Consider the following 57,385-nt stretch of genomic DNA (forward strand, 5'->3'; position numbering starts at 1 on the left):
ACGGTGCTGCCGTCCGGCAGTTCCACGGTGACGATGCCTTCCGGCTCGCCAGTGCCGCCCAGGCCGTTGCCATTGTTGTCGGTGATCACCGGCGGTTCCGGGGCCGTGGTGTCGATGGGCTCTATCTCGGCCGGGCCGGTTTCGGTCGGCGGGCTGACATTGCCCGACGGATCGGTGATGGTGACGCTGCCGCTCTCGCCGTTTTCCAGCGGGTTTTCCGGGAATTCCCAGTTGCCGTTGCCATCGACGACGGTGGTCACGGTGCTGCCGTCGGGCAGCTCGACGGTGACGATGCCTTCCGGTTCACCGGTGCCGCCCAGGCCGTTGCCGTTGTTCTCGGTGACCACCGGCGGTTCCGGGGGAACCAGGTCGGCCGGCTCGGTCACGGTCGGCGGGCTGATGTTGCCCGAGGGATCGGTGATGGTGATGATGCCGCTCTCGCCGTTCTCCAGCGGATTCTCCGGGAACTCCCAGTTGCCGTTGCCATCGACGACGGTGGTCACGGTGCTGCCGTCGGGCAGTTCGACGGTGACGATGCCTTCCGGCTCGCCGGTGCCGGACAGGCCGCCGGCGTTGTTCTCGGTGACAGTGGGCTCCTGCGGCGCCAGCAGGTCGGCCGCGCCGGTGCCGACCGGCTCGCTGGTGCCATTGCCGTTGGAAGCGGTGACGGTACCGGCCTGGCCGTTGTCCAGCGGGTTGGGCTGGAAGCTCCAGTGGCCGTTGCCGTCGGTGGTGGTGGTGAGGGTGCTGCCGTCCGGGCGGGTCAGGGTGATCAGGCTGCCGGGCTCGGCGGTGCCGGCCAGGCCCTGCAGGTTGTTGGACAGCACGGCCGGCTTGCCCGGGGCCGCGCCGCCGGCGCCGCCACCCGAGCCGCCGCCACCGCCCCCCGCCGCGGCGGCCAGGCCACCGACGCCCAGGGCGCCCAGGCCGGCCATGGGCAGCAGGCCGAAGGCGTAGTAGGAATCATCGGACTGCACGGCCAACAATTGCTCGATGGAATCCAGCTCGGTGGTCAGCCAGGGTTCGCTCTGGTCCGCCAGCCACAGCTGGCCGTCAGGAGCCTCCAGCACCAGGTCGTGGCGCAGGCCGTCCACGGCCTGGAAGAAGTTGTCGACGGTGACGACCTCGCCGTTCTTCAGACGTATCACCAGGCTGTCGCCGTTGCGGCTGACAGACTGGATGCTGTCCGGCGCGGCCGCGATCTTCACCACGCACGGGTGCGTCAGCAACAACAGGTTCTTGCCGCTGACATCGCTGACCTGTCCCGAACTCTTCGCAATCAGTTGAATTGCGGCCATGTGAACTCCCGCCTGACGAGGCTATCTTTCTTTCTGCAATTGAAAGGGCACTGGCGATTCCAAGATGCATCCTCAAAATACCTGGCCAGCGCCTTATTTGATTCAAATCAAGGAAGACCAAGGCATTCCTTAATTACTGACCGAAAGAATAGGGCGCGTTTCAGGGCATACAATTGGGAATTTTCTTATTCATGGTCCCAGGCGATAAATTCCGAAGCCATATCGGAAAATTCTCAACCCTTTTAATATTTCAACTTAACCCTTTCAGAAAAAGGTATTCCAACGGGAAATAAAAAAGCGGGCCATGCAAGCCCGCTTTTTCAGGTGGTATATAGGATGAAGTTCATCAGTCGAAGAAATGCCCCTCCAGGCAACAGGCCAGCAGTTCCTGGTCCGTGGTCACGCCCAGGCGGCGCTTGGCCGATGCCTTCTGCGCGCTGATGGTCTTGTCGCTGCGCCGCAGCAGGCGGGCTATCTCGCAGACGCGCAGGCCCGAGACGAACAGCCGCAGCACCTCGTACTCCTTGACCGAGAGCGAGGTCAGGCGGCTGTGCAGGTCGCCGCCCTCGCCCGCGCATGGGCTCAGTACCCTGCGGCCCTTGCACAGGGCGTCCAGGGCCGACAACAGCTGGGGCATGCCCGCGTCCTTGCGCACCACCCCCTGCACCCCGAGCTCGCACAGGCGGTCCAGCACCAGGCGGTTGGACAGCATGGTGAAGACCAGGAACTTCACCTCGGGGAAGTTACGTACCAGGTAGCCGATGAAGCGCACGCCGTCGCCGTAGACTTCGTCCCCGGGCATGCTGAAGTCGATGATCGCGATATCGAAATGCTCCCGTCGCAATGCCTCGACCAACTCACCGGAAGTTCGCACCTCACATGCCACCTGATACTGCGGGTGGCGTTCCAGAACTCCACGAACTCCCATCAATACGACTGCGTGATCATCCGCCAGAACGATCTTGATCTTTTTCAAGGCAACCTCACAAACGACGATAACCGCAACTTTCGCGGCTGCCTAATCTAATGGAAGCCCCTGAAAAACGTCACCTTAAAACCGGACTATTTAATCAATATAAGAAAAATCCGACATGGCACCCAAGTTGCCAATAGCGCGCGGGGAAAGAGTGCGGAGCGTCTGCGGTGGCCGTCGCCGGCCCGTCCGCGCACCAACCAGGGCAGCGGAAATGCCGTGAAAAAAATCAGACGGATCGGAAGGGAAAAGGGGGAAACGGAGCTAGCCTGAGGGTAATTGTGGCTACGAAGAATCCCACCCCAAAATGGAGGTGGCCCCGCCAGCCACACCCCGGCACACGATGTCACCGCTGCGGCTGCTCCCTTCCGGGCCTGACCGGGTTCACGGCTGATCGTTGCGGGGGGACCGACAGGGCCACCATAACGAAGCCCGCCTATGTGGCGGGCGGCGACATTGTACCGAGCCCAGCGCAAGTTACAAGCACTTCAAGCACTTAGCGGTGAAATCCGCGATGGGGCACGCAGAAATGGCAATTTGACATCATCGCTCTGCGGCATGATGGCACACTGCCACAGCACTAGTGAGGTGGAGGGGACGGACACCCCTCGGCGCTTCAGCCCTCAACGCTTTGGGAGAATTCCGATGATCAAGTCTGCGCTCGCTGTCCTGGCCCTGGGCCTGTCTTCCACCGCCTTCGCCAACGGCGGCACCATCACCTTCAGCGGCCACATCTACTCGCCACCGTGCCAGGTCGCCGATATCACCAGCGAAGCCAGCGCGCGCCAGGCACGCCTGGCGCTGACGGGCTGCGGCGGGACCTCGAGCCTGTCGTTCAGCGAACCGTCCGGGCAGGAAGCGGCCCGCCAACTGGCGGTGACCGACCTGGACGGCCGCCACGTCGACCTGGGCGCCGGCAACGAGGCGCAAGGCGGCGATCTCAACCTGGTGCTGCGCAACCTGGACGGCCGCAGCGGCGCGCGGCCGCTGCTGCTGAACATCACCTACCTCTGAGTTCCCCCTCCCCCCTCGCCCGGCGGCGCGGGGGATGGCCTCACTCGGCGCGGATCATGCCGCCGGGGATCGGCTGGGTCGACACCTCCAGGTTCGGCCCCAGGTAGAGGTCGCTCTTCTCGAAGCCGGGCCGGCTGCTGAAGCTGGCGTACTTCTCCTGCCCGCGGTGGAAGGTGAAGGCCACCCGGTAGTCGCCGCCACGCAGCAGGCGCAGCGGGAAGCTCAGCACGGCGCCCGGCTGGATCTCCCCGGAGAGGCTTTCCTCGCCGTTCTCCTTGAAGCTGTAGCTCGCCGGCGCGCTGGCGTTGGCGTCGTAGTGCAGCTGGATCTGCGGACGCTCGGTCCAGGCCACGTAGAGGGCGAACAGCAGGACCAGGGCGATCAGCCCCGCGAGCCGCTGCTTTCTAGCCTTGTCCATCGTCGCCCCCGGTCAGTTGAGGCTGTCGGCCAGGGCCTTGGCCGGGACGAAGCGCACCACTCTCTTCGCGGCGATCTCGATGCTCTTGCCGGTCTGCGGGTTGCGCCCGGTGCGCGCGGCGCGCTCGCTCACCTTGAGCTTGCCGATGCCCGGCAGGGTCAGCTCGCCGTCGTTCTCCAGGGCGTCCTGGACGATGCCGGCCAGTTGCTCGAACACACCGCGCACCGAGGCCTGGGTCAGGTCGAGGGATTCGGCGATGTCGCGTACCAGTTGTTCCTTGGTCATTGCCATGGTGTTTCTCTCCGGATGGTCTTGGAAATTCGTTCAGGCACTGATGCCATGCTCTGCCAGTAACGCCAGCAGCCCCTCTTCGTCCATGACGTCCACGCCGAGTTCCTGGGCCTTGGCCAGCTTGGAGCCGGCGCCGGGGCCGGCCACCACGCAATGGGTCTTGGCCGATACGGAGCCGGCGACCTTGGCGCCCAGGCTCTCCAGCTTCTCCTTGGCCACCTCGCGGCTCATGGCTTCCAGGGTGCCGGTGAGCACCCAGGTCTGCCCGGCCAGCGGCAGGCCCTCGGCCTGCTTCTTCTCGCTCGCCCAGTGCATGCCGAATTCGCGCAGCTGCTCTTCGATGGCCCGCGTGCGCTCGGCGTTGCCGGCATCATCGAAGAACTCGCGCAGGCTCTTGGCCGCGCGCTCGGGCAGGCGCTCGACCTGGCGCAGGTCGAGCCAGTCGGCGTGGATGATGCCTTCCAGCGAGCCGAAGCGGCTGGCCAGCTTCTCCGCGCCGGTGGCGGCGATGAAGGGAATGTTCAGCTTGTCGATGAAGCCCGCCAGGGTGGCGCAGGCGGCGAACTCGGCGGCCACCCCGCCCTCTTCCTGCAGTTGCACGCCGTGCTCGGCGTCCAGCAGTTCGGCGATCACCTTGCGGTTGTGCTCGTCGGCGAAGAAGTTGTGGATCTCGTAGGCCACCTCGGCACCGACGTCCGGCAGGTAGGTCAGCACCTCCGGCAGGGCCTGCTGGATGCGCGCCAGCGAGCCGAGGGCGCGGGCCAGCAGCTTGGCGGTCTCCTCGCCGACGTCGGGGATGCCCAGGGCGTAGACGAAGCGCGCCAGGCTCGGCCGGCGGCTGTCGGCGATGGACTTGAGCAGCTTGTGGGTGGAGACCTCGGCGAAGCCTTCCAGCTCGATCACCTGCTCGTAGGTCAGGCGGTAGAGGTCGGCCGGCGACTTGACCAGGCCCTTGTCCACCAGTTGCTCGACGATCTTGTCGCCGAGGCCGTCGATGTCCATGGCCCGGCGCGAGACGAAGTGGATGATCGACTGCTTGAGCTGCGCCTGGCAGAACAGCCGGCCGACGCAGCGGTAGATGGCGCCTTCGCTGACCGACTCGCGGCCCTTGGCGCGCTTGACCAGTTGGGTGCGCTCCACCTGCGAGCCGCACACCGGGCAGTGCTCGGGAATGTGCACCGGGCGCGCGTCGGCCGGGCGGCGCTCGGTGACCACCTGCATCACCTGCGGGATCACGTCGCCGGCGCGGCGGATGATCACGGTGTCGCCGATCATCAGGCCCAGGCGCGCCACTTCGTCCATGTTGTGCAGGGTGGCGTTCGACACGGTCACCCCCGCCACCTGCACCGGCTTCAGGCGTGCCACCGGGGTCACGGCGCCGGTGCGGCCGACCTGGAATTCCACGTCGAGCAGCTCGGTGAGCTCCTCGCGGGCCGGGAACTTGTGGGCAATGGCCCAGCGCGGCTCGCGGGCGCGGAAGCCCAGCTCGCGCTGGAAGTCGATGCGGTTGACCTTGAACACCACGCCGTCGATCTCGTAGGCCAGGCTGTCGCGGCGCTGGCCGATGTCGGCGTAGTAGTCCTGGCAGCCCTTCACCCCGCGGACCAGCCTCAGCTCCCGGCTGACCGGGATGCCCCAGGCCTTGAAGGCCTCGAGTATGTCGACCTGGGTGCCCGGCAGGCTGCCGCCCTCGACGCGGCCGAAGCCGTAGGCGCACAGTTCCAGCGGGCGGCTGGCGGTGATCTTCGGGTCGAGCTGGCGCAGGCTGCCGGCAGCGGCATTGCGCGGGTTGGCGAAGGTCTTGGCGCCGGCCTCCATCTGCCGGGCGTTGAGCGCCTCGAAGCCGGCCTTGGACATGAACACCTCGCCGCGCACTTCCAGCACCGCCGGCCAGCCCTCGCCCTGCAGGCGCAGGGGGATGTTGCGCACGGTGCGCACGTTGGCGCTGATGTCTTCGCCGGTGGTGCCGTCGCCGCGGGTGGCGCCGCGGATCAGCCGGCCGTTCTCGTAAAGCAGGCTGACCGCCAGGCCGTCGAGCTTGGGTTCGCAGCTGTATTCCACCTCGGCGCCGCCGCCGAGCAGGTCGCCGCCCGGCAGCAGGTCGGCCAGGCCTTCGCGCACACGGCGGTCGAAGTCCAGCAGGTCCTGCTCCTCGAAGGCGTTGCCCAGGCTGAGCATGGGGATTTCGTGGCGGATCTCGCCAAAGGCCGAGGCGGCTGCCCCGCCGACGCGCTGGGTCGGCGACTCGGGGGTGACCAGGTCCGGGTGCTCGGCCTCGAGTTCCTTCAGCTCGCGGAACAGGCGGTCGTACTCGGCGTCCGGCACGCTGGGCTCGTCGAGCACGTAGTAGCGGTAGTTGTGCGCGTCCAGTTCGCTGCGGAGCTGGGCGATGCGTTGGGCGGCGGTCTGGGTGTCGGTCATTCAGAAAGCCTCAAGCGGCAAGCTAAAAGCGGCAAGACAAGAAAAGCAAAGCCCCAAGCCAAGCGCTAGGCTTGCAGCTTGGGGCCTGTAGCTTGCCGCTGCGTTTATCGTTTCTGCGTCAGCGCGCGGCGTTCGAACTCGATGATGCGCTGGCGGTAATGCTCGATGGTCTGCGCGGTCATCACGCTGCGCTGCTCGTCCTTCAGCTCGCCGTTGAGTTCGTGGGCCAGCTTGCGGGCGGCGGCGACCATCACGTCGAAGGCCTGCTTCGGATGGCGCGGGCCCGGCAGGCCGAGGAAGAAGCTCACCGCGCGGGTGCTGAACTGGTCGATGTTGTCCAGGTCGAAGGTGCCCGGCTTGACCGCGTTGGCCATGGAGAACAGCACTTCGCCGTTGCCGGCCATGCTCTCGTGGCGGTGGAAGATGTCCATGTCGCCGAAGCGCAGGCCGCTCTCGAGGATGTTCTGCAGCAGCGCCGGGCCCTTGAAGCCACCCTCGTCGCGGCAGATCACGTTGATGATCAGCACTTCTTCCACCGGAGCCGGGGCGGCGGCGGGCGCCGGGCGCTCCTTGTCCTTTTCCTTGTCCTTCTTGCGGTCCCTGGCCCGGGATTTTTCCTTGGGCGCCTCGGCCAGGGGGTCGGGGAAGTCTTCCTCGTCCAGCGGGCCGAGCAGGTTCGGCGCCGGGTCGTCCAGGGCCAGGTCGCCCTGGCGCGGCTCGCCACGGCGCTTGCCACGGGCCGGGTCCTTGGCGCTGACCTTGGGCAGGTCGTGCTCGTCCAGCGAAGGCTCGTGGTGCTCGACCACCCGCGAGGGCCCCAGCACCTCGGCGCTGCCGCCGTCGTCATCGTCGTCCAGTTGGTTGGCGAAATGGCGGTCCAGCTTGAACTTCAGCTTGCCCTTTCCGCCCCGCATGCGCCGCCAGCCATCGAACAGAATGCCGGCGATCACGATAAGCCCAATGACGATCAGCCATTCGCGCAGACCGATATCCATCTAATCCCAGTGCCCCTGATAAAAATGATGATGAAAAAGGGATGTCCTATCCCGGTAAAACGCGAACCCCGAGTTGTATGTTCGCGCGTAACAAAGTGGGCATTAAGCTAGCATGCCCGACACAACTTTTACACCGTCTGCGGCTGTTGCCCGCAGCAATATTCGCAACTTTTCCCGGGCGCCCCCGGGACTGGGCTTACCCCAATCGAATCAAGGGGTTACGCATATCCTCCCAGTACAGCACAGATCAACGCCGGGCGCTGACGAATACTGTACGAAATTTGTCCAGAAGGTACTTCATCAGGCTTCCGCCAGTGCCACGGCTTCTTCCACGTCGACCGCCACCAGGCGCGAACATCCCGGCTCGTGCATGGTCACGCCCATCAACTGGTCGGCCATTTCCATGGCGATCTTGTTGTGGGTGATATAGATGAACTGCACTTTCTCGGACATTTCCTTGACCAGGCGGGCATAACGCCCGACGTTGGCGTCGTCCAGCGGCGCGTCGACCTCGTCGAGCATGCAGAACGGCGCCGGGTTGAGCTGGAAGATGGCGAACACCAGGGCCAGCGCGGTCAGCGCCTTCTCGCCGCCGGACAGCAGGTGGATGGTGCTGTTCTTCTTGCCCGGCGGGCGCGCCATGATCGCCACCCCTGTATCGAGTAGATCTTCGCCGGTAAGTTCCAGGTAGGCGTGACCGCCGCCGAACACCTTGGGGAACAATGCCTGAAGGCCAGCATTGATCTGGTCGAAGGTTTCCTTGAAGCGGTTGCGCGTCTCGCGGTCGATCTTGCGGATGACGTTCTCCAGGGTGTCCAGGGCTTCCACCAGGTCGTCGTTCTGCTCGTCCAGGTAGCGCTTGCGCTGGGATTGCTGCTGGTATTCGTCGATGGCCGCGAGGTTGATCGCGCCCAGGCGCTGGATGCGCCCGGCCAGTTCCTCCAGGCGGGTTTCCCAGACCTTCTCGGCGGCGTCGTGGGGCAAGGTGCCGAGCACCGTGTGCAGGTCGTAGCCGTCTTCGCCGAGCTGCTCCTGCAGCGCCTTGCGACGAACGGTCAGGGCCTGCCACTCCATGCGCTGCTGCTCCAGCTGGCCGCGCAGCAGCTGCGACTGCTGCTCGGCCTGGGTGCGGCGCTTCTCGGCGTCGCGCAGCTGGCGGTCGGCGTCTTCCAGGGTCAGGCGCGCGGTCTTGAGTTCCTCTTCCACGCCCATGCGCCGCTCCAGCAGCTCTTCCAGGCGCATGCGCAGCTCTTCCAGGGGCGCGGCGCCCTCCTCCAGGTTGAGGTTGAGCTGCTCGCAGCGCTCGACCAGGCGCACGGCCTGCACGTCGAGGCGCTCCAGGGCCTGGCGGGTGGATTCGTGCTGCGCCTTCAGCGAGCCGACGCGCACCGCCAGCTGGTGGGCCTGGTCCTTGTGCTGGCGGGCTTCCTGGCGGATACGGTCGAGGCGCTCGCGCAGCTCGTCGCGCTCGGCCAGCAGCGCCTCGCGGCGGCCGGTGTCCTCGGCCATGGCATCCAGCGCCACCTGCAGGTGCAGGCGCGCCTCGCCCAGTTGTTCCTGTTCCAGGGCGCGCTGCTCGGCCAGTTCGGCCAGTTCCTCGTCGAGGCGGCGGCGGCGCAGGGTCAACTGTTCGACCTTGGCCTGCTGGGCCGAGAGCGCGGCCTTCAGCTCGCCGTGGCGGCGGCCTTCGTCCTGGATGCGCCGGCGCAGTTGCTCGCGGCCCTCTTCGACCTGGCGCTGGGCCTGGCGCTGGGCTTCCAGTTGTTCTTCCAGGGCGGCCAGGCGCTCTTCCAGTTCTTCCCGTTCGGCGTACAGCCGTTCCAGCTCCTGGCCGCGGGCGAGCACGCCGGATTCGGCGGAGTCGCCGCGGCGCACCCGCAGGAAGTGCCGGCCGACCCAGTAGCCGTCGCGGCTGACCAGGCTCTGCCCGGCGCCCAGCGCGGCGCGCTGGGCCAGGGCCTGCTCCAGGCTTTCCACCGGGCGCACGCCGGCCAGCCAGGGCGACAGGTCGTGGTCGGCGCTGACCTTGTCCAGCAGGCTGCCGGCGGCACCGGCACCGCCGCGCGGCAGGTCGAGCAGGCGCAGCTCGCCCTTTTCCAGGCCGGCATAGGGCAGCCCGGCGAAATCCTCCAGCAGCACGGCGTTCAGGTCGGCGCCGAGCACGGTTTCCACCGCCAGCTCCCAGCCCGGCTCCACGCGCAGGCCTTCGGCCAGGCGCGGGCGCTGCTCCAGGCCCTGCTCGCGCAGCCAGTCGGCGGCGCCGGCGCCCGGGTCCAGGGCGGCCTGTTGCAGGGCCTCCAGGGAGGCGATGCGGCCGTTCAGGCGCTGCAGTTCGCCCTGGGCCTGGTGCTGCGCGGCGTTGCCTTCCTGCAGGCCCTGGCGCACCTGTTCCAGGCGCTCGACCAGCTCCAGCTCCTCGGCCTGCAGTTCTTCCAGTTGCAGCTCGACGGCGGCCAGTTGTTCGCTCAGCTCGAGGATGGCCGCGCCTTCGGGGTCGGCGGCCAGTTGCGCGCGTTCCTCGGCCAGGCGGCGTTCGCGCTCGAGCTGGCGCTCCAGGCTGTGCTCCAGGTGCTGGATGCTCGACTGCTGCACCTCGGCCTCGCGGCGCGGCTCGGCGCTCTGCTGGTTGAAGGCGTCCCAGCGCTGCTGCCAGTCGTGCATGCCGCTCTCGGACGCTTCCAGCAGGGCGCCGGCTTCCTCGGCGGCGGCGGCGCTGGTTTCCTGCTCGGGGGCCAGCATGTCCAGCTCCTCGGCCAGGGTCGCCAGCAGGGTGCGGTCGTGGCCCAGGTGCGATTCGGTTTCCTGGCGGGTGCGCTCGGCCTCGCGCAGGTCGTCCTGCAGCTGGCGCATGCGCTGCTGGCCGTGCTGGATGCTCTGCTCGACGCGGGCGATGTCGCCGCCCACCGAGTAGAAGCGCCCCTGCACCTGGTTGAAGCGCTCGGACAGCTCGTGGTGGCCGTCGCGCAGGCGCTCGATGCTGGCGTCGGCGCTGCGCTGCTCGGCCACCAGGGCCTCGAAGGCCACCTCCTGGTCGCCGATCACCCGTTCCTTCTGCCCCACCTGCTCGTTCAGCTCGCGCCATTTCAGGGCGCCCAGCTGGGCCTTGAGCTGGCGCTCCTCGGCCTTGTATTCCTGGTACTTCTCCGCCGACTGGGCCTGGCGGTGCAGGCGTTCGAGCTGGCGCTCCAGCTCCTCGCGCAGGTCGGAGAGGCGCGCCAGGTTCTCCTGGGTGCGGCGGATGCGGTTCTCGGTCTCGCGGCGGCGCTCCTTGTACTTGGAGATGCCGGCGGCTTCCTCGATGAAGTTGCGCAAATCCTCCGGCTTGGCCTCGATCAGCTTGGAGATCATGCCCTGCTCGATGATCGAGTAGCTGCGCGGGCCCAGGCCGGTGCCGAGGAAGATGTCGGTGATGTCGCGGCGCCGGCACTTGGTGCCGTTGAGGAAGTAGGTGTTCTGGCCGTCGCGGGTGACGCGGCGGCGGATGGAAATCTCGGCGTAGGCGGCGTACTCGCCCACCAGGGTGCCGTCGGTATTGTCGAAGATCAGCTCGATGGACGCCTGGGTCACCGGCTTGCGCGTGTTGGAGCCGTTGAAGATGACGTCGGTCATCGACTCGCCGCGGAGGTTCTTCGCCGAGCTCTCGCCCATCACCCAGCGCACGGCGTCGATGATGTTGGACTTGCCGCAGCCGTTGGGGCCGACCACGGCGGCCATGTTGCTCGGGAAGCTGACGGTGGTGGGGTCGACGAAGGACTTGAACCCCGCCAGCTTGATGCACTTGAGGCGCATGCCGCTCTCCTCAGCGTTCGGCCAGGGCAGCCAGCACCAGCTGGCTGTTGTGGCGGCCGTAGTCCAGCAGCACCTCGCGGATGGCCGCCTCGTCGCGCTCGATCACCGCCTGCAGCAGGCGGGCGAAGCTGTCGAGGAACTGGCTCATCTCGCTTTTGCGCCGCTCCAGGGCCAGGTGGTAGGTGCGGCTGATGGCCGGCAGCAGGTTCTCCACCGTCTCCTGCAGGTAGGGATTGGCGGCGAACGGGAAGGCGGCGCGCATGATGTCGAAGCTGGATTCGACGAAGGCGTCGATGTCGCCGCGCTGCAGGTTGTCCAGCAGGCGCTGCTGGATGGCCAGGAACGGCTGCAGGTCGCGCTCCTCGCGCCAGGTCCGGGCCACCGCCACGGCGAGCAGGATGTACAGCTCCATGACCAGGGCATAGAGGCTTTCGACGTGGCTGGCGGACAGCTCCGAGACCTGCGCCCCGCGGCGCGGCAGGATGACCACCAGGTGGCGGCGCTCGAGGATCAGCAGCGCCTCGCGCACCGAGCCGCGGCTGACGTTCAGGGCCTGGGTGACCTTCTGCTCCTGGATGCGTTCGCGTTCCTTGAGCTCGCCCCGGATGATGCGTTCGGCGAGGTGGTGGGCAATCTGCTCAGCCAGGCTGTCCGGGGCCTTGAACGTCATGGGTGTCCTTATCGCTGGAGGGCTGATGGAATGGGGCTTGCGACCGCGCAGTGTAACACAGGGTGTTACCCGGCAACGCCCCGGTCAAGGGGCTCGACTGAACGAAGGTTGGTGCGTAGGAAGAAAGGATTAGGCGCAGGATTGTCTGACAATCCTACAACGAGAGTCGCCCCATGTTCGCCTTCCTCCCCCCTGCCTGGATGCTGAGCCTGAAGAAGGCCGGCTACTGGATCTGGCTGGTGCCGGTGTTCGGCATCCCGCTGAGCTACTGGTGGTCCTACGGCAGCGACCACCCCAACGCCTGGGCCTGGTTCGTCATCGCCGTGGTGTTCCTGGTCATTCCCGTGCTCGACGCCATCGTCGGCCGCGACCCGGCCAACCCCGACGAGGCCAGCGAAGTGCCCGTGCTGGAGCGCGAGGGCTACTACCGCTTCCTCAGCCTGATGACCGTGCCGCTGCTGCTGGGCATGCTGGTCTACGGCGGCTGGGTGATCACCCACTATGAAGCCTGGAACTGGGTGGGCAAGCTGGGCTGGATCCTCTCGGTGGGCACGGTGATGGGCGCCATCGGCATCACCGTGTCCCACGAGCTGATCCACAAGGACCCACCGCTGGAGCAGATGGCCGGCGGCCTGCTGCTGGCGGCGGTGTGCTACGCCGGGTTCAAGGTGGAACATGTGCGCGGGCACCATGTGAACGTCTCCACCCCGGAGGACGCTTCCTCCTCGCGCTACGACCAGAGCCTGTACGCCTTCCTGCCCCACGCCTACAGGCACAACTTCCTCAACGCCTGGCGCCTGGAGGCCCAGCGCCTGAAGCGCAAGGGCCTGCCGGCGCTGCACTGGCGCAACGAGCTGATCTGGTGGTACGCCGTCAGCGCGCTGTTCCTGCTCGGCTTCAGCCTGGCCTTCGGCTGGCTCGGCGCGGTCTACTTCATCGGCCAGTCGATCATGGCCTTCACCCTGCTGGAGATCGTCAACTACGTCGAGCACTACGGCCTGCACCGCCGGCGCCTGGACGACGGCCGCTACGAGCGCACCACCCACGAGCATTCCTGGAACAGCAACTTCCTGCTGACCAACCTGTTCCTCTTCCACCTGCAGCGGCACTCCGACCACCACGCCTACGCCAAGCGCCGCTACCAGGTGCTGCGCCACTACGACGCCAGCCCGCAACTGCCCAATGGCTACGCCGGGATGATCGTCCTGGCGCTGTTCCCGCCGCTGTGGCGCGCGGTGATGAACCCCCGGGTGCGCGCCTACTACGCCGGCGAGGAATACCAGTTGAGCGACACCCAGCGCGCCTGATCCCACCGAGTTCCACGCCTTTGCGGCAGCCGAGTACCCCCGGCTGCCGTTTTTTTTGCGCCTCCGGGAGCGTAGAGCGACCTGCAACAGGCGCTTCGGGCTGACTCCGGGCGAGGTGTGGCCAAGGTCAAACGGCGGATAACCGCGAACGGTTATCCGCCCTACGTTACGGGCGGGCCTGGCGTAGGGCGCATAACGCCTACGGCGTTATCCGCCGTTTGGCCTTGGTTCCCGGCGGCTCCGAGGTTGATCAGGGCGGTCTGTGACCCAGGTTATCCGCCCCACCCCTTCCGCTCCTACGAAATAGCTGACCGAAAAATCAGAATTTTTGTTGACTTAAAAGTCAGCTTTTCCTAGATTCAGCTCCATCGCGCCCCGCCCAACAACAAGAAAGCCTGGAGGCATGCCTTGATCAGGTTCCTGCTCAACCGCGAGCTGCGTGTCGAAGACCGCCTCGACCCCAACCTCACCGTGCTCAACTACCTGCGCCAGCACCTCGGCAAGACCGGCACCAAGGAGGGCTGCGCCTCCGGTGACTGCGGCGCCTGCACCGTGGTGGTCGGCGAGCTGGTCGGTGCCGAGGGCGCCGAACGCATCCGCTACCGCACCCTCAACTCTTGCCTGACCTTCGTTTCCGCGCTGCACGGCAAGCAGCTGATCGTGGTCGACGACCTCAAGCACCGCGGCGAGCTGCACGGCGTGCAGCAAGCCATGGTCGACTGCCACGGCTCGCAGTGCGGTTTCTGCACCCCCGGCTTCGTCATGTCGCTGTTCGCCCTGCAGAAGAACAGCACCGGCGAAACCCACGAAGCGCGCAAGGCCGAGGCCCACGAAGCGCTGGCCGGCAACCTGTGCCGCTGCACCGGCTACCGGCCGATCCTCGACGCCGCCGAGCAGGCCTGCTGCCAGAAGCGCCCGGACCAGTTCGACGCCGCGCAGGAGCAGACCATCGCCCAGCTCAAGGCCATCGCCCCGCGCGAGACCGCCGAGCTGAACAGCGGCGACAAGCGCTGCCTGCTGCCGCTGACCATCGCCGACCTGGCCGACCTCTACAGCGCCAACCCGCAGGCGCGCCTGCTGGCCGGCGGTACCGACCTGGCCCTGGAAGTCACCCAGTTCCACCGCGAGCTGCCGGTGATGATCTACGTCGGCCATGTCGAGGAGATGAAGCGCGTCGAGGTCTTCGCCGACCGCATCGAACTGGGCGCCGCCGCCGCGCTGACCGACTGCTACCAGGCCCTGGCCCACGACTACCCGGACTTCGGCGAGCTGCTGCACCGCTTCGCCTCGCTGCAGATCCGCAACCAGGGCACCCTCGGCGGCAACATCGGCAACGCCTCGCCCATCGGCGACTCGCCGCCGCTGCTGATCGCCCTGGGCGCGCGCATCGTGCTGCGCCGCGGCAGCGAAAGCCGCGAGCTGCCGATCGACGAATACTTCATCGACTACAAGGTCACCGCGCGCCAGGAAGGCGAGTTCATCGAGAAGGTCATCATCCCGCGCCCGCAGGCCAACCAGGCGTTCCGCGCCTACAAGGTGTCCAAGCGCCTGGACGACGACATCTCCGCAGTCTGCGCGGCCTTCAGCATCACCGTCGAGGACTGCCGCATCAGCGCCGTGCGCAGCGGCTTCGGCGGCATGGCGGCGATCCCTAGGCGCGCCCGCGCCTGCGAGGCGGCGCTGCTCGGCCAGCCGTTCAATGCCGCCACTTTCGAACGCGCCGCACAGGCCCTGGGCGAGGACTTCACCCCGCTCTCGGACTTCCGCGCCAGCAAGGAATACCGCCTGCTCACCGCGCAGAACCTGCTGCGCAAATGCTTCCTCGAACTGGAAGCGCCCCAGGCCGTGACTCGGGTGACCGCCTATGCATAAGCACAAGAAAACCCAGGAAGAACTCCAGGCGCTGTTCCGCGCCGACCTCACCACCGGCGTGGGCAAGAGCGTCAAGCACGAGAGCGCGCCCAAGCACGTCAGCGGCGAAGCGGTGTACATCGACGACCGCCTGGAATTCCCCAACCAGCTGCACGTCTACGCCCGCATGAGCGACCGCGCCCACGCACGCATCACCCGGCTGGACGTCAGCCCCTGCTACGACTTCCCCGGCGTGGCCATCGCCATCACCAAGGACGACGTGCCCGGCCAACTGGACATCGGCCCGGTGGTCGCCGGCGACCCGCTGCTGGCCGACGGCAAGGTCGAGTACCTCGGCCAGATGGTCATCGCGGTGGCCGCCGACAGCCTGGAGACCGCGCGCAAGGCGGCCATGGCGGCGATCATCGAGTACGAGGACCTGGAACCGGTGCTCGACGTGGTCGAGGCGCTGCGCAAGAAGCACTTCGTGCTCGACAGCCACCAGCACAGGATCGGCGACTCCGCCGCCCAGTTGGCCAGCGCGCCGCACCGCATCCAGGGCACCCTGCACATCGGCGGCCAGGAGCACTTCTACCTGGAAACGCAGATTTCCTCGGTGATGCCCAGCGAGGACGGCGGCGTGATCGTCTACACCTCCACGCAGAACCCCACCGAGGTGCAGAAGCTGGTGGCCGAGGTGCTGGGCATCTCCTTCAACAAGGTGGTGATCGACATGCGCCGCATGGGCGGCGGCTTCGGCGGCAAGGAAACCCAGGCCGCGGCGCCCGCCTGCCTGTGCGCGGTGATCGCGCGCCTGACCGGGCGCCCGGCGAAGATGCGCCTGCCGCGCGTGGAAGACATGCAGATGACCGGCAAGCGCCACCCCTTCTACGTCGAGTACGACGTCGGCTTCGACGACGACGGCCTGCTGCACGGCATCCAGATCGAGCTGGCCGGCAACTGCGGCTACTCGCCGGACCTCTCCGGCTCCATCGTCGACCGCGCCATGTTCCACTCGGACAACGCCTACTTCCTCGGCAACGCCACCATCAACGGCCACCGCTGCAAGACCAACACCGCATCGAACACCGCCTACCGCGGCTTCGGCGGCCCGCAGGGAATGGTCGCCATCGAGGAGATCATGGACGCCGTGGCCCGCCACCTGGGCAAGGACCCACTGGAAGTGCGCAAGCGCAACTACTACGGCAAGGACGAGCGCAATGTCACCCACTACCACCAGCAGGTGGAGCACAACCTCATCGAGGAAATGACCGCCGAGCTGGAAGCCAGCGCCGAGTACGCCAGGCGCCGCGCCGAAATCCGCGCGTTCAACGCGAACAGCCCGGTGCTCAAGAAGGGCCTGGCGCTGACCCCGGTGAAATTCGGCATCAGCTTCACCGCCACCTTCCTCAACCAGGCCGGCGCGCTGATCCACATCTACACCGACGGCAGCATCCACCTGAACCACGGCGGCACCGAGATGGGCCAGGGCCTGAACACCAAGGTGGCGCAGGTGGTGGCGGAAGTCTTCCAGGTCGACATCGACCGCGTGCAGATCACCGCGACCAACACCGACAAGGTGCCCAACACCTCGCCGACCGCCGCCTCCAGCGGCGCCGACCTCAACGGCAAGGCCGCGCAGAACGCCGCCGAGACCATCAAACAGCGCCTGGTGGAGTTCGCCGCCAGGCACTGGAAGGTCACCGAGGAGGATGTCGAGTTCCGTAACAACCAGGTGCGCGTGCGCGACCTGATCCTGCCGTTCGAGGAGCTGATCCAGCAGGCCTACTTCGGCCAGGTGTCGCTGTCCTCCACCGGCTTCTACCGCACGCCGAAGATCTACTACGACCGCGAGAAGGCCGCCGGCCGGCCGTTCTACTACTTCGCCTTCGGCGTGTCCTGCTCGGAGGTGATAGTCGACACCCTCACCGGCGAGTACCGCATGCTGCGCACCGACATTCTCCACGACGTGGGCGACTCGCTGAACCCGGCCATCGACATCGGCCAGGTGGAAGGCGGCTTCGTCCAGGGCATGGGCTGGCTGACCATGGAAGAGCTGGTGTGGAACGCCAAGGGCAAACTGATGACCAATGGCCCGGCCAGCTACAAGATCCCGGCCATCGCCGACATGCCGCTGGACCTGCGGGTGAAGCTGGTGGAGAACCGCAAGAACCCGGAGCAGACGGTGTTCCACTCCAAGGCCGTGGGCGAGCCGCCGTTCATGCTCGGCATCTCGGTGTTCTGCGCCATCAAGGACGCCGTGGCCAGCCTGGCGGACTACCGGGTGCAGCCGCAGATCGACGCCCCGGCGACGCCGGAGCGGGTGCTCTGGGGGGTGGAGCAGATGCGCAGGCTGAAAGCCGAGCAGGCCGCTGAACCACAAACCACCGCCGAACCGGCATGACCCGTAGGGCGGATAACCGTTCGCGGTTATCCGCCGCTTGACCGTGGCCACACCTCGCTCGAAGCCAGCCCGAAACACCTGTTGCAGGCCGCGCCAGGCTCGACCACGAAGTTGACGATAAACAAGGTGTATCGGCGTACAACCGCGAACGGTTGTACGCCCTACGCTCCATGAACCTTCCGAGGTAGACGCCATGAACTGGATCAGCGCCCTCGCCGACCTGCAGCAACGCGGCGAAGCCGCCGTGCTGGTGACCATCATCGAGGAACGCGGCTCCACGCCGCGCAATGCCGGCTCGAAGATGGTGGTCAGCGCCGACAGGCTGTACGACACCATCGGCGGCGGCCACCTGGAGTTCAAGGCCCTGCAGATCGCCCGCGAGATGCTCGAACAGCGCAGCCAGCAGCCGCGCCTGGAGCGCTTCAGCCTGGGCGCCAGCCTCGGCCAGTGCTGCGGCGGCGCCACCGTGCTGCTGTTCGAGCCCATGGGCCAGCCCCAGGCGCACATCGCGGTGTTCGGTGCCGGCCACGTCGGCCGCGCCCTGGTGCCGCTGCTGGCCAGCCTGCCGTGCAAGGTGCGCTGGATCGACTCGCGCGACGCCGAATTCCCCGAGGCGATTCCGGCCGGGGTGGAGAAGGTACTGAATGACGAAGTGCTCGATGAGGTCGAGAATATGCCGGCGGGCAGCTACTACATCGTCATGACCCACAACCACGCGCTGGACCTGGAGCTGACCGCGGCGATACTCAAGCGCAACGACTTCGGCTATTTCGGCCTGATCGGCTCGGACACCAAGCGCGCCAAGTTCGAACACCGCCTGCGCGACCGCGGCTTCGCCGCCGGAACCGTACAGCGCATGCGCTGCCCCATGGGCATAGCCGAGGTGAAGGGCAAGCTGCCGGTGGAGATCGCCGTGTCCATCGCCGGCGAAGTGATAGCCACCTACAACGCCAGTTTCGGCCAGGAAAAGGCCAGCGGCGAGAACAGCGTATCCCGGCTGCTACCCAGCAGCCGCCGGGCCCGTACCGCCGAGAGCGGTGCCTGACATAAAGACCGTGTCGATTCCCAGATCGAGAGAACAGCATGACAACCACAGCCTACCGCGCCAGCATCCTGCACAGCGTCGCCGACCCGGCCGAAGTCGGCGTCGACAAGTCCTACCAGTACTTCGAGGACGGCATCCTGCTGGTGGAGGACGGCAAGGTCGCCCGCCTCGGCCACGCCGCCGAACTGCTGCCGCAACTGGGCGGCGTGGACGTGGTGGAATACCGCGACGCGCTCATCACCCCCGGCTTCATCGACACCCACATCCACTACCCGCAGACCGGCATGATCGCCTCCTATGGCGAGCAGCTGCTGGACTGGCTGAACACCTACACCTTCCCCACCGAGAAGCAGTTCGCCGACCCGGCCCACGCCGCCGACGTCGCCGGCATCTTCCTCGAGGAACTGCTGCGCAACGGCACCACCACCGCCCTGGTGTTCGGCAGCGTGCACCCGCAGTCGGTGGACGCGCTGTTCGGCGCTGCCGAGAAGCTCGACCTGCGGCTGATCGCCGGCAAGGTGATGATGGACCGCAACGCCCCGGACTACCTGACCGACACCGCCGAGAGCAGCTACCGCGACAGCAAGGCGCTGATCGAGCGCTGGCACGGCAAGGGCCGCCTGCTCTACGCGGTGACCCCGCGCTTCGCGCCGACCAGCACCCCGGAACAACTGGACGCCGCCGGGCGCCTGCTCAGGGAGCACCCGGGCGTGTACCTGCACACCCACCTGTCGGAGAACCGCAAGGAGATCGAGTGGGTGAAGGAACTGTTCCCCGAGCGCAGCGGCTACCTGGACGTCTACGACCACCACGGCCTGCTCGGCGCGCGCTCGGTGTTCGCCCACGGCGTGCACCTGTGCGACGGCGAGTGCCAGCGCCTGGCCGAGACCGGCTCGGCGGTGGCCTTCTGCCCCACTTCCAACCTGTTCCTCGGCAGCGGCCTGTTCGACCTGGCGAAGCTTGAGAAGCACAAGGTCAAGGTCGGCCTGGGCACCGACGTCGGCGCCGGCACCAGCTTCTCCCAGCTGCAGTCGCTGAACGAGGCCTACAAGGTGATGCAGCTGCAGGGCATCAAGCTCGACCCCTTCAAGTCGCTGTACCTGGCCACCCTCGGCGGCGCCCGCGCGCTGGAACTGCAGGACAAGGTCGGCAGCTTCGCCCAGGGCAACGAGGCGGACTTCGTGGTGCTGGACTACAAGGCCACCCCGTTGCTGGACTACCGCCTGCGCCAGGCGAAGAGCCTGGAAGAAAAGCTCTTCGCCCTGATCATCCTCGGTGACGACCGCGCGGTGCGCGCGACCTACGCCCACGGCCGCGCGGTGCACCAGCGCGGCTGAGCCTTACGGTCGCGCCGGCCGGGCCCTTGCTCAGGACCACCCGCCGGCGGGGCCGCTTTTATCCCGCCGCCCCGGAGCCGAACCGTAGGGCGCATAACGCCCCAGGCGTTATCCGCCGCTTGGCCTTGGTCCCGGGCCGCTCGGCGTCGAGCACGAAGCCCCCCGGCCCAGCGGCGCATTCAGCGATGAGAAAGGTGAGGCGGCGGATAACCGCGAACGGTTATTCGCCCTACGTTTGCCGGGGGCTTCGTGCCATGCAAGAGCCCCTCTCCCCAACCCTCTCCCTGAAGGGAGAGGGGGCTTGTCCGTGCCGAGAGGAGGAATGGTTTCAGCTGGAAACCGCTGGAGCTGCCGGCTAACGCCAGAATACCCAACCCTGCCCAACGGTCCCCTCTCCCTTCAGGGAGAGGGTTAGGGAGAGGGAGCGGAATCCCCCCAGAACACCGCAGCCACCGGGAAACACCATTCGCGAGCAAGCTCGCTCCTACGAGAAGTCGTGCTCGCCGGCAACGGTAGGAGCGGATTCATCCGCGATCCGCGCCTGCACCCGGTCCATCGCGGACGGAGTCCGCTCCTACAAAAGCCCCGCGCTACTCCCGCACCTCCACCAGCACCGGACAGGGCGCCCGCTCGATCACCCGCTGCCCCACCGACGGGTCCAGCAGCCGCTCGATGCGCCCCAGGTGGCGATGACCGATAACGATCAGGTCGCAGCCCAGGCGCTCGGCCTCGCGCAGGATGGTCCGCGCCGGGTCGCCGGCCAGCACCCTCCCCGTGGCGCGGCCCGCCGGCAGTTGCGCGATGGCGGCTTCCACCAGTGCCTGGGCCTCGTGCTGCTCGTGCTCGGCCGGCGGGTAGTCGAGCACGTCCGGCTGCGGCAGGGCGAAGGCGCGGTCGACCACGCAGACCACCTCCAGATGCGGCGCGCCGACCTCGGCCATCTCCGCGGCCAGGGCGACGATCCGCTGCGACTGGGACGCGCCATCGATGGCGACCAGGATGCGTTCGAACATGGAGCCTTCCTCTTCTGTAACGGCGAACGCCGGTCATTCTTCGGCCCCATGGCGGGTGCGTAAAGGCACCTTGGCTGCACGCCAGAGTTGCACCAGACGCACGTATGGCCGAGCATCCCCGGCAACGAACGCTTCCGGAGGCGCCATGGCCCTGCCCGACCTCAACCTGCTGGTCGCCCTCAACGTGCTGCTCGAAGAAGGCAGCGTGGTCGGCGCCGCGCGCCGCCTGCACCTCAGCCCGCCGGCCATGAGCCGTACCCTGGGGCGCATCCGCGAGGCGGTGGGCGACCCCATCATGGTCCGCGCCGGGCGCAACCTGGTGCCCACCCCGCGGGCCCTGCAGCTGCGCGAGGAAGTGGCGCACCTGGTGGAGCAGGCCACCCGCCTGTTCAATGCCCGCGAGAACCTGCGCATGGACCAGCTGGAGCGCTGCTTCGTGCTGCGCTCGAACAACGTGCTGGTGGGCGGCTTCGCCGCGCGCATGCTGGCGGTGATGCGCGAGGAGGCGCCGCGCTGCACCCTGCGCCTGGTCCCGGAGGCGGACATCGACGACGAGGCCCTGCGGCAGAACCGCATCGACCTCTACCTCGGCGCCACCTCCACCCTGGAGCCGGAAATCCGCACCCAGACGCTGTTCACCACCAGCTTCGTCGGCCTGGCCCGGCGCGACCACCCGATCTTCGACGGCGAGATCACCCCCGAGCGCTTCGTCGCCTACCCGCAGATCAGCGTGTCGCGCCGCGGCCGCGCCACCGGGCCGCTGGACGACGCCCTGGCCGACCTCGGCCTGCGCCGCGATATCCGCCTGATCACCCCGACCTTCCATTCCTCGATCTTCGCCCTGCTGGAATCCGACCTGGTGCTGCCCATCGCCGAGCATTCGCTGTGGCGCCTGGACCGCCTGGGCCTGGCCCTGCGCAAGTTCGACATCCCGCTGCCGCTGAAGACGGTGGTGGTGATCCAGGCCTGGCACCCGCGTTTCGACAACGACCCGGCGCACCGCTGGCTGCGGCAGACGGTGAAGCGGGTGTGCACCGAGCTGCGGGAAAGCTCGGGCGTGCTGCCGTGATGGCCAATTAGTGCATAAAACGCACTGATTTGTTTTGGACATTTCAATTTTCACACTGATCGGCGCTCCCTAGACTGGGCCAAACACCAGAATCCAGTGACGCCATGCCTTGCCCGACCCCGTGCGCGACCCGCGGCCTCCTTCGCGAGGCCCGGCCATGACCGCCGCCCTCACACCGCTCGCCAACCCGTCCGCCGCCCAGCCGGCCAGGCCCGCCGCGCAGCCCTTCGGCCCGCGCATCCTGGTGGGCATGCTCGGCGTGCTGGTCGCCTCGCTCAGCGCCGGGCTCAACGACAAGGTCACCGACCTGGCGATGACCGACGTGCGCGGGGCACTCGCCATCGGCCACGACGAAGGCACCTGGCTGCTGGCGCTGTACGCCGCCTTCCAGGTCGCCGCCATGGCCTTCGCGCCCTGGTTCTCGGTGACCTTCTCGCTGCGCCGTTTCACCCTCGGCGCCATCGTCGCCTTCGCCCTGCTGGCGCTGCTCTGCCCCTTCGCCCCCAACGTGCAGACGCTGTACCTGCTGCGTGCCCTGCAGGGCCTGGCCGGCGGCTGCCTGCCGCCGATGCTGATGACCGTGGCGCTGCGCTTCCTGCCGCCGGGCATCAAGCTCTACGGCCTGGGCGCCTATGCCCTGACCGCCACCTTCGCGCCCAACCTGGGCATGCCGCTGGCGGCGCTGTGGACCGAGTACGTCGGCTGGCAGTGGGTGTTCTGGCAGGTCATCCCGCTGTGCGCCTTCGCCCTGGCCGCGGTGGCCTGGGGCATCCCCCAGGACCCGCCGCGCCTGGAACGCTTCCGCCAGTTCGACTGGATAGGCGTGGCCCTCGGCCTGCCGGGCATCCTCATGCTGGTGCTGGGCCTGCTGCAGGGCGAGCGCCTGGACTGGTTCGAGTCCGACCTGGCCACCCTGCTGGTAGTGGGCGGCACAGCGCTGCTGGTGGCCTTCTTCCTCAACGAATGGACGCACCCGCTGCCGTTCTTCCGCCTGGACCTGCTCAAGCGGCGCAACCTCAGCCACTCGCTGCTGACCCTCGGCGGCATCCTGGTGGTGCTCGGCGCCTGCGCCGGCGTGCCGGCCTCGTACCTGGCCGCCGCCCACGGCTACCGCCCGCTGCAGAGCGCGCCCATGGCCCTGCTGGTGGCCCTGCCGCAGCTGCTGACGCTGCCGCTGGTGGCCGGGCTGTGCAACATCCCCCGCGTCGACTGCCGCTGGGTGCTGGCCATCGGCATCGCCCTGTGCGGCCTCTCCGCCTACGGCATGAGCCAGCTGACCAGCGACTGGACGCGGGACAACTTCTACCTGCTGCTCAGCCTGCAGATCGTTGGCCAGCCCATGGCGGTGGTGCCACTGCTGATGTCCGCCACCAGTGTGGTGGCGCCCATCGAAGGGCCCTTCGCCTCGGCCTGGTTCAACAGCGTGCGGGCCTTCGCCTCGGTGGTCGGCAGCAGCCTGGTGGGCATCCTCATGACCTGGCGCGAGCACTACCACTCCAACCGCCTGGTCGACCACCTCGGAACCGCGCCCCAGGCCCTGGACCTGCGCCTCGGGCAGCTCGACGGCGAGCTGCCGCGCCTGGCCGCCCAGGTCCACGGCCAGGCCAGCGTGCTGGCCGCCGCCGACACCCTCTGGTGCATGGCCTGGCTGGCCGCCGCCCTGCTCCCGCTGATCGCCGTGATGCCGCTGCGGGTCTACCCGCCGCGCCCGGTCGCCCCCGTTCACTGAAATCCGGAAAAGACACCATGTCCAAGACCGCCCTCACCCCCCGCCGCGCCAGCCTGCTGCTGGCCGCGGTCGTGCTGCTCGCCGCCCTGGCCTGGCTGCTGTTGCGCCTGCTCGGCCCGGAGCGCGAACAGAGCACCGACGATGCCTACGTGCATGCCGACTTCACCCTGGTGGCGCCCAAGGTCGCCGGCACCGTGGAAAGCGTGCGGGTGGAAGACAACCAGCCGGTGAAGGCCGGCCAGTTGCTGGCGCGCATCGATGCGCGCGACTACCGGGCCGCGCTGGCCGCCGCCGAGGCCGACCTGCTCTCGGCGCGGGCGCGCCTGCGCCACGTCGGCGCCGACCTGGAGCGCCAGCAGGCGGTGATCGCCCAGAGCGCCGCCCAGGTCGAGGCCGACCAGGCCAGCCAGCGCTTCGCCCGCCAGGAACTGGAGCGCTACCAGAGCCTCGCCAGCCGGGGCGCTGGTACCCTGCAGAACGCCCAGCAGGCGCGCTCGCGCCTGGACAACGCCCAGGCCGCCCTGGACAAGGCCCGCGCCGCCCACCTGGCCGCACGCAAGCAGCTGGAAGTGCTGCAGGCCCAACAGATGGAGGCGCAGAGCGCGGTGCAGCGCACCCAGGCGCAGCTCGAGCAGGCGCAGCTGAACCTGTCCTACTGCGAGATCCGCGCGCCCTTCGACGGCATGGTCGGCCGCCGCGGCGTGCGCGTTGGCGCCTACGTCACCCCGGGCAGCCCGCTGCTGGCGGTGGTGCCGCTGCAGCAGGCCTACGTGGTCGGCAACTTCCAGGAAACCCAGCTCACCGAGGTGCGCCCCGGCCAGGCCGTCAGCGTGCGCGTCGACACCTTCCCCGGCGCGGTGCTGCGCGGCCACGTCGACAGCATTGCCCCGGCCACCGGCCTGAGCTTCGCGCCCATCGCCCCGGACAACGCCACCGGCAACTTCACCAAGGTGGTGCAGCGCATCCCGGTGAAGATCGTCCTGGAACCGGACCAGGCGCTGCTGGCCCGCCTGCGCGTGGGCATGTCGGTGGTCGCCAGCATCGACACCGCGTCCGCCGGCGGCGAACGGGTGGCCGCGCAATGAAGCACGCCCCGCTCCTGCTCGCCTGCCTGGCCCTGGGCGCCTGCACGCTCGGCCCGGACTTCCGCCGGCCCGACGCCCAGGCGCCGGCCGCCTGGAACGCCAAGGGCGACGACGTCGCCAGCCGCCCCGCCGACGGCGCCGTGGAAAGCCGCTGGTGGCGCCTGTTCGACGACCCGCAGCTGGACCGCCTGCAGGCCCGCGTGGCCGCCGGCAACCTCGACCTGCAGGCCGCCGCCGCGCGCCTGGAGCAGAGCCGGGCAATCCGCCAGGCGCTGGGCGCCGATGCCGTACCGCAGGTAGACGGCAACGCCGGCTACGCCCGCCAGCGCAACAGCGAGGTGGGCCTGTCCGACCCGTCCGGCGAGGGCGGCCGGCACAACTTCAACCAGCTCGACGCCGGCTTCACCCTGTCCTGGGAGCTGGACCTGTGGGGCCGCGTGCGCCGCGAGCTGGAGGCCGCCGACGCGCAGGTGCGGGCCAGCGAGGAAAGCCGCCATGACGTGCTGGTGGCGGTACTGGCCGAAAGCGCCCGCGACTACGTGCAGCTGCGCGGCGAACAGGGCCGCGAGGCAATCCTGCGCGGCAACCTGGAGATCGCCCGGCACAGCCTGGAGCTGACCCAGCTGCGCCGCGCCGAGGGCGTGGCCACCGAGCTGGACGTCGCCGAGGCCAAGGCCCAGGTGGCGGTGATCGAGTCGCAGCTGCCCGGCAGCCAGAAGCGCCAGGCGCGCCTGCTCAACGCCCTGGCCTACCTGCTCGGCGAGGAACCCGGCGCCCTGGCCGGCGAGCTGGCGCAGGCCAGGCCCATCCCGCGCCCGCCGCAAGCGGTGCCGGTAGGCCTGCCCGCGGAGCTGGCCCGGCGCCGCCCGGACATCCGCCAGGCCGAGGCCATGTTGCACGCAGCCACCGCCAGCATCGGCGTGGCCCGGGCGGACTTCTACCCGCGCATCAGCCTCAATGGCGACTTCGGCTTCCAGGCCCTGCAACTGGCCAATTTCGGCGACTGGAACAGCCGCACCTTCGGCATCGGCCCCAGCCTGCACCTGCCGATCTTCGAGGGCGGCCGGCTGAAGGGCACGCTCGCCCTGCGCGAGGCGCAGCAGCAGGAAGCGGCCATCGCCTACCGGCGCACGGTGCTCAACGCCTGGCGCGAGGTGGACGACGCGCTCAACGACTACGCCGCCGACCAGCGCGAGCTGGCGGCCCTGGACGAGGCGGTGGAACACGGCCGCACGGCCCTGGCCAATGCGCGCGAGCAGTACAAGGCCGGCGCGGTGGACTTCCTCAACGTGCTGAGCGCCCAGCGCGAGCTGCTGGCCAGCGAGGAACGCCAGGTGCGCAGTAGCGAGGCGGTGGGGGTGAATCTGGCGCTGCTTTATAAGGCGTTGGGTGGCGGCTGGGAGCAGGAGCCCGCGGGATCGTAGGGCGAATAACCGTTCGCGGTTATTCGCCGCCTGACCTTGGCCCCACGCAGCTCCGGCCTCGGCCTCGAAGCCGGGAGCGAGATGGGTGTAACGGCGTACAACCGCGAACGGTTGTACGCCCTACGCTTGCCGGGGGGGTTGTGCGATGCGAGAGCACCCTCTCCCCAGCCCTCTCCCTGAAGGGAGAGGGGGCTAGTCCTCTGCCAGCTGAAATAACAGAGTACTCCTGTAATTACCGGCTGACGCTTGACTATCGCCCAGCTCCGAACGGTCCCCTCTCCCTTCAGGGCGGGGCGCGCAGCCGAGGGTTAGGGAGAGGGAGCGGAGTCAACCCGAGACACCGCAGCCTCCGGGAAACTCCATTCGCGAGCAAGAACTAGGCGTCCCCCTCGCTCCTACGAAGAGCCCTAGCGCGAGGCCTTCCTCCGCAGCGCCGCCGGGCTGAACTCGGCCACGTCCGGGGCCGGCTTGCTGAAGTCGGCGGTGCCGGGCTCCTCGTTGTCCAGCCACTGCACGCTGTAGCGGCGCGACTGCAGGTCGTGGAAGGTGTCCAGGGCGGTCCAGACCATGGGCTGCTCGTAGAAGTTCTTCAGGTAGGCCATGGAGACGCGCCACAGCTCGCCGCGGCCGTCGTACTGGTCGACCACCGCCGCACCCCAGCTATCCTCGTCGAGGTACAGGGTGCGCTTGCTGTAGATGTGCCGCGCGCCGGGCTTGAGCTTGCCTTCCACCACCCACACCCGGTGCAGTTCGTAGCGGGTGTATTTCGGGTTGATGTGGCTGGGGGTGAGCAGGTCCTTGTATTTCACCTCGGGGCTGGTGACCCGATAGTTGTTGTAGGGGATGTAGATCTCCTTCTTGCCTACCAGAGTCCAGTTGTAGCGGTCCGGCGCGCCGTTATACATGTCGGTGTCGTCGGCGGTGCGCAGGCCGTCGGAGTCCTCGATCGGGGTGTCGTAGGCCAGCGTCGGCGCGCGCCGCACGCGGCGTTGGCCGGGGCTGTAGCCCCAGGCCTGGCGCGGTTCCTTGACCTGGTCGAGGGTCTCCTGCACCAGCGCGCCCTCGCCCGCCAGGCGCGCCGGGGCGGTGGTGAAGGTCATGTAGTAGAACAGGGTGTTGCCCAACTGGTCGAAGCTGCCCTTGGGGTCGTAGAAGCGGAACAGCGCGGCGTCCTGGCTGGTGACCAGCGAGTAGGCGCCGTTGCGCTGCACGCCGGTCTGCGCCGAGCGCCGCTCGATGTAGCTGCCGCGGTAGCGGGCGATGTGGTTCCACAGCGCTTCCAGGCCGCTCTGCGGAATCGGGAACGGCACCCCGCCGTAGGCGTCGGCGAAGCCGTTGCCGCCTTCCACCAGCTTGCCGCTGGTGGCATTCCTGAAGGTGTTGTCGTACACCCACTGCGGCGCCGCGCCGCTGCGGCGGGTCTGGTACACCGGCATCTGGAAGCTGTCCGGGTAGGTGTTGAACAGGGCGACCTGGCCGGGGGTCAGGTGCGCCTTGTACTGCTCCAGGTTGGCCTTGGTGATGGTGAACTGCGGCTTGTCGCCGGCGAAGGGGTCGACGTGGTGGCTGCCCGGGCCCTTGTAGCCGGCCGGGGCCTGGGTCAGGCCGCCGCTCCAGGCGGGGATGGTGCCGGCGGCGTTGCCGGCCTTCTCGGCGCCCAGGGGGGTCAGGCTGCTCTTGAGCTGCGCGGCCTGGTCGGCGCTCACCGCCGCGCGGGCATCGGTCGCCGCCAGGGCCGCCAGGGCCAGCAGCGCGATCATGGGTTTCTTGGCGATCATGCGAGTCTCCATCACCTGGCTGATCAGAACGAGTACTTGGCGCTGACCGAGACGTTGTCGCGGTCACGCATGGAGTTGTTCACCCCGGCGCCGTAGTAGTTGGTGTACTGCATGCCCACCTGGAAGCTGTTCAGGTAGGTGGCGTCGGCGCCCAGGGTGTAGGCCTTGCGCCCTTCGATGAAGTTGCCGGTGCGGTCCGAGTTGCCCTTGAAGTCGTCCTGGTAGACCACGTAGGGGCTGAGCTTCACGCCGGCGAACACGTCGTTCCAGGTGCCGCTGAGCAGCAGGGTGTAGCCGTAGCTGTCGCGGCTGATCTGGTCGCCGTCGTCGGAGCCGCCGACGTAGGACTTGTCCTGGGCGCCGACGAATTTGCGCTTGCTGCCGTCCCAGGCGGTGTATTCCAGGCTGCTGCCGCGGATGAACTCGCCGGCGACCTCGGCCACGCCCACCACCGAGTCGAAGGTCATGTGCGGGCCGAAGTTGTAGATGCCGGTCAGCGAGGCGTTGTAGGTCTCGGCGCGCTCGTAGTTCTGGAACAGCGAGCCACGGCACAGTTGCTTGCCGGACACCGCCGCGCAGGCCTGGTCGGCCGGGGTGTTGGCGTCGTAGAGGTTGGTCAGGCCGAGCACGCCCTGGGTCAGCAGGTCGCCGAGCAGGTCGTTGGTGGCCGAGATGCTGATCGGCATGTTCGGCCGGTAGGCCAGCTCGCCGGCCACCGAGGCGTCGCCCAGGGTGGTGTTGAAGCTGAAGCCGTACATGCGGATGTCTTCGACGTAGTCGCGCCGCGCCTGGGCGTTGCTGGCCAGGTCCAGGGTGGCCAGGCCGGGCACCGCCTCGCCCAGGCCCAGCGGGCCGAGCACGCCGTTGAGGGCGGCGATGTCGGCGCCCTGGTAGCTGCGCAGGTCCACCGCCACCTGGGGTTCCTTGGCGTGGTAGTTGACGAAGTACAGGCCGAACTCGGTGGAGTTGAGCTGCTCGGCGATGTAGCGGAAGGCCACGCCGTATTCGCCGCTGTCGCGGGCGTCGAGGTCCTTGCCGACGCTGGCCACCTTGAAGGTGCCGGTGTTGGGGTTCAGGTAGGCGTTCGGGCCGGCCGGGCCATTGCCGAGCAGGCCGAGCCCGGCCACCAGCGGGTAGCCGGCCAGCAGCTGCTTGAACTCCGGGCTGTCCTCGGTGGTGTAGGCGATGTCACCGCCGTCGGCGAACAGGTCGGTGTCGGAGAAGTAGGTGCCCACCGGGTCCAGGCGCGTCTCCTTCCACTTCCACTGGTAGTAGCTTTCCATCGACAGGTTGTCGCTCAACCCGAGGTTGAAGCTCAGCGCCTCCACCGGCACCAGCACTTCCTTGAGCTCCGAGCCCGGCAGGTGGAAGCGCGAGGCGTCCACCGGGTTGATGGTGTTGATGCCACCGCGGTAGAAGGTGCTCTCGCCCCAGTTCAGCACCTGGCGGCCGACGCGCCCGGTGACCGGGTGCTCGGCGACGTCCCAGTCGCCCGAGAGGTAGGCGTCGAGCAGCTCGGCCTTGCGCCCGGCTATATGGCGGGTGTCCTGGGTGAAGCGGTCGTCGTCGGGGTAGGACTGGCTGGGGCGCTCGACGCCGTCGGTGGTGCTCAGGTAGTCGTTGCGCTTGTCCATGATCTGCGTGTCATAGTAGGCGGTGCCACGCATGAACAGGCCGTAGTTCTGGTACTTGGCCGAGAGGTCCGAGGTGATCTTGAACACCTGGGAGACCAGGCCCTTGTCGAAGTTGCGGTTGCCGTCGTCGGTGTTGATGTCGTCTATGTTCTCGGTCCCGCGGCCCTGCACGCGCCACATGGCGCCATACGACAGGGTACTGTCCAGCGAGCCGGTGAGCTGGTTGTCGGCGAAGCTGAATTCGACGGCCTGGGCACTGCCCGCCACCAGCAACGGCAGCAGCCCCATGAGCGCGCCGGCTCGCCTGGGCGCCCAGAACGCCTGGCAGCCCCAACCCCTTTCGATGCACGTACGACGGTTCATCGAAGCATTACCTCCATGACGGCCAAGATTTATCGCCCCGGGCATTGCGTCCGGCGCTGTTCTTATTCGTTTCTCGGCTGCTGGCCAGTGGCCCAGCAGTACAGCTCCACAGTGGCGCTTGCCGGCGCCCGCTGGCTCCTCTGGCGAATCCCCTGCACGCGGATTTTGGCACTATCGTGCAAGCAAGGTAACAAACTGTTTCCCCACTTGCCAACCCGAAAGCATGAACGCCCATGCCGCCGGCCATCGCACGAAAGCGCGATCCAGACGGATTGGACTTCAGGCAACGAAGGCTCCGCAATGACAGGTCGCGCCACTGCGACTCACAAATCTGACCATTGGGACGACCACGGCAGGCCGTCGGCGACCGAAAGGTACGGGCGGTGCCGGCCCGCGCCCAGGCGCAGCGGTGCGGCGGCGAGCGGCTATCCTATGGCCATAGCCCACCGGAAGCCTCGCCATGACCGCCGCCCCCTTCGCCATCCGCCCCCACGCCGACGAGGTCGAGGGCATGCCCATCCTGCGTGCCCTGCCCTCCGCGCAGTTCCGCAGCATCGGCCCCTTCGTGTTCTTCGACCACATGCTGGCCACCGACTTCGCGCCGGGCCAGGGCATGAACATCAACCAGCACCCGCACATCGGCCTGTCCACCCTCACCTACCTGTTCGAAGGCCAGGTGCAGCACAAGGACAGCCTGGGCTCGGACCAGTTGGTGCTACCCGGCGACGTCAGCTGGATGACCGCCGGGCGCGGCGTCGCCCACGTCGAACGCACCCCGCAGGCCCTGCGCGAGCGCGGTTCGCGCCTGCACGGGCTGCAGCTCTGGCTGGCCCTGCCGCAGGCCGAGGAAGGCCGCGAGCCGAGCTACAGCCACCACCCCGTGGCCAGCCTGCCGCAGAGCGAGAGCCTGGGCGTGCGCATCCGCCTGATCGCCGGCAGCGGCTTCTGCCTGGCCTCGCCGGTGCCGGTGCTGTCGCCGACGCTGTATGCCGACATCGGGATGGTCGCCGGCAGCACCCTGACGCTGCCGCCCGAGCATCCGCAACGGGCGCTCTACCTGCTGGAGGGCGAGGCCCTGCTGGACGACGACCCCGTGCCGCTGCGCCAGCTGCTGGTCCTGCCCGAGGGCGAAAGCCCGGTGCTGAGCGCCTGCGCCGACTGCCGCGCGGTGCTCATCGGCGGCGCGCCGCTGGACGGCCCGCGGCGGATGAACTGGAACTTCGTCGCCAGCGACCCCGCGCTGATCGACGACGCCCGCCGGCGCTGGGCCGCCGGCGACTGGCCGAAGGTGCCCGGCGAAAGCGAGCGCATCGAGCTGCCGCGCTGAGCCGCGGCCCTCCCCCTTTCCCTCCACGACCTGGAGCTGCCATGCCAGAGCAGAATCGTCACGCCAGCGCACTCACGGTGCTCACCGTGCTCTTCTTCATGTGGGGCCTGATCACCTCGCTGAACGACGTGCTGGTGCCGCACCTGAAGGCGGTGTTCACCCTCAACTACGTGCAGGCGTCGCTGGTGCAGTTCAGCTTCTTCACCGCCTACTTCGTCATGTCCTTCCCGGCCGGCCGCCTGGTCGAGCGCCTGGGCTACAAGCGCGGGATCATCCTCGGCCTGGTCACTGCAGGCTTCGGCTGCTTGCTGTTCCTGCCGGCAGCTGGCGCGCAGTCCTACCCGGCGTTCCTCGCCGCGCTGTTCATCCTGGCCTCGGGTATCACCCTGCTGCAGGTGGCGGCCAACCCCTACGTCACCGTGCTCGGCAGCCCGCAGTCGGCCGCCAGCCGGCTGAACATGACCCAGGCCTTCAACTCCCTGGGCACCACCGTCGGCCCGCTGGTGGGCTCGGTGACCATCCTCGCCATCGGCGCCGGCGCCGCCAGCGGGCTGGGCAGCGCCGCCGCCGAGGCCGACTCGGTGAAGACGCCCTACCTGGTGCTGGCCGCCCTGCTGTTCGCCATCGCCGTGCTGATCGGCCTGTTCCGCCTGCCGCAGATCACCCACGACGCGCCCAGCGACGGCGCGGCCGCCGGCAGGCATTCGCTGCTCGCCCACCGGCATCTGATATTCGGGGTGGTCGGCATCTTCGCCTACGTCGGCGCCGAGGTGGCCATCGGCAGCTACCTGGTCAGCCTGATGGGCCAGCCGGACATCGCCGGCCTGCCCGGCGAGCAGGCCAGCAAGTTCCTCTCGCTGTACTGGGGCGGCGCCATGGTCGGCCGCTTCATCGGCAGCGTGCTGATGCGCAGCATCCGCCCCAACCGCATCCTGGCCTTCAACGCGGTGACCAACGCCGTGCTGCTGGCGGTGGCCATCGGTGTGGGCGGCCACGTGGCGATGTGGGCGCTGATCCTCATCGGCCTGTTCAACTCGATCATGTTCCCGACCATCTTCTCCCTGGCCCTGGAAGGCCTGGGCAACCTGACCAGCAAGGGCTCGGGCCTGCTGTGCATGGCCATCGTCGGCGGCGCCCTGGTGCCGCTGGTGCAGGGCTTCTTCGCCGACCACATCGGCCTGCTGCATTCCTTCGCCATTCCGCTGGTGTGCTACCTGTACATCTGCTGGTTCGGCGCCCGCGGCTACCGGGCGGACGAGGCCAGGGCGACGCGGTTGGCGCAACCGTAGGGCGGATGATCGTGCGTGGTTATCCGCCGTTGGCCGATGCGCGACGCAAACGGCGGATAACGCCATAGGCGTTATGCGCCCTACGGGGAGCCCGGGAGCTTCGGGGTTTCGCATCACACCGAACGGTTCCCTCTCCCGCTTGCGGGGGAGGGTTAGGGAGGGGGTGAGGCGTCAGGGGTGGCAGAGGTGCCTGGGCGAAGTCCGTCACCCTCTCCCCAACCCTCGCCTACGCGGCCCGCCCTGAAGGGAGAGGGGGCCGTTCGGCGTGGGCGGATGATGCAGAGTCAGCCGGCAAACTCGTAGGGCGAATAACCGTTCGCGGTTATCCGCCGTTGGCCGCGCCACCTGGGCGTCCGGCATGGCCGGTGAATCCAATCGCGGACGGAGTCCTACGCCGCCCACCCACGCCATTCCACTGTAGGAGCGCGCCCTGCGCGCGAAATCGCGGGCAGGGCCCGCTCCTACAGGGTGGTGCCGTCCGGCCCCCGCAGGGCGGAATACCCATGCCGGACGTCTCGCGCGGCCGGGAACCAATCGCGGACGGAGTCCGCTCCTACGACCGTGCCACCGGATGGTTCCGCGTGGCGGAGGCAGTCGACCGTAGGGCGAATAGCCGTTCGCGGTTATCCGCCGTTGGCCGTGCCATCGGGGTGTCCGGCGTGGCGGGTGAATCCAATCGCGGACAAAGTCCGCTCCTACAGGGAAATGCCACACCTTCCGGCAACCTGTAGGAGCGAGCTTGCTCGCGAACGGACTTCGCAGCGGGGTTTGTTCGCGAGCAAGCTCGCTCCTACGAAGAGCATTTCGGCGCGGGCCGCAAGACAGTTGCTCCTACGTCCGTGCTTCCTGAAACCGTAGGAGCGGACTCTGTCCGCGATTTGGCGGATAACGCCGTAGGCGTTATGCGCCCTACCAACTATACCGGCGCTTATTCGCCGAACTTCTCGTCCAGCAGGTCGTACATCGCCTGGAACGCCCGGCGGGCCACCTTGGCGTCGTACTGCATCTTGCCCGGGATCTGCGCCTGCGGGTCGGTGAAGGAGTGCGCCGCGCCGCCGTAGCTGGTCAGGGCCCAGTCCACGCCGGCGTCGTTCATTTCCCTGGCGAAGTCGGCCAGTTGCTCGCGCGGCACCAGCGGGTCGATGGCGCCGTCGAGGACCAGCACCGAGCCCTTGATGTTCTTCGCATCCGCCGGGTTGGGCGAATCCAGGGTGCCGTGGAAGGACACCGCCGCGGCCAGCGGCGCGCCGTCGCGGGCCAGGTCCAGGGCGCAGCAGCCGCCGAAGCAGAAGCCGAAGGCGGCCAGCCTGGCGCTGTCGAGCGGTGCCTTGCCGGCCTGGGCCTGCAGTGCCTTGAAGGCCCCCTGCATGCGGCGGCGCAGGGCAGCGCGGTCGTTCTTCAGCGGCATCATGGCGGCGCCGGCCTGTTCCGGGCCGTCGGGGCGCACGTCCTTGCCGTAGAGGTCGGCCACCAGCACCACGTAGCCGTGGCCGGCGACCTGGCGGGCGATGTCCAGCGCGCCCTGGCTGACACCCAGCCAGTTGGGCGCCATCAGCAGGCCGGGGCGCTGCACGGTGCTGGAGGCGTCGAAGACGAGCTGACCTTCGAAGGACACACCGTCGACTTCGTAAGCGACGGGTTGGACGCTGATCTGACTCATGGGTGACTTCCTTCAGTGGGAGTAGGAAAAGCACAAAGCCCGCGTAGGCGGGCTTTGTGTGAGGTTACCGGCTCAGGCGGAAAGTTCCACCAGCAGCTTGTTCAGCCGGCGCACGTAGGCGGCCGGGTCCTTGAGGCTGTCGCCGGCGGCCAGGGCGGCCTGGTCGAAGAGGATGTGCGCCAGTTCGCCGAAGCGGTCCTCGTCCGACTCCGCATCCAGCTTCTCGATCAGCGGGTGGGCCGGGTTGAACTCGAAGATCGGCTTCGATTCCGGCACCTTCTGCCCGCTGGCCTCGAGGATCTGGCGCATCTGCAGGCCGAGGTCGGCCTCGCCGATGGCGAGGATCGCCGGCGAGTCGGTCAGGCGGTGCGACACGCGCACTTCGGCCACTTCGTCACCGAGGGCAGCCTTCAGGCGCTCCACCAGGCCCTCTTTGGCCTTGGCCACTTCCTCCTGGGCCTTCTTGTCCTCTTCCGAGTCCAGGCTGCCCAGGTCCAGGTCGCCGCGGGCGACGTCGACGAAGGCCTTGCCGTCGAAGTCCGACAGGTAGCTCATCAGCCACTCGTCGATGCGGTCGGTGAGCAGCAGGACCTCGATGCCTTTCTTGCGGAAGACTTCCAGGTGCGGGCTGTTCTTCACCTGCGCGTAGCTCTCGCCGGTGAGGTAGTAGATCTTGTCCTGGCCTTCCTTCACCCGGCCCAGGTAGTCGGCCAGCGACACGCTCTGCTCGCCGGATTCGTCGCTGGTGGACGAGAAGCGCAGCAGGCCGGCGATCTTCTCCTTGTTGGCGAAGTCTTCCGCCGGGCCTTCCTTGAGCACCTGGCCGAAGTTCTTCCAGAAGCCCTTGTAGGCCTCGGCGTCGTTGCTCGCCAGCTTCTCCAGCATGTCCAGCACGCGCTTGGTCAGCGCCGACTTCATCGAGTCGATCACCGGGCCGGACTGGAGGATCTCGCGGGAAACGTTCAGCGACAGGTCGTTGGAGTCGACCACGCCCTTGATGAAGCGCAGGTACAGCGGCAGGAACTGCTCGGCCTGGTCCATGATGAACACGCGCTGCACGTACAGCTTCAGGCCGCGCGGGGCTTCGCGGTGGTACAGGTCGAACGGGGCGCGGCCGGGCACGTAGAGCAGCGAGGTGTATTCCAGCTTGCCTTCGACCTTGTTGTGGCTCCAGCTCAGCGGGTTCTCGAAGTCGTGGGCGATGTGCTTGTAGAACTCCTGGTATTCCTCGTCCTTGATCTCGGTGCGCGGACGGGTCCAGAGGGCGCTGGCGCGGTTGACCACTTCCCATTCCGGCTCGGCCGGCTTGTCCTTCTCTTCGCCATGGAATTCCTTTGGCAGCTCGATGGGCAGGGCGATGTGGTCGGAGTACTTCTTGATGACGTTGCGCAGGCGCCAGCCATCGGCGAACTCGTCTTCGCCATCCTTCAGGTGCAGGACGATACGGGTGCCGCGCTCGGCCTTGTCGATGGTGGCGACATCGAAGTCGCCCTCGCCTTTCGACGACCAGTGCACGCCCTCGCTGGCCGGGGCGCCGGCGCGACGGCTGAACACGTCGACCTTGTCGGCGACGATGAAGGCACTGTAGAAGCCCACGCCGAACTGGCCGATCAGGTGCGAATCCTTCTTCTGGTCGCCCGACAGGTTCTTCAGGAAGTCGGCGGTGCCGGACTTGGCGATGGTGCCCAGGTGCGCGATCACTTCCTCGCGGCTCATGCCGATGCCGTTGTCTTCGAGGGTGACGGTCCTGGCGTCCTTGTCGAAGCTGACGCGGATCTTCAGTTCGGCGCCGCCTTCGAGCAGTTCCGGCTTGGCCAGGGCCTCGAAGCGCAGCTTGTCGGCCGCGTCGGAGGCGTTGGAAATCAGTTCGCGGAGGAAGATTTCCTTGTTCGAATACAGGGAATGGATCATCAGGTGAAGCAGTTGCTTCACTTCGGTCTGAAAGCCCAGGGTCTCTTTCTGCGTCTCCACGCTCATAGGTTCTCGCTCCGAGGATGACAAAAGCCGCAGCGGGCGGCGGATGTCAGCGAGATGGGGGCTTCCTGAAGCTTTTCAAGGGTTTGCCGCGACGGGCGTCACTGCGGCAGCAACTCGATGGCGCTGATCTCCGAGGGCCGCAGGCTGTAGCTGGCCTGGCCGGCGCCGGTGAGCAGGTGGCGGATGACCACCCGGCCGTTCGGGTCGAGGCCGGTGAACACGCCTTCGGCCACGCGTCCGCGCTCGGTGGTCACGCGCATGCCGCGGTTGACGTAGCGCTGCGGCTCGGCCTGCAGGCGCTCCAGGCTCAACGGCCGCGCCGCGTTGCCGGGCGGGGGCGCGACGGGCTGGGGTTCGGCCGCCGGAGCGCTGGCCTCGGCGCGCGGCGCCAGCTTCGGGTAGCGGTCGCCGCGCACCGTCCAGCCGCGGCTGGCGCTGCGCCTGAGTTCCAGGTCCAGGTGCTGGGGCTCGCCGTCCAGGCTGAAGTCCAGCGGCACCTGCAGGATCGGGTCCAGGGGCTCCAGGCGCGTCTCGGGCAGTTCCAGCTGGCGGTCCGGGAAGCGCCGCTGCAGATAGTCGCGCAGGACGTAGGCCAGGGTGTCGGCGGAGTCGAAACGGGTATCCACCTGGCCGTCGCGGTAGCGCAGGCGGTCGGTGTACAGCTCGATGCGGCCGCTGAGGGTGGTGTGGTACTCCGTCGGCAGTACCAGGTGGAAGTCGCCACGCAGGCGGTTGGGCGCCTCGGGCCGCAGGTCCAGGTGCAGGCTGTAGCCGCTGCCCAGGCGCACGGCCTCGGGCAGGTCGGCGCCCGGCGCCAGCCAGCTGACCTCCACCGCGGGCCGCGGCCCGCGGTCGTCCGGCAGCACGTCCAGGCGCAGCGCGCCCTGCGGCTGGGCCGGCAGGCGGATGCGCACCTCGCGGTGGGCATAGAAGTCCTGGCCCTCGCGCAGGCTGAGCACGCCGTCGATCAGTTCCGCCTGCTGCGGCGCGAAGGCCTGGCCGTCGAGCTCACCGCGCAGGGCGATGTCCAGCTCCGGCGCCGCCACGGGCCCGCTGCGCAGCCATTGCAGGCTGAGGATGGCTTCCAGCCGCGCGCTGTCGTGGCTGGCGAGCATGGCCAGGCCGACGACCAGGGGGATGCAGCCCAGGGCACCGAGGAACAGCGCCTTGCGCGCGAAGCCCCAGTGCCGCGCCAGGAACACCGGCGCCAGGGGCGGCAGCAGGCAGGCCAGGCCCCACAGCGGGCCGCGCTCGAATGCCAGCATGACCAGCCAGGCGTAGCCGGCCAGCGCCAGCAGCAGCCCGCCGAGGATCAGCAGCGTGTCCATCGCGCCCCGGGCCTCAGGCGCCGTCGACCTTGAAATGCGCCCGCGCGGTGGCGATCGGCTCGGCGCGGCTGGTCTGCCAGGCGGTGATGGCGACGTTGGCCACGCGCCGGCCCTGGCGCCACACCTGGCACTGGGCGTAGGTGTCGCGGAAGTGCCCGGCGCGCAGGTAGTCGACGGAGAAGTCGATGATCTTCGGCAGGTGCGGCACGCCCATGAGCATCAGCAGGTGCAGCATGGCCGCGTGTTCCATGAAGCCGGCGATCACCCCGCCGTGCAGCGCCGGCAGGGTCGGGTTGCCGATGTTGTCGCGGCTGGCCGGCAGGTGGAAGATCACCTCCTCGCCCAGGCGCAGGCAGCGGATGCCGATCAGCCGGGCGTAGGGGATCATCTCCAGCAGCGGGCTGAAGTCGTTGTCCTGGTGCATCTGGCGCAGCAGACTCTCGATGTTCGGGGTGCTCATGCGCCCTCCCCCTTGCCGCCCGCCGGGCCGCCGACGGCGCCCTTGCCCAGGCGCATGAAGGTGCCGACCACATGGGCGATGGGCTCCTGCGGGTCGTCCTGGTAGGCGATGCCGCGGGTGAAGATGACGGTGGGCGTGACGCGGTAGCACTCGGCGAACCCGAAGATGTCCTTGTGCGGCTCGGCCGGGTGCATGTAGTCGATGCGCAGGTCGAGGGTCGGGCAGATCTCGAACTGCGGCAGCACGCAGATCGTCGAGATGCCGCAGGTAGTGTCCATCAGGGAAGTGATGGCGCCGCCGTGGATCACGCCGGTTTCCGGGTTGCCAACGATCGCTTCGCTATAAGGCAGGCGCAGGGTCAGGCCCTTTTCATCCGCGGCATGGGCCGCGATACCCAGCACCTGGCAATGGCGCAGGACGGCGAGGAAGCGTTGCGCGCGCTCTAGAATGGACATTTCAGTCATGCGGATCGGGGCCCCGGGATGCTCGATGGCGAATGATACTCCGCCGTCTACGGGCTCTGCAGTGAATAATCGTAGTGCCGGCGCAAACTTGCGTTGAACTTCTGAGGCAAGCCTCAGCTCAAAGGGCTAACACCAGGAACGCCGCACATGGAGGCTCCACGATGAAAAAAACCCTTCCCTTCGCTCTGATGCTGGTTGCAGGCCTGACGCTGGCCGGTTGCAACAAGAAAGAAGAGCCCAAGGCCCCGCCGGCCGAGCCGAGCACCGAGCAGCCGGCGACCCCGGCGCCGACCACGCCGCCGGCCAACGAAGCCGCTCCGGCGCCGACCACCCCGGCTCCGGACACCGCGCCGGCACCGTCCAACGAGGAGCAGAAGCAACAGTAAGCTCCCCGTACAACGCACAAGGCCCGCATTCGCGGGCCTTGTCGTTTCTTCACTCCGGCTCCTTCGCCGGCTCCGCCTGGGGCGTGGGGGTGAACACCATCACCTTGAGTACGTCGGAGTGGAACTCGCGCTGGTACAGCACCCCGACCACCCCGGCGGTGACCAGCATGAAGATCCACGGGTTGATGAACCAGGCCAGCATGGCCAGGCCGAAGTAGTAGGAACGCAGGCCCTGGTTGAACTGGTGCGCGGCCATGGACACCACCCGCGCGGCGCGCTCGGCGAAGGCGTTGCGCTCCTGCTCGCCGACGTGGCGCTCGCCGATCATCGGCGCCGAGCCCACCAGCACGGCGGCGAAGTTGTACTGGCGCATGCACCAGCTGAAGGTGAAGAAGGCATACACGAACACCACCGCCAGGCACAGCAGCTTCAGCTCCGACAGCCCACGGGTCGGCGAGGCCACGAAAGGCAGGTCGGCCAGCAGCGACACGGTGCGCTCGGCCGAACCCAGCAGGGTGAGGATGCCGGCCAGGATGATCAGGGTGCTGGAGGCGAAGAACGAGGCGTTGCGCTCCAGGTTGCCGATCACGCTGGCGTCGGCCACGCGGTTGTCACGCAGCAGCAGGCGGCGCATCCAGTCCTTGCGGTACAGGTGCAGCACGCTGGCCAGGCACGCGGTGTCGCGGGCCCTGTGGCTGGCGTAGCGGGCATAGCCGACCCAGCAGAGGGCGAACCAGAGCATGGCCAGCAGGTTCCACAGGTACTGGATATCGAAGAGGTCGACGACGTCGGTCATGGTCTTCCTTGGCGGGCCCTGTCGGCGGGCCCGGCCTGTTGATGGGGTAATGGCGGGAGAACGCGGCAGATAGACGCTGGATATTCGCGGGAAGACACGTGATCGCTTCCGATTGCGGAAATGTCCCATGACACCCTGTAGGAGCACGCCCTGCGCGTGAATCGCGGATGAATCCGCTACTACCCTGCCGGCGGGCACTGCTTCTCGTAGGAGCGAGCTTGCTCGCGAACAGGCTCCGCTGCGGGGCTTATTCGCGAGCAAGCTCGCTCCTACGAAGAGCAACCTCGGCACGGCCTGCAAGACAGTTGCTCCTACGGTTCCGATGAAACACGGGCGTAGGAGCGGACTCCGTCCGCGATTGGATTCACCGGCCACGCCGGATGCCCCGGTGGCACGGCCAACGGCGGATAACCGCGAACGGTTATGCGCCCTACGCTCCCGCCCCACAGACAAACACGATGTCCCGTAGGATGGCGTTGAGCGAAGCGATACCCATCGCCGTGGCCGCATGGGTTTCGCTCAACCCATCCTACGAAAACCGGTTCGCACAGTGGGCAAGACAGCACAACGAAAAAGACCGCCTCGTGGGCGGTCTTTCTCGTTTCGGCGGGCCGGGTCAGGCCACGGCTTCGCTGGGCTCGCCCAGCAGGCGGTCGACCACCACCATCACGGCGAGCATGGCCACCGAGGGGATCAGCCAGGCCAGGCCCTGCTCGGACAGCGGCAGGTGGGCCAGCCACTGGGGCAGGTTGAAGCCGGCGCCCTTGAGCGCGTCGACCATGCCGAAGGCCAGCGATACCGCCATCACCGGCGCGACTATGCGTGCCTGCGACTTCCACAGGCCGGCACAGAAGCTCAGCGCCACCAGCACGATGCACGGCGGGTAGATGGCGGTCAGCACCGGCACCGAGAACTGGATCAGCTTGGTCAGGCCGAGGTTGGACACCAGCAGCGAGAAGCCGGCCAGGATCACCACCAGGCTGCGGTAGGACAGCGGCAGGATGCGGCAGAAGTACTCGGCGCAGGCGCAGGTCAGGCCCACGGCGGTGACCAGGCAGGCCAGGGCGATGAGCACGGCGAGGAAGCCGCTGCCCAGGGAGCCGAAGGTGTGTTGCACGTAGGCGTGCAGCACGGCCGCGCCATTGCTGGCGCCGGCGGCGATGTCGTGGCTGCCCGAGCCCAGGCGGAACAGGCTGATGTACACCAGCGCCAGCCCTACCCCGGCGATCAGCCCGGCGATCACCGCGTAGCGGGTGATCAGGCGCGGCGACTGCACGCCGCGGGAGCGGATGGCGTTGACGATGACGATGCCGAAGACCAGGGCGCCCAGGGTGTCCATGGTCAGGTAGCCGTTGATGAAGCCCTGGGAGAAGGCTGCGTGCTCGTAGCTCGGCTCGGCTTGGCCGATGGTGCCGGCCGGCAGCATGAAGGCGGCGATGCCCAGCGCCGCCAGGGCGATGATCTTCAGCGGGGCGAGGAAGCGGCCCACGGTGTCCAGCAGCTTGCCCGGGTACAGCGAGATCACCAGGACCACCAGGAAGTACACCAGGCTGTAGAGGAACAGCGGCAGCGCGCCGTCACCGGTCAACGGCGCCAGGCCCACTTCGAAGGACACGGTGGCGGTACGCGGGGTGGCGAACAGCGGGCCCACGGAGAGGTAGCAGACCGCCGCCAGCAGGCCGCCGGCGACGCGCCCGATGGGGTGGCTGAGGGTGTCCATGGCGCCGCCGACCTTGGCCAGGGCGACCACGGTGATGACCGGCAGGCCGACCGCGGTGATCAGGAAGCCGAGGGCCGCCATCCATACGTGCGGGCCCGAGTGCAGGCCGACGATGGGCGGGAAGATGATGTTGCCGGCCCCGACGAACAGGGCGAAGGTCATAAAGCCGAGCGCCAGGATGTCCTGGCCTTTCAAGACGTTCATTCAGGGGAATACCACAGTGCTGAAACGGTTTCGTGGCCTGCCAGGGCACAACGGCCGAACGGGCACGGCGCAGCCGCATCGGGGATGCCTGCGTTCATGCCTGTACGGGAGATTGTTCTTGGTAGTCCGATAGCAGAGGTTTTCCATGAGCTCGTGGCCCGTATGCTCCTGCATTCTGGTTGCCCCGCCATCCTTGACGGTCAGGAATCGCCGCCGCTCCGGGTAGGAGCTGGCGGTCAGCGCGCCTTCCCTTGTGGGGAACGCAACGCTGGAGATAGTTGCTAGCCTAACGATCTATCCCGATGAACTGCACTGACATACGTCAGCTCGTCCGCGGGATGAAAGGGCGTGTCGCATGAACGACACTTCTTGCGACGAGGCGGCAATGCAAGAGGCCACCCGAAGGTGGCCTCTTGCGGACGCTCAGGTAAGCGAAACGCTTACTTGGTCGCCCAGCCGGTCAGCTCGGCCAGGGCCTTGCCGATGTCGGCCAGGGAACGCACGGTCTTCACACCGGCGTCCTGCAGGGCGGCGAACTTCTCGTCCGCAGTGCCCTTGCCGCCGGAGATGATGGCGCCGGCGTGGCCCATGCGCTTGCCGGGCGGTGCGGTGACGCCAGCGATGTAGGACACCACCGGCTTGGTCACGTTGGCCTTGATGTAGGCAGCGGCTTCTTCTTCAGCCGAACCGCCGATCTCGCCGATCATGACGATGGCTTCGGTCTTCGGGTCTTCCTGGAACAGCTTCAGGATGTCGATGAAGTTGGAGCCCGGGATCGGGTCGCCGCCGATGCCCACGCAGGTGGACTGGCCGAAGCCGGCATCGGTGGTCTGTTTCACGGCTTCGTAGGTCAGGGTGCCGGAACGCGACACGATGCCCACTTTGCCCGGCAGGTGGATGTGACCCGGCATGATGCCGATCTTGCACTCGCCGGGGGTGATCACGCCCGGGCAGTTCGGGCCGATCAGGCGTACGCCCAGCTCGTCGCACTTGACCTTGGCTTCCAGCATGTCGATGGTCGGGATGCCTTCGGTGATGCAGACGATCAGCTTGATGCCGCCGAAGGCCGCTTCCAGGATCGAGTCCTTGCAGAACGGAGCCGGAACGTAGATGACCGATGCGTCGGCACCGGTGGCTTCCACGGCTTCCTTGACGGTGTTGAACACCGGCAGGCCCAGGTGGGTGGTGCCGCCCTTGCCGGGGGTCACGCCGCCAACCATCTTGGTGCCGTAGGCGATGGCTTGTTCGGAGTGGAAGGTACCCTGCGAGCCGGTGAAGCCCTGGCAGATGACTTTGGTGTCTTTATTGATCAGGACGCTCATTACTTACCCTCCGCGGCCTTGACGACTTGCTGGGCAGCGTCGGTCAGGCTGGTCGCCGCGATGATGTTCAGACCGCTTTCGGCCAGGACCTTGGCGCCGAGATCGGCGTTGTTGCCTTCCAGACGAACGACAACCGGGATTTTCACGCCGACTTCTTTCACGGCGCCAATGATGCCTTCAGCGATCATGTCGCAGCGGACGATGCCGCCGAAGATGTTCACCAGGACGGCAGCGACGTTGCTGTCGGAGAGGATGATCTTGAACGCTTCGGTCACGCGCTCTTTGGTCGCGCCGCCGCCAACGTCGAGGAAGTTGGCCGGCTTGCCGCCGTGCAGGTTGACGATGTCCATGGTGCCCATGGCCAGGCCGGCGCCGTTGACCATGCAGCCGATGTTGCCTTCCAGCGCGACGTAGTTCAGTTCCCACTTCTGCGCATGGGCTTCACGGGCGTCGTCCTGGGACGGGTCGTGCATGGCGCGCAGCTTGGGCTGACGGTACAGGGCGTTGGAGTCGATGTTGATCTTGGCGTCCAGGCAGTGCAGGTTGCCGTCTTTCTTGATCACCAGCGGGTTCACTTCCAGCAGCGCCAGGTCGTAGTCCTGGAACAGCTTGGCCAGGCCCACGAAGATGTGGGTGAACTGCTTGATCTGGTCGCCCTTCAGGCCCAGCTGGAAGGCCAGCTCGCGGCCCTGGAACGGCTGGGCGCCGACCAGCGGGTCGATGGTAGCCTTGAGAATCTTCTCGGGAGTGTCGTGGGCGACCTTCTCGATGTCCACGCCACCTTCGGTGGAAGCCATGAACACGATACGGCGGCTGGAACGGTCGACAACGGCGCCGAGGTACAGCTCCTTGTCGATGTCGGTGCAGGATTCCACCAGGATCTTGCTGACCGGCTGGCCATTGGCGTCAGTCTGGTAGGTCACCAGACGCTTGCCCAGCCAGTTGGCGGCGAACGCCTTGGCGTCCTCCTTGCTCTTGACCAGCTTCACACCGCCCGCTTTACCGCGGCCACCGGCATGCACCTGGGCTTTGACGACCCACTCGGTGCCACCGATTTTCTCACAGGCTTCTGCGGCCTCTTCGGGTGTGTCGACGGCATAGCCCTTGGATACGGGCAGGCCGTACTCAGCGAACAGCTGCTTACCCTGATACTCGTGGAGATTCATGCTTGTCTACCGTTTTTTCGTCTTGGGTATTGCGCATTCGGCGCAGCGCTCGTGGCGCCGCACCACCTGTGACTCCCGCCCTTGCGGGCGGGAATCCGGCGGGATGGTCGCGGCAGCCCCTCGCGAATGACTGCCGCCCTGCCCCGCCGTGGTCCTACCGCCTCAGCGCTTCTTGCGGTTGGCGATGTGGATGGCGTGGCCATTCACCGCCAGGGCCGCTTCGTGCAGCGCCTCGGACAGAGTCGGGTGGGAGAAGACCATCATGCCCAGGTCTTCGGCGCTGGTGCCGAATTCCATGGCGATCGCGCCCTGCTGGACCAGCTCGGCGGCGCTCGGGCCGATCACGTGGACGCCCAGCACGCGGTCGGTCTTGGCATCGGCGATGACCTTGACCAGGCCGGTGGTGTCGTTGGCAGCCATGGCGCGGCCGCTGGCGGCGAACGGGAAGGTGCCGACGTTGACTTCGACGCCTTCGCCCTTGAGCTGCTGCTCGGTCTTGCCGACCCAGGCGATTTCCGGGTGGGTGTAGATGACCGACGGGATCAGGTCGTAGTTCATCTGGGCCTTGTGGCCTGCAATGCGCTCGGCGACCATCACGCCCTCTTCCGAGGCCTTGTGCGCCAGCATGGCGCCGCGGACCACGTCACCGATGGCGAACACGCCCGGAACGCTGGTCTTGCACTGGTCGTCGACGAAGATGAAGCCACGCTCGTCCAGGGTCACGCCGCTGTCGGCGGCCAGCAGGTCGGTGGTCACCGGGCGACGGCCCACGGCCACGATCAGCTTGTCGAAGGTTTCCTTCTGCTCGCCGTTGGCGTCGGTGAAGGTCACGGTGACCTGCTTCTTCTTCACCTCGGTGCCGGTGACGCGGGCGCCCAGGCGGATGTTCAGGCCTTGCTTGGTCAGGACCTTCAGGGCTTCCTTGGCGATCTGCTCGTCGGCGGCCGGGAGGAACTTGTCCAGGGCTTCCAGGACGGTGACTTCGGCACCCAGGCGGGCCCAGACCGAACCCAGCTCCAGGCCGATGACGCCGGCGCCGATCACGCCCAACTTCTTCGGCACGGCCTGGAATTCCAGGGCGCCGGTGGAGTCGACGATGATGTCGTCGGTCAGCGGGGCCGGCGGGATCTCGACCGGCTTGGAGCCGGAGGCGATGATGATGTTGTCGGCTTCCAGAACCTGGGTCTTGCCGTCCAGGCCGGTCACTTCGACCTGCTTGTTGGCCAGGACCTTGCCGTGGCCTTCGAAGGAAGTCACGCCATTGGCCTTGAACAGAGTGGCGATGCCGCCGGTCAGGTTCTTCACGATGTTGGCCTTGCGGGCAATCATCGCCGGAACGTCCATCTTCACGCCGCCGGTGGAGATACCGTGGACGTCGAAGCCTTCTTTGGCTTCCTTGTACTTCCAGGAGCTGTCCAGAAGCGCCTTGGACGGAATGCAGCCTACGTTCAGGCAGGTACCGCCGAGAGCGACCTTGCCCTCTTTACCGATGTACTTCTCGATGCAAGCGGTCTTCAGGCCGAGCTGGGCGGCACGGATGGCAGCCACGTAGCCGCCGGGGCCGGCACCAATCACAACCACGTCGAATTTCTGGCTCATATCTCAATCCTTATTCCGGTGAAGCGGACGGCCCCTTTCGGGGCCGTCGTGTAGTACGGGGCCGTCGGGTGAAATGACGAATCAGACGTCCAGCAGCAGACGAGCCGGGTCTTCCAGCAGGTCCTTCATGGCGACCAGGAAGCTCACCGCTTCCTTGCCGTCGATCATGCGGTGGTCGTAGGACAGCGCCAGGTACATCATCGGCAGGATCACCACCTGGCCGTTAACGGCCATCGGGCGTTCCTGGATCTTGTGCATGCCGAGGATGGCGGTCTGCGGCGGGTTGACGATCGGCGTCGACAGCAGAGAACCGAATACGCCACCGTTGGAAATGGTGAAAGTACCACCGGTCATGTCTTCGATGGACAGCTTGCCGTCCTTGGCCTTCTTGCCGAAGGTGGCGATGCCGTTCTCGATCTCGGCCAGGCTCATGAACTCGGCGTTACGCAGTACCGGTACCACCAGGCCGCGGTCGCTGGACACGGCGACACCGATGTCCTGGTAGCCGTGGTAGACGATGTCGTTGCCGTCGATCGAGGCGTTGACGCCGGGGAAGCGCTTCAGGGCTTCGGTGGCAGCCTTGACGAAGAAGGACATGAAGCCCAGGCGCACGCCGTTGTGCTTCTTCTCGAACAGGTCCTTGTACTTGTTGCGCAGGTCCATGATCGGCTTCATGTTGACTTCGTTGAAAGTAGTCAGCATGGCCATGGAGGACTGGGCTTCGACCAGGCGCTCGGCGACCTTGGCGCGCAGGCGGGTCATCGGCACGCGCTTCTCGACGCGGTCGCCGGCGGCGAACACCGGGGCCTCGGCGGCCGGAGCGGCCGGCTTGGCGGCGGCCGGAGCGGCAGCCGGGGCGTTCTTCTTGGCCTCGACGGCGGCGACCACGTCTTCCTTGGTGACGCGACCGCCCTTGCCGGTGCCGGCGATGCTGTTCGGGTCGATGCCGTTCTCTTCGGCCAGCTTGCGCGCGGCCGGCGAGAGGATGGCGTCTTCGCCGGCGGCGGCCGGAGCGGCAGCGGCAGCCGGGGCAGCCGCCGGAGCGGCGGCGGCCGGAGCCGGAGCGGCAGCAGCGGCGCCGCCTTCGCTCAGCTTGCCGAGCAGTTCGTTGGAGAGGACGGTGTCGCCTTCGTTCTTGATGATCTCGGCCAGTACGCCGTCGGCCTCGGCCAGCACCTCGATGACCACCTTGTCGGTCTCGATGTCGACGATCAGTTCGTCACGCTTGACGGCTTCACCGACCTTCTTGTGCCAGGTGGCGACGGTGCCGTCGGCGACCGATTCCGGGAAGGTTGGGGCTTTGATTTCGATAGCCATTGTGTGTGTTTCCTTAAATTCGGTATCTACTGCGCGTTGGCGTTAAACGGTGAAGGCGTCTTGCAGCAGTTTTTCCTGCTGCTCGGCGTGCATCGAAGCGTAGCCGCAAGCCGGGGCGGCCGAGCCGTCGCGGCCGGCGTATTCCAGGTTGAGGCCCTTCTTGTGCGCGGCGATGACACGGCGCATGTGGTGCTGCGAGCAGTACCAGGCACCCTGGTTCATCGGTTCTTCCTGGCACCAGACGATGTGCTTGAGGTTCTTGTACTTGGACAGGACCTCGGCCAGGTCGTCTTCCGGGAACGGGTACAGCTGTTCCAGGCGGACGATCGCGATGTTCTCGCGGCCTTCGGCACGGCGCTTCTCCAGCAGGTCGTAGTACACCTTGCCGCTGCACAGGACGATGCGGTCGACCTTCTTCGGATCCAGGCCGTCGATCTCGTCGATGACGGTCTGGAACGAGCCGTTGGCCAGATCTTCCAGGGTCGAGATGGCCAGCTTGTGGCGCAGCAGCGACTTCGGCGTCATGACGATCAGCGGCTTGCGCAGCGGGCGGATCACCTGGCGGCGCAGCATGTGGTAGACCTGCGCCGGGGTGGTCGGCACGCAGACCTGGATGTTCTGCTCGGCGCACAGCTGCAGGTAACGCTCCAGACGCGCGGAGGAGTGCTCCGGGCCCTGGCCTTCGTAGCCGTGCGGCAGCAGCATGGTCAGGCCGCACAGGCGCTGCCACTTGGTCTCGCCGCTGGTGATGAACTGGTCGATCACCACTTGCGCACCGTTGGCGAAGTCACCGAACTGGGCTTCCCAGATCACCAGCGCGTTCGGCGTGGTGGTGGCGTAGCCGTATTCGAACGCCAGTACCGCCTCTTCCGAGAGGTAGGAGTCGTACAGGCTGACGCGCGGCTGGCCGTCGAACAGGTGGGCCAGGGGGATGTAGACCGAGTCGTCCTTCTGGTTGTGCAGCGCCGCATGGCGGTGCGAGAAGGTGCCGCGGCCGACGTCCTGACCGGTCATGCGCACCGGGTGGCCTTCGAACAGCAGGGTGGCGTAGGCCAGGTTCTCGGCGAAGCCCCAGTTGATCGGCATGCCGCCGGCGGTCATCTTGGCGCGGTCTTCGTAGATCTTCTGCACCTGGCGCTGCATGACGAAACCGTCCGGGGTCTCCAGCAGCTTGTTGGACAGCTCCTGCAGGGTCTTCAGGTCGAAGCGGGTGTCGTGACGCGCGGTCCAGGCGTGACCGACGTACGGACGCCAGTCGACGAAGAGCTCCTTGTTCGGCTCCTTGACCAGGCTTTTCACCACGTGCTGGCCGTTGTCCAGGGCGTCGCGGTACTCGTCGACCTTTTCCTGGGCCTGCTCGGCGGTCTGCACGCCGGCTGCGATCAGCGCGTCGGCATACAGGTCGCGGGTGGTGCGCTGCTTGGCGATCTGCTGGTACATCAGCGGCTGGGTGCCGCTGGGCTCGTCGGCCTCGTTGTGGCCGCGGCGGCGGTAGCAGACCAGGTCGATGACCACGTCACGCTTGAACTGCATGCGGTAGTCGACGGCCAGCTGGGTGACGAACAGCACCGCTTCCGGGTCGTCGCCGTTCACGTGGAAGATCGGCGCCTGGATCATCTTGGCAACGTCGGTCGCGTACTCGGTGGAGCGCGCGTCGTCCTGGCGGCTGGTGGTGAAGCCGACCTGGTTGTTGATCACGATGTGGATGGTGCCGCCGGTCTTGTAGGCACGGGTCTGGGACATCTGGAAGGTTTCCATGACCACGCCCTGCCCCGCGAAGGCGGCGTCGCCGTGGATGGAAATCGGTACCACCTTGTCGCCGTTGCCGTCCTTGCGACGGTCCTGGCGGGCGCGTACCGAACCCTCGACCACCGGGGAGACGATCTCCAGGTGCGAGGGGTTGAAGGCCAGCGCCAGGTGGACTTCGCCACCGCTGGTCATGACGTTGGAAGAGAAGCCCTGGTGGTACTTCACGTCGCCCGAGCCCAGCTCGACCAGCTTCTTGCCTTCGAACTCGTCGAAGAGGTCGCGCGGGTTCTTGCCGAGGGTGTTGACCAGGACGTTCAGACGGCCACGGTGGGCCATGCCGATGACGATTTCCTTGACGCCGTAGGAGCCGGAGCGCTGGATGATCTCGTCGACCATCGGAATCAGGCTTTCGCCGCCTTCAAGACCGAAACGCTTGGTGCCCGGGTACTTGGTGCCCAGGTACTTCTCCAGGCCCTCGGCCGCCGTCAGGCGCTCGAGCAGGTGGGCGCGGGCATCGGCGGAATACGCCGGACGGCCGCGCACGCTTTCCAGGCGCTGGGCGAACCAGTGGCGCTGCTCGGAATCGACGATGTGCATGAACTCCGCGCCGATGGTGCTGCAGTAGGTCTGCTTCAGCGCATCGAGGATTTCACGCAGGGTGGCCTCTTCCTTGCCGATGTAGAGCTCACCGGTGCGGAAGGTGGTGTCGAGGTCGGCGGCGGTCAGCCCGTAGTGATCCAGCGACAGGTCCGAAGGCGCGGTACGCACCCAGAGACCCAGCGGATCGAGCTTCGCGGCCTGATGTCCACGCAGCCGGTACGCCAGGATCAGGCGCAGGACTTCGACCTGCTTCTTCTCGTGCTCGGTGCTGACGCTGCCGGCGGAAACAGGCGCGGCGCGGCGCTGGTTCTTGGCCAGGAGCACGAAATGATCACGGATGGAGGAATGCGAGACGTCGGGGGCGGGATTGCCGTCGGCAGGGAGCTTCTGGAAGTACGTGCGCCACTCTTCTGGCACAGCGTTCGGGTCGTGCAGGTAGAGCTCGTAGAGCTCTTCGACGTAGGCAGCGTTCCCACCGGATAGATGGGCACTGTTCCACATCCGCTGCATTACGCTTTCGTGCATGCTTGGTCACCCTCGGTAAGGGGACTCCACCTGATGGAACTCTCGGGAGACCCAGCCCTGTGCAGCGACTGGTAGCCACAAAAGGTTCCCGCAGATAGTCCGGGTACCAGCCCGGATGCCCCTGCTGGTCATATATACGTTTTCAGAGTCAGAACCCCGGCTTTGTGGGCTGGGGCCCGTTGCAACCGTACCGCCGGACAATGTTCCGGCGGTACGGGTATTGCTCTTGCCTCATGCGGCAGCGAGTGGGATCAGGTCCCGCTCTGCAGCAGCATGTTGCGAATGTGACCGATGGCCTTGGTCGGGTTCAGGCCTTTCGGGCAGACATTCACGCAGTTCATGATTCCACGGCAACGGAACACGCTGAACGGATCGTCCAGGCTGGCCAGGCGAGCCTGGGTTTCCGTGTCACGGCTGTCGGCCAGGAAACGATAGGCCTGCAGCAGCGCGGCGGGGCCGAGGAACTTGTCCGGGTTCCACCAGAACGACGGGCAGGAGGTCGAGCAGCAGGCGCACAGGATGCACTCGTACAGACCGTCCAGCTTTTCGCGCTCTTCGGGGGTTTGCAGGCGTTCGATCGCCGGCGCGGCATACTTGTTCTGCAGGTACGGCTTAACGCTCTCGTACTGCTTGTAGAAGATGCGCATATCGACGACCAGGTCACGGATCACCGGCAGGCCCGGCAGCGGACGCAGCACCAGCTTGCCGCCCTTCAGGCCGGCGGCCGACAGCGGAGTGATGCAGGCCAGGCCGTTCTTGCCATTGATGTTCATGCCGTCGGAGCCGCAGACGCCCTCGCGGCAGGAACGACGGTAGGAGAAGCCCTCGTCCTGTTCCTTGATCAGCGCCAGCACGTCCAGGACCATCACGTCCTTGCCCTGGGTATCGACGTCGAAGTCCTGCATGTACGGTGCAGCGTCCTTCTCCGGGTTGTAGCGGTAAACACTTACTTTCAACATGACGGGCACCCTTAGTAAGTACGAACCTTGGGTTCGAATGCCGGAACGGTCTTCGGCGCGAAGTTGACGGCACGCTTGGCAACGCGCTTCTCACCCGGGAAGTACAGGGTGTGGCACAGCCAGTTCTCGTCGTCGCGCTCCTCGAAGTCTTCGCGGGCATGGGCGCCGCGGGACTCTTTGCGGTTTTCGGCCGCGATGGCGGTGGCTTCGGCCACCTCGAGGAGGTTCTGCAGTTCCAGCGCTTCGATGCGCGCGGTGTTGAAAGCCTGGCTCTTGTCGTTGATCTTGACGTTGGCGATGCGATCGCGCAGGTCAGCCAGTTGGGCGATACCCTTCTGCATGTATTCGCCGGTACGGAATACACCGAAGTAGTTCTGCATGCACTGCTGCAGTTCGCGCTTGAGCGGGGCGACTTCTTCGCCGCTGGTGCGCTCGTTCACGCCGTTCAGGCGCTTGAAGGAGGCTTCCAGGTCGGACTCGGAGGCGCCGCGGTGCTCGATGCCCTCTTTCAGGGCCTTTTCCAGGTGCAGGCCGGTGGCGCGGCCGAAGACCACCAGGTCGAGCAGCGAGTTGCCGCCCAGGCGGTTGGCGCCGTGCACCGATACGCAGGCGACTTCGCCGACCGCGAACAGGCCTTCGATGATGGTGTCGTTGCCGTTGGCGTCCATGGTCAGGGCCTGGCCATGGATGTTGGTGGCGACGCCGCCCATCATGTAGTGGCAGGTCGGGATGACCGGGATGGGCGCGACCACCGGGTCGACGTGGGCGAAGGTCTTGGACAGTTCGCAGATGCCGGGCAGGCGGCTGTGCAGGACTTCCTCGCCGAGGTGGTCCAGCTTCAGCAGCACGTGGTCCTTGTTCGGGCCCACGCCGTTGCCGGCGATCACTTCCTTGACCATGGAACGGGCGACCACGTCGCGGCCGGCCAGGTCCTTGGCGTTCGGTGCGTAACGCTCCATGAAGCGCTCGCCATGGGCGTTGATCAGGTAGCCACCCTCGCCACGGCAGCCTTCGGTGACCAGTACACCGGCGCCGGCGATGCCGGTCGGGTGGAACTGCCACATCTCGATGTCCTGCACCGGCACGCCGGCACGCAGGGCCATGCCCACGCCGTCGCCGGTGTTGATCAGGGCGTTGGTGGTGGAGGCGTAGATGCGGCCCGCACCGCCGGTGGCCAGGACCACGGCCTTGGAGCGGATGTAGATGGTGTCGCCGGTCTCGATGTCGATGGCGATGATGCCGACCACGTGGCCGTCCTGGTTCTTCACCAGGTCGACGGCGTACCACTCATTAAGGAAGGAGGTGCCGTTCTTCAGGTTGGCCTGGTACAGGGTGTGCAGCAGGGCGTGACCGGTACGGTCGGCCGCGGCGCAGGTACGGGCGGCCTGGCCACCCTTGCCGAAGTCCTTGGACTGGCCACCGAACGGACGCTGGTAGATGCGGCCCTGCTCGGTACGGGAGAACGGCAGGCCCATGTGTTCCAGCTCGAACACGGCTTCCGGGCCGACGGAGCACATGTATTCGATGGCGTCCTGGTCACCGATGTAGTCGGAGCCCTTGACGGTGTCGTACATGTGCCAGCGCCAGTCGTCGTTCGGGTCGGCCGAGGCGATGGCGCAGGTGATGCCGCCCTGGGCGGAAACGGTGTGCGAGCGGGTCGGGAAGACCTTGGTCACCACGGCGGTCTTGTGGCCGCCCTGGGCCAGTTGCAGCGCGGCGCGCATGCCGGCGCCGCCGCCACCGACGATGATGGCGTCGAAGGAGAGAGTACGAATGCTTGCCATGGATCAGTTACCCCAGAGAATCTGCACACCCCAGACGAAGAATGCGAACATGGCCATGCCGCATACCGCCTGGACGAGGAAACGCACGATGGTCGCGGGCTTGCCCAGCGCCATCTGAGTCAGGTAGTCGGTGGTGATGGTCCACATGCCGACCCAGGCGTGCACGCTCAGGGCAACCAGCGTGAGAAGACTGAAGATCTTCATCAGGCCGTGGGAGAACAGACCATGCCACTCCTCGTAGGAGATGTTCGGGTGCGCGATCAGGTAACCCAGCAGGAAAAGCACATAAGCCGCGAGAACGACCGCAGAAACGCGCTGGGCCATCCAGTCGTAGAGGCCGGAACGCGAGAAGTTAGTGACGTTAGTTACCATACCCAGACCCCCGCCAGAACGATCAGCACCACGGCAATGGCGATGACGATTTTCGAACCACGCTTGCCACCTTCCAGCGTCTCGCCGATACCTGCGTCCATGACGAGGTGACGAATGCCGGCTACCAGGTGGTACAGCAGCGCGGAGAGCAGGCCCCAGATCACAAGCTTGGCCAACGGATGGGCCAGACACGCCTTCACCTGCTCGAAGCTGTCTTCCGATGCCAGGGACTTGTCGAGCGCGAACAGCAGCACGGCAATGCCCACGAACAGGATGACGCCAGAGATGCGGTGGAGAATGGACGTGTAAGCAGTGACAGGGAGTTTGATGGTCCTTAGGTCTAGGTTTACAGGTCGTTTGCTATTCACGGCTTTTTTCACACTGAGAGCCCTTCGAATTGCAGGGCTAGTTGTCGGGAGGTGCACTTGTCAGGTACCCATCACCTTCGGGAGTGACAACCGCCTGTGGAGCGAGGCCTGGAGGGCCCCAGCGGCTGGTCGCCGAGTATAGACAGTTAGGCTCCTAATGACAACGGAATCGCCTTCGCCTAAGGACTTATTGCCGCACCCCGGGAAAAGGCGTAAATAGGCGATTTTTTTCGCCAAAACAGGCAGTTGGAGGGGCTGTCAGGCACCACTTCTTGCAAATTGACAATCGGATTTATCTCTCTATAGTGGTGCGGGCCCTGCGTGGGGGGTCGTACAGATGATTTCAAGCATTAATAGGAGGCCTAATCATGGCTGACAAGAAAGCGCAGTTGATCATCGAGGGCGCAGCCCCCGTCGAACTGCCCGTCCTCTCCGGCACGCTGGGCCCCGATGTAGTGGATGTGCGGGGTCTGACCTCCACGGGCCACTTCACGTTCGATCCTGGCTTCATGTCCACCGCCTCCTGCGAGTCGAAGATCACCTATATCGACGGCGACAAGGGCGTGCTGCTGCACCGCGGCTATCCGATCGAGCAACTGGCCGAGAAATCCGACTACCTGGAAACCTGCTACCTGCTGCTCAAGGGCGAACTGCCCACCGCCGAGCAGAAGGAACAGTTCGTCGGCACCATCAAGAACCACACCATGGTTCACGAGCAGCTGAAGACCTTCTTCAACGGCTTCCGCCGCGATGCCCACCCGATGGCCATCATGTGCGGCGTGATCGGCGCCCTCTCCGCCTTCTACCACGACTCCCTGGACATCAATAACCCCAAGCACCGCGAGATTTCCGCGCACCGCCTGGTCGCCAAGATGCCGACCATCGCCGCCATGGTGTACAAGTACTCCATGGGTCAGCCGATGATGTATCCGCGCAACGACCTGAGCTACGCAGAAAACTTCCTGCACATGATGTTCAACACCCCCTGCGAGACCAAGCCGATCAGCCCCGTGCTGGCCAAGGCCATGGACCGCATCTTCATCCTGCACGCCGACCACGAGCAGAACGCCTCGACCTCGACCGTGCGCCTGGCCGGCTCCTCCGGTGCCAACCCGTTCGCCTGCATCGCCTCCGGCATCGCCGCCCTCTGGGGCCCGGCCCACGGTGGTGCGAACGAAGCGGTACTGCGCATGCTGGACGAGATCGGTGACGTTTCGAACATCGAGAAGTTCGTGGCCAAGGCCAAGGACAAGAACGATCCGTTCAAGCTGATGGGCTTCGGCCACCGCGTGTACAAGAACTTCGACCCGCGCGCCAAGGTCATGAAACAGACCTGCGACGAGGTGCTCAGCGAGCTGGGCATCAACGACCCGCAGCTGGAACTGGCCATGAAGCTGGAAGAGATCGCCCGCCACGACCCCTACTTCGTGGAGCGCAACCTCTACCCGAACGTGGACTTCTACTCGGGCATCATCCTCAAGGCCATCGGCATCCCGACCAGCATGTTCACCGTGATCTTCGCCCTGGCACGTACCGTGGGCTGGATCTCGCACTGGCAGGAAATGCTCTCCGGCCCGTACAAGATCGGCCGCCCGCGCCAGCTGTACACCGGCTACACCCAGCGCGACTTCGTCGAGCTCGGCGCTCGCAAGTAAGTCCCGCCGGGATAGGAAAAGGCTGCTTCGGCAGCCTTTTTCTTTTATGGCGCCGAGCCATGCGCCCCGTAGGGCGCATAACGCCTACGGCGTTATCCGCCGTCCTGCCGGGCTCCGGCATTCCGGCTGGCCCTGACAATGTTTTTCGTAGGAGCGAGCTTGCTCGCGAACGGACTCTGCAGCGGAGTTTATTCGCGAGCAAGCTTGCTCCTACCGGTTGCCAGAAGGCACGGCATTTCCCTGTAGGAGCGGACTCCGTCCGCGATTGCCCCCAGGCTGCGCCGGACCATCCGGTAACCCCCACCATACAAAAGGCCGCCCAAAGGCGGCCTCTTCGACGCGCCCCCAGCCTCAGCGCTTCTCGGCAGCCGCGCGCAGCCCCTTCAGGGTGTTCATCGGCGCGTCCACCACGAAGCTGTTGGCCAGCCAGGACGGGATGCTGCCACCCGGCTCGGTCTGCACCTGGTAGGTCACCTCGGTGACGCCCGTGCCCTTGGGCACCAGCTTCCATTCGCCGACCAGCTTGGGCACGCGGATCTCGCCCTTCTCTTCGGGGATGTAGGTCGGCTCGGCCTGCAGGTGGCGGATGAGGCCGCCGTCGGCGGTCTTCTCTGTGCTCACGTGGATCACCACGTCGCGGCCGGTCACCGGCCAGGGCATGTCGATCTTCGAGTAGGTCCAGGAGTTGTCGCCCTCGCTCTTGAGCAGGCGCATCTCGGCGCAGGCGTGGATCCACTTGCAGGAGCCCTTCACGTCTTCCTGCAGGGCGTTGATGCTGGCCACGTCGGCCTTGATGTCGACCACGCCGCGATAGGCCTTGTACTTCGAGCCCGGGACGCTGCTCAGGTAGACCTTGACGCCGTCCTCGTCCTTGGCCAGTTGCCAATCCTCGGCCATGGCGGCGCCACAGGCGCCCAGCAGGGCGGCGCTCAACAGGGTCATACGCAGGATGCCACGCATCGTCATCTTCCTCTGGTTATTGTTGGTCTGGCCGGGCCGGCCAAGCGCCGGGCCCGTGCAAATCCGCGATCCTGAGCGGTTCGGCAGTCAGGATGGGCGCCAGTATGGCCCCTGAAAACGTGACTTCCAAGTCACTCAGGCGGCGGTGATCCGTTCCCATTCGGCGAGGATACGCAGGGCTTCCCCGTTGCTGCTGCCGCAGACCTCGGCATCGGCGTCGAAGGCCGCGCAGACCGCCGGGCGCTCGGGCCGGCCGAACAGGCGGCAGAGGTTGCGCTCGTCCAGTTGCACGCAACGCACGCCCGCGGGCTTGCCGCCGGGCATGCCGGGGATGGGCGAGGAGATCGACGGCGCCACGCAGCAGGCGCCACAACCGGCACGGCATTGCATCGTTGCAGGGCTCTCGGAAGGGTGCGACAGGGATGGCGCACCGCAGGGCCGGTGCGCGGCGCGGAGGATAAGCCCAGCGGCGCCCGCCGCCAAGGGCCTTGCATCGCCTGCTGCCCCTTGGCGGCGCGGGCGCGGCGATTTAGGCTGGCGCCCTCCTCACCTCCGAGAGCTCCCCATGCCGGTCTGGGCCCAAACCGCCACCCTCCTGGCGTTCTCCAACCTGTTCATGACCTTCGCCTGGTACGGCCACCTGAAGACGCTGAACACCAAGCCCTGGATCATCGCCGCCCTGGTCAGCTGGGGCATCGCGCTGTTCGAGTACCTGCTGCAGGTGCCGGCCAACCGCATCGGCTATACCGCGCTGTCGGTGGGCCAGCTGAAGATCATGCAGGAGGTCATCACCCTGGCGGTATTCGTGCCCTTCAGCGTGTTCTTCATGCAGCAGCCGCTGAAGCTGGACTACCTCTGGGCCGGCCTGTGCCTGCTGGGCGCGGTCTACTTCATCTTCCGCAGCTGATTCAGGCGCGCGGCTTCAGCCGGCTGATCAGGCTCGAGGTGTCCCAGCGCCCGCCACCGGCGGCCTGCACCTCGGCGTAGAACTGGTCGACCAGCGCCGTCACCGGCAACTGCGCGCCATTGTGCCGCGCCTCGTCGAGCACGATGGCGAAGTCCTTGCGCATCCAGTCCACGGCGAAGCCGAAGTCGAAGCGCCCTTCCAGCATGCTCTTGTGGCGGTTCTCCATCTGCCAGGACTGCGCCGCGCCCTTGCTGATGACCTCGATGGCGGCCTCGCCGTCCAGGCCGGCGCACCGGGCGAAATGCAGGGCCTCGGACAGCCCCTGGAGCAGGCCGCCGATGCAGATCTGGTTGACCATCTTGGTCAGTTGCCCGGCGCCGCTGTGGCCCATCAGCCGGACCATCCGCGCATAGGCGGCGATCACCGGCTCGGCGCGCCGGTAGAAGGCCTCCTCGCCGCCCACCATCACCGTCAGCACGCCGTTCTCGGCGCCGGCCTGGCCGCCGGACACCGGCGCGTCGAGGAAGCCCAGCTCGCGCTCGGCGGCCTGCACCGCCAGCTCGCGGGCCACCGCCGCCGAGGC

45 protein-coding genes and 1 other RNA gene (1 of these 46 running past the window's edge) are annotated in these 57,385 nt (G+C 66.9%); 15 read left to right on the forward strand and 31 right to left on the reverse strand.

Annotation, left to right across the window (positions count from 1 at the left end; all coding sequences use genetic code 11):
• From VV867_RS18500 to ffs, 3 genes are all read right to left on the reverse strand, one after another.
• On the reverse strand, positions 1-1,298 hold a 1,298-nt coding region (locus VV867_RS18500), incomplete at its 3' end, for an Ig-like domain-containing protein (RefSeq protein ID WP_328567228.1).
• Positions 1,299-1,644: 346 nt separating this feature from the next.
• Positions 1,645-2,274: a response regulator gene (locus tag VV867_RS18505; protein WP_109935704.1), complete on the reverse strand. Its 630-nt coding sequence runs from the start codon at positions 2,272-2,274 to the stop codon at positions 1,645-1,647.
• A gap of 314 nt (positions 2,275-2,588) precedes the next feature.
• An RNA gene (gene ffs / locus VV867_RS18510) (signal recognition particle sRNA small type) lies at positions 2,589-2,685 on the reverse strand.
• Positions 2,686-2,916: 231 nt separating this feature from the next.
• Between ffs and VV867_RS18515 the strand changes: the two genes are divergently transcribed.
• The gene (locus VV867_RS18515; protein ID WP_109935703.1) at positions 2,917-3,285 is read left to right on the forward strand and encodes a hypothetical protein; all 369 of its coding nucleotides are present in this window, start codon (positions 2,917-2,919) and stop codon (positions 3,283-3,285) included.
• Positions 3,286-3,325: 40 nt separating this feature from the next.
• On the opposite strand, the gene VV867_RS18520 is transcribed toward VV867_RS18515, so the two are convergent.
• From VV867_RS18520 to VV867_RS18545, 6 genes are all read right to left on the reverse strand, one after another.
• On the reverse strand, positions 3,326-3,703 hold the full coding sequence (locus tag VV867_RS18520; RefSeq protein ID WP_089390421.1) for a cbb3-type cytochrome c oxidase subunit 3: 378 nt from the start codon (positions 3,701-3,703) through the stop codon (positions 3,326-3,328).
• A gap of 12 nt (positions 3,704-3,715) precedes the next feature.
• Positions 3,716-3,994 carry an HU family DNA-binding protein gene (locus tag VV867_RS18525; protein ID WP_089390420.1) on the reverse strand — a complete coding sequence of 93 codons (279 nt, stop codon included), beginning with the start codon at positions 3,992-3,994 and terminating at the stop codon, positions 3,716-3,718.
• Positions 3,995-4,027: 33 nt separating this feature from the next.
• Positions 4,028-6,415, reverse strand: a complete 2,388-nt coding sequence (ligA, locus tag VV867_RS18530; RefSeq protein WP_328567229.1) for an NAD-dependent DNA ligase LigA — start codon at positions 6,413-6,415, stop codon at positions 4,028-4,030.
• Between the two features lie 104 nt (positions 6,416-6,519).
• Positions 6,520-7,410 carry a cell division protein ZipA gene (zipA, locus tag VV867_RS18535; RefSeq protein WP_109935701.1) on the reverse strand — a complete coding sequence of 297 codons (891 nt, stop codon included), beginning with the start codon at positions 7,408-7,410 and terminating at the stop codon, positions 6,520-6,522.
• 300 nt (positions 7,411-7,710) lie between these two features.
• Positions 7,711-11,199 (reverse strand): chromosome segregation protein SMC, encoded by a 3,489-nt coding sequence (gene smc / locus VV867_RS18540; protein ID WP_328567230.1) that lies wholly within the window; start codon positions 11,197-11,199, stop codon positions 7,711-7,713.
• Positions 11,200-11,209: 10 nt separating this feature from the next.
• Complete coding sequence (locus VV867_RS18545) at positions 11,210-11,869, reverse strand: GntR family transcriptional regulator (protein WP_109935699.1); 660 nt, start codon at positions 11,867-11,869, stop codon at positions 11,210-11,212.
• A 173-nt stretch (positions 11,870-12,042) separates the two neighbouring features.
• On the opposite strand from VV867_RS18545, the gene VV867_RS18550 reads away from it, so the two are divergent.
• The 5 genes from VV867_RS18550 to guaD all read left to right on the forward strand — a co-directional run bounded on the left by VV867_RS18550 (position 12,043) and on the right by guaD (position 19,813).
• A complete protein-coding gene (locus tag VV867_RS18550) occupies positions 12,043-13,176 on the forward strand; it encodes an alkane 1-monooxygenase (protein WP_328567231.1) in 1,134 nt (377 codons plus the stop codon).
• Positions 13,177-13,584: 408 nt separating this feature from the next.
• Positions 13,585-15,048, forward strand: a complete 1,464-nt coding sequence (xdhA, locus tag VV867_RS18555; protein ID WP_328567232.1) for a xanthine dehydrogenase small subunit — start codon at positions 13,585-13,587, stop codon at positions 15,046-15,048.
• Positions 15,041-17,431, forward strand: coding sequence for a xanthine dehydrogenase molybdopterin binding subunit (xdhB, locus tag VV867_RS18560; protein WP_275629777.1), 2,391 nt, complete (start codon positions 15,041-15,043; stop codon positions 17,429-17,431). Before xdhA ends, xdhB begins: the two co-directional genes overlap by 8 nt.
• 193 nt (positions 17,432-17,624) lie before the next feature.
• Complete coding sequence (gene xdhC, locus VV867_RS18565) at positions 17,625-18,476, forward strand: xanthine dehydrogenase accessory protein XdhC (protein WP_328567233.1); 852 nt, start codon at positions 17,625-17,627, stop codon at positions 18,474-18,476.
• Between the two features lie 38 nt (positions 18,477-18,514).
• Positions 18,515-19,813, forward strand: coding sequence for a guanine deaminase (gene guaD / locus VV867_RS18570; protein WP_328567234.1), 1,299 nt, complete (start codon positions 18,515-18,517; stop codon positions 19,811-19,813).
• A 590-nt stretch (positions 19,814-20,403) separates the two neighbouring features.
• On the opposite strand, the gene VV867_RS18575 is transcribed toward guaD, so the two are convergent.
• Positions 20,404-20,826 carry a universal stress protein gene (locus tag VV867_RS18575; RefSeq protein ID WP_328567235.1) on the reverse strand — a complete coding sequence of 141 codons (423 nt, stop codon included), beginning with the start codon at positions 20,824-20,826 and terminating at the stop codon, positions 20,404-20,406.
• Positions 20,827-20,971: 145 nt separating this feature from the next.
• Between VV867_RS18575 and VV867_RS18580 the strand changes: the two genes are divergently transcribed.
• The 4 genes from VV867_RS18580 (at position 20,972) to VV867_RS18595 (ending at position 26,133) form a co-directional block, all read left to right on the forward strand.
• Positions 20,972-21,895 (forward strand): LysR family transcriptional regulator, encoded by a 924-nt coding sequence (locus VV867_RS18580; RefSeq protein ID WP_109935692.1) that lies wholly within the window; start codon positions 20,972-20,974, stop codon positions 21,893-21,895.
• A gap of 157 nt (positions 21,896-22,052) precedes the next feature.
• Positions 22,053-23,624, forward strand: a complete 1,572-nt coding sequence (locus VV867_RS18585; RefSeq protein ID WP_275629773.1) for an MFS transporter — start codon at positions 22,053-22,055, stop codon at positions 23,622-23,624.
• Positions 23,625-23,641: 17 nt separating this feature from the next.
• A complete protein-coding gene (locus tag VV867_RS18590; protein WP_109935690.1) occupies positions 23,642-24,709 on the forward strand; it encodes an HlyD family secretion protein in 1,068 nt (355 codons plus the stop codon).
• Positions 24,706-26,133: an efflux transporter outer membrane subunit gene (locus VV867_RS18595; RefSeq protein WP_328567236.1), complete on the forward strand. Its 1,428-nt coding sequence runs from the start codon at positions 24,706-24,708 to the stop codon at positions 26,131-26,133. Before VV867_RS18590 ends, VV867_RS18595 begins: the two co-directional genes overlap by 4 nt.
• A gap of 407 nt (positions 26,134-26,540) precedes the next feature.
• Here VV867_RS18595 and VV867_RS18600 read toward each other — a convergent pair whose 3' ends face one another.
• Both VV867_RS18600 and VV867_RS18605 read right to left on the reverse strand, forming a co-directional pair.
• Complete coding sequence (locus VV867_RS18600; RefSeq protein WP_425343542.1) at positions 26,541-27,911, reverse strand: DUF1329 domain-containing protein; 1,371 nt, start codon at positions 27,909-27,911, stop codon at positions 26,541-26,543.
• Between the two features lie 23 nt (positions 27,912-27,934).
• The gene (locus tag VV867_RS18605; protein ID WP_328567237.1) at positions 27,935-29,908 is read right to left on the reverse strand and encodes a DUF1302 domain-containing protein; all 1,974 of its coding nucleotides are present in this window, start codon (positions 29,906-29,908) and stop codon (positions 27,935-27,937) included.
• 460 nt (positions 29,909-30,368) lie between these two features.
• Here VV867_RS18605 and VV867_RS18610 point away from each other — a divergent pair, with 460 nt between their 5' ends.
• Together VV867_RS18610 and VV867_RS18615 are read left to right on the forward strand one after the other, a co-directional pair.
• Positions 30,369-31,235, forward strand: a complete 867-nt coding sequence (locus tag VV867_RS18610) for a pirin family protein (protein WP_328567238.1) — start codon at positions 30,369-30,371, stop codon at positions 31,233-31,235.
• 41 nt (positions 31,236-31,276) lie between these two features.
• Positions 31,277-32,524, forward strand: a complete 1,248-nt coding sequence (locus VV867_RS18615) for a sugar MFS transporter (RefSeq protein ID WP_109935685.1) — start codon at positions 31,277-31,279, stop codon at positions 32,522-32,524.
• A gap of 928 nt (positions 32,525-33,452) precedes the next feature.
• On the opposite strand, the gene VV867_RS18620 is transcribed toward VV867_RS18615, so the two are convergent.
• From VV867_RS18620 to VV867_RS18640, 5 genes are all read right to left on the reverse strand, one after another.
• On the reverse strand, positions 33,453-34,184 hold the full coding sequence (locus VV867_RS18620; protein ID WP_109937137.1) for a dienelactone hydrolase family protein: 732 nt from the start codon (positions 34,182-34,184) through the stop codon (positions 33,453-33,455).
• 72 nt (positions 34,185-34,256) lie between these two features.
• Positions 34,257-36,161 carry a molecular chaperone HtpG gene (gene htpG / locus VV867_RS18625; protein ID WP_328567239.1) on the reverse strand — a complete coding sequence of 635 codons (1,905 nt, stop codon included), beginning with the start codon at positions 36,159-36,161 and terminating at the stop codon, positions 34,257-34,259.
• 98 nt (positions 36,162-36,259) lie between these two features.
• Positions 36,260-37,489, reverse strand: coding sequence for an MFS transporter (locus VV867_RS18630; RefSeq protein WP_328567240.1), 1,230 nt, complete (start codon positions 37,487-37,489; stop codon positions 36,260-36,262).
• A gap of 13 nt (positions 37,490-37,502) precedes the next feature.
• Entirely contained in the window at positions 37,503-37,949 is a 447-nt protein-coding gene (locus tag VV867_RS18635; RefSeq protein ID WP_089390398.1) for a PaaI family thioesterase, read from the reverse strand.
• Positions 37,946-38,413 carry a PaaI family thioesterase gene (locus VV867_RS18640; RefSeq protein ID WP_275629765.1) on the reverse strand — a complete coding sequence of 156 codons (468 nt, stop codon included), beginning with the start codon at positions 38,411-38,413 and terminating at the stop codon, positions 37,946-37,948. The genes VV867_RS18635 and VV867_RS18640 overlap by 4 nt, the downstream gene beginning before the upstream one ends.
• Positions 38,414-38,574: 161 nt before the next feature.
• Between VV867_RS18640 and VV867_RS18645 the strand changes: the two genes are divergently transcribed.
• On the forward strand, positions 38,575-38,799 hold the full coding sequence (locus VV867_RS18645; RefSeq protein WP_328567241.1) for a hypothetical protein: 225 nt from the start codon (positions 38,575-38,577) through the stop codon (positions 38,797-38,799).
• Positions 38,800-38,848: 49 nt separating this feature from the next.
• On the opposite strand, the gene VV867_RS18650 is transcribed toward VV867_RS18645, so the two are convergent.
• The 11 genes from VV867_RS18650 to sdhC form a co-directional block, all read right to left on the reverse strand.
• The gene (locus VV867_RS18650; RefSeq protein ID WP_328567242.1) at positions 38,849-39,595 is read right to left on the reverse strand and encodes a DUF599 domain-containing protein; all 747 of its coding nucleotides are present in this window, start codon (positions 39,593-39,595) and stop codon (positions 38,849-38,851) included.
• Positions 39,596-40,211: 616 nt separating this feature from the next.
• On the reverse strand, positions 40,212-41,519 hold the full coding sequence (brnQ, locus tag VV867_RS18655) for a branched-chain amino acid transport system II carrier protein (protein WP_109937131.1): 1,308 nt from the start codon (positions 41,517-41,519) through the stop codon (positions 40,212-40,214).
• 440 nt (positions 41,520-41,959) lie between these two features.
• Positions 41,960-42,841 carry a succinate--CoA ligase subunit alpha gene (gene sucD / locus VV867_RS18660; RefSeq protein WP_074982640.1) on the reverse strand — a complete coding sequence of 294 codons (882 nt, stop codon included), beginning with the start codon at positions 42,839-42,841 and terminating at the stop codon, positions 41,960-41,962.
• A complete protein-coding gene (gene sucC, locus VV867_RS18665; RefSeq protein WP_074982642.1) occupies positions 42,841-44,007 on the reverse strand; it encodes an ADP-forming succinate--CoA ligase subunit beta in 1,167 nt (388 codons plus the stop codon). Before sucC ends, sucD begins: the two co-directional genes overlap by 1 nt.
• Positions 44,008-44,169: 162 nt before the next feature.
• Positions 44,170-45,606 carry a dihydrolipoyl dehydrogenase gene (gene lpdA, locus VV867_RS18670; RefSeq protein ID WP_109937130.1) on the reverse strand — a complete coding sequence of 479 codons (1,437 nt, stop codon included), beginning with the start codon at positions 45,604-45,606 and terminating at the stop codon, positions 44,170-44,172.
• An 81-nt stretch (positions 45,607-45,687) separates the two neighbouring features.
• Positions 45,688-46,923: a 2-oxoglutarate dehydrogenase complex dihydrolipoyllysine-residue succinyltransferase gene (gene odhB, locus VV867_RS18675; protein ID WP_275629763.1), complete on the reverse strand. Its 1,236-nt coding sequence runs from the start codon at positions 46,921-46,923 to the stop codon at positions 45,688-45,690.
• 42 nt (positions 46,924-46,965) lie between these two features.
• Positions 46,966-49,797 carry a 2-oxoglutarate dehydrogenase E1 component gene (locus tag VV867_RS18680; RefSeq protein ID WP_328567243.1) on the reverse strand — a complete coding sequence of 944 codons (2,832 nt, stop codon included), beginning with the start codon at positions 49,795-49,797 and terminating at the stop codon, positions 46,966-46,968.
• A gap of 251 nt (positions 49,798-50,048) precedes the next feature.
• Entirely contained in the window at positions 50,049-50,756 is a 708-nt protein-coding gene (locus tag VV867_RS18685; protein ID WP_275629762.1) for a succinate dehydrogenase iron-sulfur subunit, read from the reverse strand.
• An 11-nt stretch (positions 50,757-50,767) separates the two neighbouring features.
• Complete coding sequence (gene sdhA / locus VV867_RS18690) at positions 50,768-52,540, reverse strand: succinate dehydrogenase flavoprotein subunit (protein WP_109937127.1); 1,773 nt, start codon at positions 52,538-52,540, stop codon at positions 50,768-50,770.
• Positions 52,541-52,543: 3 nt separating this feature from the next.
• On the reverse strand, positions 52,544-52,912 hold the full coding sequence (sdhD, locus tag VV867_RS18695; protein WP_009619375.1) for a succinate dehydrogenase, hydrophobic membrane anchor protein: 369 nt from the start codon (positions 52,910-52,912) through the stop codon (positions 52,544-52,546).
• A complete protein-coding gene (sdhC, locus tag VV867_RS18700; RefSeq protein WP_167364784.1) occupies positions 52,906-53,292 on the reverse strand; it encodes a succinate dehydrogenase, cytochrome b556 subunit in 387 nt (128 codons plus the stop codon). The genes sdhD and sdhC overlap by 7 nt, the downstream gene beginning before the upstream one ends.
• A 356-nt stretch (positions 53,293-53,648) precedes the next feature.
• On the opposite strand from sdhC, the gene gltA reads away from it, so the two are divergent.
• Positions 53,649-54,935: a citrate synthase gene (gene gltA / locus VV867_RS18705; protein ID WP_109937126.1), complete on the forward strand. Its 1,287-nt coding sequence runs from the start codon at positions 53,649-53,651 to the stop codon at positions 54,933-54,935.
• A gap of 351 nt (positions 54,936-55,286) precedes the next feature.
• Here the strand turns inward: gltA and VV867_RS18710 are convergent, their stop codons facing one another.
• Together VV867_RS18710 and VV867_RS18715 are read right to left on the reverse strand one after the other, a co-directional pair.
• On the reverse strand, positions 55,287-55,895 hold the full coding sequence (locus VV867_RS18710; RefSeq protein ID WP_109936150.1) for an START domain-containing protein: 609 nt from the start codon (positions 55,893-55,895) through the stop codon (positions 55,287-55,289).
• Between the two features lie 135 nt (positions 55,896-56,030).
• A complete protein-coding gene (locus VV867_RS18715; RefSeq protein ID WP_089390387.1) occupies positions 56,031-56,285 on the reverse strand; it encodes a YkgJ family cysteine cluster protein in 255 nt (84 codons plus the stop codon).
• Positions 56,286-56,460: 175 nt separating this feature from the next.
• On the opposite strand from VV867_RS18715, the gene VV867_RS18720 reads away from it, so the two are divergent.
• Complete coding sequence (locus tag VV867_RS18720; protein WP_009619370.1) at positions 56,461-56,802, forward strand: DMT family protein; 342 nt, start codon at positions 56,461-56,463, stop codon at positions 56,800-56,802.
• A 1-nt stretch (position 56,803) separates the two neighbouring features.
• On the opposite strand, the gene VV867_RS18725 is transcribed toward VV867_RS18720, so the two are convergent.
• Positions 56,804-57,385: the 3' portion of an NAD(P)-dependent oxidoreductase gene (locus tag VV867_RS18725; protein ID WP_109936151.1), read on the reverse strand. The gene runs 291 nt beyond the window's last position; the window shows 582 of its 873 coding nt (coding positions 292-873); the start codon falls outside the window, past its right edge; its stop codon occupies positions 56,804-56,806.

Source organism: Pseudomonas sp. JH-2, assembly GCF_036231725.1.
Lineage (GTDB): Bacteria > Pseudomonadota > Gammaproteobacteria > Pseudomonadales > Pseudomonadaceae > Pseudomonas > Pseudomonas delhiensis.

Excerpts from the sequence above, each read along its gene's own strand:
- VV867_RS18590 (WP_109935690.1), top strand. The coding sequence starts at position 23,642 with ATGTCCAAGACCGCCCTCACCCCCCGCCGCGCCAGCCTGCTGCTGGCC.
- VV867_RS18645 (WP_328567241.1), top strand. The coding sequence starts at position 38,575 with ATGAAAAAAACCCTTCCCTTCGCTCTGATGCTGGTTGCAGGCCTGACG.
- xdhC (WP_328567233.1), top strand. The coding sequence starts at position 17,625 with ATGAACTGGATCAGCGCCCTCGCCGACCTGCAGCAACGCGGCGAAGCC.
- VV867_RS18580 (WP_109935692.1), top strand. The coding sequence starts at position 20,972 with ATGGCCCTGCCCGACCTCAACCTGCTGGTCGCCCTCAACGTGCTGCTC.
- VV867_RS18545 (WP_109935699.1), bottom strand. The coding sequence starts at position 11,869 with ATGACGTTCAAGGCCCCGGACAGCCTGGCTGAGCAGATTGCCCACCAC.
- VV867_RS18605 (WP_328567237.1), bottom strand. The coding sequence starts at position 29,908 with ATGAACCGTCGTACGTGCATCGAAAGGGGTTGGGGCTGCCAGGCGTTC.
- VV867_RS18685 (WP_275629762.1), bottom strand. The coding sequence starts at position 50,756 with ATGTTGAAAGTAAGTGTTTACCGCTACAACCCGGAGAAGGACGCTGCA.
- sucC (WP_074982642.1), bottom strand. The coding sequence starts at position 44,007 with ATGAATCTCCACGAGTATCAGGGTAAGCAGCTGTTCGCTGAGTACGGC.
- sucD (WP_074982640.1), bottom strand. The coding sequence starts at position 42,841 with ATGAGCGTCCTGATCAATAAAGACACCAAAGTCATCTGCCAGGGCTTC.
- VV867_RS18630 (WP_328567240.1), bottom strand. The coding sequence starts at position 37,489 with ATGGACACGCTGCTGATCCTCGGCGGGCTGCTGCTGGCGCTGGCCGGC.
- VV867_RS18550 (WP_328567231.1), top strand. The coding sequence starts at position 12,043 with ATGTTCGCCTTCCTCCCCCCTGCCTGGATGCTGAGCCTGAAGAAGGCC.
- zipA (WP_109935701.1), bottom strand. The coding sequence starts at position 7,410 with ATGGATATCGGTCTGCGCGAATGGCTGATCGTCATTGGGCTTATCGTG.
- VV867_RS18585 (WP_275629773.1), top strand. The coding sequence starts at position 22,053 with ATGACCGCCGCCCTCACACCGCTCGCCAACCCGTCCGCCGCCCAGCCG.
- VV867_RS18600 (WP_425343542.1), bottom strand. The coding sequence starts at position 27,911 with ATGATCGCCAAGAAACCCATGATCGCGCTGCTGGCCCTGGCGGCCCTG.
- VV867_RS18710 (WP_109936150.1), bottom strand. The coding sequence starts at position 55,895 with ATGCGTGGCATCCTGCGTATGACCCTGTTGAGCGCCGCCCTGCTGGGC.
- guaD (WP_328567234.1), top strand. The coding sequence starts at position 18,515 with ATGACAACCACAGCCTACCGCGCCAGCATCCTGCACAGCGTCGCCGAC.
- odhB (WP_275629763.1), bottom strand. The coding sequence starts at position 46,923 with ATGGCTATCGAAATCAAAGCCCCAACCTTCCCGGAATCGGTCGCCGAC.
- VV867_RS18640 (WP_275629765.1), bottom strand. The coding sequence starts at position 38,413 with ATGACTGAAATGTCCATTCTAGAGCGCGCGCAACGCTTCCTCGCCGTC.
- VV867_RS18520 (WP_089390421.1), bottom strand. The coding sequence starts at position 3,703 with ATGGACAAGGCTAGAAAGCAGCGGCTCGCGGGGCTGATCGCCCTGGTC.
- VV867_RS18595 (WP_328567236.1), top strand. The coding sequence starts at position 24,706 with ATGAAGCACGCCCCGCTCCTGCTCGCCTGCCTGGCCCTGGGCGCCTGC.
- brnQ (WP_109937131.1), bottom strand. The coding sequence starts at position 41,519 with ATGAACGTCTTGAAAGGCCAGGACATCCTGGCGCTCGGCTTTATGACC.
- VV867_RS18680 (WP_328567243.1), bottom strand. The coding sequence starts at position 49,797 with ATGCACGAAAGCGTAATGCAGCGGATGTGGAACAGTGCCCATCTATCC.
- smc (WP_328567230.1), bottom strand. The coding sequence starts at position 11,199 with ATGCGCCTCAAGTGCATCAAGCTGGCGGGGTTCAAGTCCTTCGTCGAC.
- VV867_RS18715 (WP_089390387.1), bottom strand. The coding sequence starts at position 56,285 with ATGCAATGCCGTGCCGGTTGTGGCGCCTGCTGCGTGGCGCCGTCGATC.
- ligA (WP_328567229.1), bottom strand. The coding sequence starts at position 6,415 with ATGACCGACACCCAGACCGCCGCCCAACGCATCGCCCAGCTCCGCAGC.
- VV867_RS18635 (WP_089390398.1), bottom strand. The coding sequence starts at position 37,949 with ATGAGCACCCCGAACATCGAGAGTCTGCTGCGCCAGATGCACCAGGAC.
- VV867_RS18615 (WP_109935685.1), top strand. The coding sequence starts at position 31,277 with ATGCCAGAGCAGAATCGTCACGCCAGCGCACTCACGGTGCTCACCGTG.
- sdhD (WP_009619375.1), bottom strand. The coding sequence starts at position 52,912 with ATGGTAACTAACGTCACTAACTTCTCGCGTTCCGGCCTCTACGACTGG.
- VV867_RS18575 (WP_328567235.1), bottom strand. The coding sequence starts at position 20,826 with ATGTTCGAACGCATCCTGGTCGCCATCGATGGCGCGTCCCAGTCGCAG.
- VV867_RS18610 (WP_328567238.1), top strand. The coding sequence starts at position 30,369 with ATGACCGCCGCCCCCTTCGCCATCCGCCCCCACGCCGACGAGGTCGAG.
- VV867_RS18620 (WP_109937137.1), bottom strand. The coding sequence starts at position 34,184 with ATGAGTCAGATCAGCGTCCAACCCGTCGCTTACGAAGTCGACGGTGTG.
- VV867_RS18720 (WP_009619370.1), top strand. The coding sequence starts at position 56,461 with ATGCCGGTCTGGGCCCAAACCGCCACCCTCCTGGCGTTCTCCAACCTG.
- lpdA (WP_109937130.1), bottom strand. The coding sequence starts at position 45,606 with ATGAGCCAGAAATTCGACGTGGTTGTGATTGGTGCCGGCCCCGGCGGC.
- VV867_RS18515 (WP_109935703.1), top strand. The coding sequence starts at position 2,917 with ATGATCAAGTCTGCGCTCGCTGTCCTGGCCCTGGGCCTGTCTTCCACC.
- gltA (WP_109937126.1), top strand. The coding sequence starts at position 53,649 with ATGGCTGACAAGAAAGCGCAGTTGATCATCGAGGGCGCAGCCCCCGTC.
- VV867_RS18525 (WP_089390420.1), bottom strand. The coding sequence starts at position 3,994 with ATGGCAATGACCAAGGAACAACTGGTACGCGACATCGCCGAATCCCTC.
- xdhB (WP_275629777.1), top strand. The coding sequence starts at position 15,041 with ATGCATAAGCACAAGAAAACCCAGGAAGAACTCCAGGCGCTGTTCCGC.
- sdhA (WP_109937127.1), bottom strand. The coding sequence starts at position 52,540 with ATGGCAAGCATTCGTACTCTCTCCTTCGACGCCATCATCGTCGGTGGC.
- htpG (WP_328567239.1), bottom strand. The coding sequence starts at position 36,161 with ATGAGCGTGGAGACGCAGAAAGAGACCCTGGGCTTTCAGACCGAAGTG.
- VV867_RS18650 (WP_328567242.1), bottom strand. The coding sequence starts at position 39,595 with ATGACCGACGTCGTCGACCTCTTCGATATCCAGTACCTGTGGAACCTG.